The sequence below is a fragment of the Phyllobacterium sp. RCAM01083 genome (assembly GCF_055685835.1).
Window position 1 is genome coordinate 424,233 of the sequence record NZ_JBVFZN010000004.1, and the last position, 57,671, is coordinate 481,903.

Here is a 57,671-nt window from a genome sequence, read left to right on the forward strand (position 1 = left end):
AATGACGACGTGGCGTCCTCGGTCGTCGGGGAAGAACACAAGCGCCGCGGCGTTGCCGGTATCTTCTTTGTCTACAAGGCAGCCGGCGCAGCTGCTGCCAATGGTCTGTCGCTTGACGAAGTGACGCGCCTCGCCGACAAGGCACGTCTGCGCACACGCACCATGGGTGTTGCCCTTTCGAGCTGCGTCGTACCGGAAATCGGTCATGCAACCTTCTCGATCGGCGAAGACGAAATGGAAATCGGCATGGGCATCCATGGCGAACCGGGTATCAGCCGCAAAAAACTGGCAAGCGCTGATGCAATTGTCGACGAGCTGATGGAGCGCATTTTCGCCGAACAGGCATATGCAAACGGCGATGAAGTCGCTGTTCTGGTCAACGGTCTAGGCGGCACGCCGCTCGAAGAACTCTACATCATGTTCCGTCGTGTTTCGCAGCTCTTTGACGCGCGTGGCGTCAAGGTCAAACATGTCTGGATCGGCGAGTTCGCCACCTCGATGGAAATGGCTGGTGCCTCGGTTTCTATTCTGCATCTTGACGAAGAGCTGGAACCTTTGATTGCCGCCTCGGCAAATACGCCATTCTTCAAACATCTTGCGGGTTGAGGTCAGGTTATGAACGTCATTACAGCATCAGACCTGATCAATCTGTTCGATAACTGGAAGCAGCTCTTTGCCGAGCAGCGCGAGTTCCTTATTGCACTTGACGGCAAGGTCGGCGACAGCGATCTCGGCATCACCATGAGCAAGGCCTTTGCCGCCGCTGCCGAAGCGGCCCGCGCTGAAGGCGAAGCTGCCGGTATCGCAAAATTGCTTCGCACCGCCGGTGCCACCATGGCCCGCGTGGCACCATCGACGATGGGCACGCTGACCGCAACCGGCTTTCTGCGTGCGAGTAAAGCCTGCGAAGACGTGAACGAGCTGGGCGCCGGGGAAATAGCTGTTTTCTGGCGGGCATATCGCGATGGCATTGCCGAACGCGGCAAGGCGAAAGTCGGAGACAAGACCCTTCTCGACGTGCTTGACCCGATTGCAGTCACGCTCGAAAGTCGGGCTGCCGCTGGCGCCTCACTGGCTGAGGCGCTTTCAGCAGCATCCAAAGCCGCCGAAGATGCTCTCGAAGCAACCAAATCGATGGTCGCCCAGCACGGTAAGGCTGCAGCCTTTCAGGAAAGGACAATCGGCCTTCAGGATGCAGGCGCAACAGTGGGCGTTTTGCTAATCAAGAGCATGTCGGCTTTCGTATCGTCCAACGCTTAATCGCATATATAATTGTTAAATTGGGCCCGAACCTCATCAAGGTTCGGGCTTTCGATTCTGTCGCACATTGGAACGGCCCGCACTATAATTATAGCTCGCTCGCCTCGGCATTTTCAGCCTCGGCGGCGCCATGCCTGGGTCCTGACCAGCACAGCACGAGACAATCCCGCATGAACAAGACGTGCCAGCACATTTGTGTAAAAGATCATCATGCCCATGGCTGCCGCTGGTGCGATATCGCCGGCGTCATCCATATTGAGCACCGCAACGGAGGCCAGTGCCGTATCGGCAGAATAGATGAAGACCACGGCTGAAACAGTGGTCATCGCATTCACGAAGAGATAGATCGAGATGTCGAGAATAGCCGGCAGACAAACTGGAACGGTCACCCGGGCGAACAGCTTGTAGAAAGGCTGTTTCAACGAAGCGGCAACGGATTCAAACTCCTGATCGATCTGCTTGAGGGCCGTGAGAGCCGTCAGATGCCCCACCGTGTAGAAATGGGTAATGGTGCAGACAACCAGAATGGTCATTGTGCCATAGATCGAATGCAGTGGGTTGGCAGGATTGTTGAAGAAGAAAATATAGGCAAGTCCCAGCACCAGACCCGGCACAGCCATGGGCAGCATTGCCAGGAAATGGAAAATGGCGCGGCCTTTCCAGAACCCTTCCGTCTTTTCCACCATATAGGCGCCGGTGAAAACGATAATGGTTCCGAATATCGCTGTCAGCCCGGCGAGCTGGATGGAATTCTTATAGGAGCCCCAGCCGCCGCCATCCATATGGTTAAAGGCAAAATTCTTCAGGCTGAGACTGAGATCGTAAGGCCAGAACTTGACCAGTGCCGCCAGTTGGCAAACCAGCAATATTCCGACGATGAACGCAGCCACCAATGCACACCAGACGAGGCAAAGGCGGTCGAACCGCCGGTTCGGCTTCGGCTCATAGGGAACGGATCGTGCCGAAAGCAGTGCAACCTGCTTTTTCTGCACCAGACGATCGACAACAAACGCGGCAAGTGCAGGCACAAGCAGGATCACCGAGACAACAGCGCCCATTTCAAAATTCTGCTGGCCGATGACCTGCTTGTAAATATCGACCGCCAGGACATTGTACTGGCCACCGATCACCTTCGGCAGGCCAAAATCCGTGATTGCCAGCGTGAACACAACGAAAGCCGCCGAGATGAGCCCATAACGTGCTCCCGGTATGGTAACGGTCCAGAAGGTACGCCAGCGGCTAGCACGCAATGACGCCGCAGCCTCGTAATGGCGCTGGTCGGAAATGGCGAGCGCCGTTGAAATAATGATCAGCGCGTGCGGAAACGTGAAAAAAACGGAACCGACAACGATGCCCAGCGGTCCGTAGATGGATGCACCAAACAGCACATCCCGGATCATACCCTGATTGCCGAAGAGATAGATCAAGGCAATGCCGGGCAAAAGCGAAGGCACAAGAATTGGCGCCATTGCGATCATACGGAACACACCCTTGTATCGCATGCAGCTGCGGTTCATCGCATAGGCAAAGCCAAAGGCGATACCAACTGTCAAAACAGTGCTGATAACCGCTATGAACAATGAATTCTGGATGGACCGGAACAGCGTCGGTGTAGAAAAATAGCTGACATAATTATCGAAACCGGTGGATCGTGACGATCTCAGCGCAACACGGCGAAAAGTGTTGGAATCCACCTCCTGCCATTGAGTGCCCCGATGCAGGTCCGAGCCGATCAGATAGGTCGCATCATCCGTGGTGCCGCGTATTCGGTATTTTACCGGGCTGCGGAAGCTGAAGTCTGGAAAGAAGCTGGTCGCGGCGAGCCTGCCATCGGCGTTCGTTGCAAGCTTATCTGGCGGGAGCACCAAAAGCCTGTCATTCAGCACAGCTGCGGTGGTGGCTTGAGTGAAATTACCGGCCGCATCGCTCACCTGAAACTCGTACCGGGTCAGGTCAAAACTATAGGTGGAGAACGATTTCGATAGCATTACATAAAGCGGCGCAGCCAGTGCAACGATCAGATAGAGCGAAATGACGATCATCAAGCCGCGTTTGACCAGATCATCTGTGTCCAACTGAAGTCTTGGTGTCTTGTGTGGAAGCGGTATGAGCAAATCAGTGACTGCTGCCATGGTGACCTCCGTTCGGAAACACCAGAAGGCGGTCGGCGGGCAGCTCCACCGTCAAAGCCCCACCTTCAGCAAGGCCAAGACGCCGGGCAGCATTGATCGAGAAGTCCGCGATGAGAACCTCGTCTCCAAGCCTTTCACCGCGCAAACGGGTCCGCCAGAAGGAACCGAGAAACTCCATCTTGCCAATGATGACGTCGATGAGATTCGCCGTGTCGCCCGATTTGGATCCTGTCTCGTATGGAATGACATCCTCCGGGCGTATCGCCACAATGACGGGTTCATTCACACCGAAAGCATGCTGACGACAATTCAGGTGACCGTTGCCGAAAGCCACATCATGGCTGTCTGTTGCGCGTGCCTGCAACTTGTTGGTCTCACCAATGAAATCGGCAACGAACAAAGTGCGAGGATGCCGATAAACTTCGGTTGGCGTGCCAACCTGTTCGATGATGCCATGGTTCATGACAACGATGCGATCCGCCATCGACAGCGCTTCTTCCTGGTCGTGAGTGACCATGATGGTCGTGACGCCAAGCTTGCGCTGCAATTCCTTGATCTCGTGGCGCAAATGCACGCGTACCTTCGCGTCCAGCGCCGAGAGTGGTTCGTCAAGCAGCAATAGGCCGGGGGAAATGGCTATAGCCCGGGCGAGAGCGATGCGCTGCTGCTGACCGCCAGAGAGCTGCGCCGGATATTTACCGGCTTGATCCTGAAGGCCGACCAAGAGGAGCAGTTCTTTTACCCGGTCTGCGATTTCACGCCGCGACCGCCTGGCATTCTCAAGTCCGAAGGCAATATTCTTGGCAATGGTCAGATTGGGAAACAGGGCATAGGATTGAAACACAATGCCGTAGTCCCGTTTTGACGGAGGCAGTGTGGAGATATCCTTGCCGCCCTGCTGAATAGTTCCCCGGCTTTGCAAATCAAGTCCGGCAATTGCCCGCAGAAGTGTGGTTTTCCCACAGCCGGACGGTCCAAGGAAACAAACGAACTCACCTTCCTTGATATCAAGCGAGACGTCTTTCAACGCATGAAATTCGCCAAATGCTTTCCACAAATTCGAGATTTGCAAATACGCCGGGCCACTGGATGGTGTCATTGGGCGCACCTCCGTGGGCGTTGCCGCAGAGCGAGCAAGAGTTTCATGTCTCATGGGGGCACCTCGCAAGGATTGATAAGGGGTGCCGCCTGGGCGGCACCCGGTTCAAATGCTGAATGCCCTCAGCTTTTCGGTTCCGATTTGGAATCGTAGCGTGTGTTCCACTCCTTGAGGATCGCGTTGCGGTTGGTCGCAGCCCACTCAAAGTCATTCTTGATCATCTTCGAGGCGACATCCGTCGGCAGGTTCTCGACAGGCTTGGCAACACCCGGCATTGCCAATACGGCATAGCCGACATTGTACATTTCATTGGCCTTCTTGCTGATCGACCAGTCCATCAGCACCTTGGCTGCCTCAAGCTTGGGTGTACCGGCAATAATAGCACCAGCTTCTGCTTCCCAGCCTGAGCCCTCTTCCGGGAAGATAATATCGATGGGGGCTCCGGCAGACTTTGCCTTGGCACCGGGAAATTCAAAGGAGACACCAATGACAGTCTCTCCAGCGCCAGCCATCTTGCATGGCTTCGAACCGGAATGGGTGTAGCTCGAAATATTCTTGTGCAGCCCGTCCATAAAGGACCAGGCATCCTTTTCGCCGAACATCTGCAACCAAGCCGAAACATCAAGGAAACCTGTACCGGACGAGGCCGGATTTGGCATCACGACATGATCTTTGTATTCGGGCTTGGTCAGATCTTTCCAGCTTTTTGGCGGGGTCAGGCCGAGCTTCTTACCTTCAACGGTGTTGTAGCAAATCGCCGCCACGTAGGCATCCATCCCCACCCAGCTCGGCGGTGTGGAATTATCGACGAATTTTGGATCGAGCTTTTCGACACCAGCAGGGGCATAGGGCTCCAGCATGCCTTCGCTCTTCAGCATCAACAGCGAAGATGCCGCGACACCCCAGACCACGTCAGCTTGCGGATTGTTCTTTTCGGCAAGGAGTTTGGCCGTCATGACACCCGTGGAATCGCGCACCCAGTTGATCTTGATATCCGGATGATCGGCATTGAACGTGTCTGCATAACGCTGCAGATCAACCGCCTCGAAGGCGGTGTAAACGGTCAATTGAGTCTCGGCATAGGCTGCCGATGACAGAAGCGTAAGGGCAAAGGCGGCAAGCGCCACAGATTTGTGCGTGTTCATGACTTGGTTCCCATTTTTTAAAGATCGGCTTATGCGCTTTTTTGCTTGGGAAAGGTTCGCCGCCGTCAACCGAGAAATGTCTCATCTTGCCAGAACGCGCCCAGTCCATACGTTGATAGTGCGGAACACCCTTTGATAAGTAAAATCTATTTATCTGATATTATTATTGAAAAAATCGATGATATGACTGACAATGGAAGCGGAGAAAATCCAGCATTTACAAATGAAAAGAGAGCGCATTGCGCCCTCTTTTCGCGTCAAAAACAATGGTTCATTCAGGCCCAGGGCAGTGAATAGGTCTTGATATTCGTGTAACTCTTCATGGCCTCGGAAACGCCTTCCTTATAGCCATTCCCGGAATCCTTGATGCCGCCGAAGGGAGACATTTCAATCCGATAGCCCGGGACTTCCCAGATATTGACCGTGCCGACCTGAAGACCCGTAATGTATTTCTGCATGCGGCGGAAATCATTGGTGCATACGCCCGACGATAGGCCAAAGGCGGTGGAATTGGACAGCGCTATCAAAGCGTCGTCATCATCCGGAGCACGGATAATCGGGATGATTGGACCGAAGGTTTCCTCCATGACAAGCTCGGAAGCATGAGGCACGTGATCGACAACAATCGGCGGAAGCAAGGCACCTTGCCGTCCGGGATTGTAGAGGACATCGGCACCCTGCTCTGCCGCCATATGCACGCGATCTTCGAAGAGAGCTGCGGCTCTTTCATGAACCACGGTTCCAAGATCCGTCGAACGATCCATCGGATCACCGAAGCGCAGTTTCTTCGCCCGTTCCAGCACCAGCGGCACGAACCGGTCAGCGACCTTCTCCTGACACAGGATGCGCTTGACCGCAGTGCACCGTTGGCCGGAATTCTTGGTCGCGCCGGCAACTGCAAGATCAGCGGCTTTGGCAAGATCATCGTCGCTCAGATCATTGAGGATGATGAGCGGATCGTTGCCGCCAAGTTCCAGTACGGCGCGCTTATAGCCCGCTGTACTGGCAATCATCTTGCCGACAGGAACGCCGCCGGTGAAGGTGATGAGCTCAATGTTCGGATTGGTGATCATCTCCAGGCCGATATCCGCCGGCCACCCGGTGACAACGGACAGCATTTCCGGTGGCAAACCGGCTTCGTAGAGAATATCGGCCAGCACGAGGGCCGTCATCGGCGTTAGTTCCGTTGGCTTGCAGACAACGCAATTGTTGGTGGCGATAGCCGGAGCAATCTTGTGCGACACCATGTTGAGCGGGTGATTAAAGGGCGTGATCGCGGAGATCGCCTTCAACGGCTCACGCATGGTGAAGATTTTCCGCGCCTTGCCGTGTGGGGTCAGATCACAGGAAAAAATCTGACCATCGTCCTGAATGCACATCTGCGCCGACAGAGTAAATACATCATAAGCCCGGCCCACCTCGTAGAGTGAATCGGCTTTGGAGATACCCAGCTCCAGTGTGATCAGATTGGCGATCTCTTCCCTGCGGCTGGCAAGCGCTTCGGCCGTGCGAAACAATATCTGCTGACGTTCATAGCGCGTCAGCTTCGGCTTGTAATTCGCTGCGATCTGGAAAGCTTGCCGCGCATGCTCCGTCCGGCCAGCTGGAACCGTACCCACCACTGCACCGGTATAGGGGTAGTGAACCTCGATCACACCGTCTGCATCGACCTTCCGCCCTGCTATGCGCATCGGCTCGTGCCGTACGTTAAACTCTGCTTCCACCTTGACCATGATCCTGTTTCCCCGCGACTTATGCCAAGGCCGCGGCCATGGCGGCATAATGGAAGGCGTCGAAATTGCGCAGCTCCGGCGCATTCGGCAGATCAGGCAATTTGCGGTTGACGATGAAGGGCACTACCTGCTCGGTCAGACCGCCATGCGAACGCAATGGCTCGTTCAATGCCGCAAGGTCATGACGGTGTTCGCTCGTGCCGAGCGTCTTGTTTTCCGTGGAAAGGAAGACAATGTCACCAATCCGGTCATTGGGCAGTTCGAAACGCTCGCATGCTGCAGCATTGTCGAGCACCACATCAATGCCTTCAATCTCCGCCAAACGCGCCATGATATCGGCTTGATCGGCTCCGTCCGGCAAATACGCGGTGGCGAACGAACCCAGTGCGCCGTGATGCACGACATAGGGGTCGGTGATCGGCAGAATGACGCGAGCCGCATCCTTACCCAGCCAATCGTCGAGCAGATCCTGAACATAAATAACGTCCGGCGATCCGTCCGCCTTATGCTTCGGCTTCATGCCATGGTCAGCCGTAACGACAATCGCCGCACCCAAGGCGTCAAGTTCAGCCAGGTATTTGTCGAACATCTCATAGAATGCATTGGCCTCGGGAACACCCGGTGCATATTTGTGCTGCACATAGTCCGTGGTGGTCAGATACATCACGTCAGGTTTGAAGGTCTTCAGCAGCTTCACACCGGCCGCAAACACAAACTCCGACAATTCCGCCGAATAGACCTCTGGGACAGGTCTGCCCAGCCATACCGACGCATTGTCGATACCGTGCTCTGCCTTGGTTGATTTGTCAGACTTTTCTGACGAGAAGCAGATTGCGCGATCCTCATCGAACGCCAGACCATGGCCAAGCAAGGCACGCAGCTTATCCTTCGCCGTGACGACAGCCACGCGTGCACCGGCATCGTAATAGGCTTTGAAGATGGTCGGCGCGCGCAGGAAGCGCGGATCGTTCATCATCACTTCCTTGCCCGTCTCGCGCTCATAGAGGTAATTGCCGCAAATGCCGTGCACAGATGGCGGACGTCCGGTGGCAATCGACATGTTGTTGGGGTTGGTAAAGCTCGGGATGACGCTATGGGCCATGCGAACAGTGCCCTTCTCCTTGATTTTGACCAGAGCCGGCATCAGCCCCGCTTTGATCGCCTCATCGAGATAAGCGGGCTCGCAACCGTCGAGGCAGATTGCGATGGCCGTCACGCGCGGCCAAGCATAATTGCGGCCGTTGACGCTGACATTGACGGGGGACATCTGGTTCATCGGAATAATCCTTGTTTGTGAAGCGGTTCAGGCGGCAAGTTTGGCCCGTTCAGCGATAGCAGCGGCAGGAGGCGCCGCCGTATCAACACCCATCTCGCGCAGGGATTCTCTCGCAGCCTCGACGACGCGGCGCATGACGTGTTCGTCCATGCGGCCGATGCAGCCAACACGGAAGCTGTCCACGACGGTCAATTTGCCGGGATAAATGATAAAGCCCTTGTCCTTCATCAGTTCGTAGAAGCGATCGAACGAAAAGTCCGGATGGGCGGGATTGAAGAAGGTGACGATGATCGGCGAGAGCCAGCGGTCCTTGAGCAGGGTTTCAAAGCCAAGCTCGCGCATCCCTGCGACCATCACGTCGCGGTTGTTTGCGTAACGCGCACCGCGTCCGGCAACACCGCCTTCCACTTCGTGCTGGCGCAGCGCTACCAGAAAGGCTGCAACCACGTGCGTCGGCGGCGTATAGCGCCATTGTCCGGTCTTGATCAGATGCGCCCACTGTGCATGCACATCGAGGCTCAGTGAATGGCTGCGCCCCTTGGCGGCTTCCAGTTCGCTCTTGCGGGCAATGATGAAGCCGAAGCCAGGTACACCTTCGATGCATTTGTTGGCGGAAGAGACCATGGCCTCATAGCGGATTTCGTTCACGTCGAGCGAAATCGCACCGAATGCACTCATCGAGTCGATCAGCAGCTTGCGCCCCTTGGCATAGACGGTCTCCGAAATCTCGTGCACCGGATTAAGAATGCCGGAGCTGGTCTCGCAGTGGACGATGATCACATGGGTAATGGCGGGATCGGCGTCGAGCGCAGCCGCGACCTCAATTCCGCGTGGGGGCATGTAGTCGCCCTTGTCGATCACGGTATGGGCCCGGCCAAGATAGTCCAGCGTTTGTGCAATACATTGACCATACGCTCCATTGACCAAAACAAGCGTTTTACTATCCCGTGGCAGAAAACTGCCCAGCATAGCCTCAACGGCGAATGTGCCGCTTCCCTGCATAGGAACACAGTCAAACTCATCATTTTTGTCGCCGGTCAGCGCGAGGAGACGGCGGCGCATTTCTGCAGTCATGGCGCGAAAATCGCCATCCCACGAACCCCAGTCACGCAGCATCGCCTGCTTGACAGCATAGGAGGTAGTGAGCGGGCCGGGTGTCAGAAGATATGGTTCGCCAAGCTCTGGCGTATCGAATGGGGTTACCGCTGTAGTCTGGTTTCCGGTCAACATTGTCATTCCTCCTGACTGACATGAAGTGCTCTTGTCCATCATCTCCCATGGATACGATATATATGTAAAATCGTTATTTTGTATCTATGTATAAATCTAATCGATAAATCACGCATGAATTGAGACAACCCGGTACGGCATGAAAACCGGTCAGGCGGGTTGAGCCAGCCGGCTTTCCAGCAGATGACCATTCTGGGTCAGGATCGGATACGCCGCCGAGGCAAATAGAGAGTTGATCTCTTTGAACGCCCGTACCGCTTCCAGATGAATATCGCTGGTTTCGATGCTCTCCTGCGCACCGGATTGCAAACGATGCAAATGCCGTTCGTGGCTTTGGCGTTCGAGCTTGCGCATCCGCTCTTTTTCTATGACGAGTTGCCGCGCTGAAACCACATCCCCCGAAACCAGTACATTCATCGCGAGTTGCATATTGATGAGGACGCGCTCGTGTATTGCAGTCAATTCCGACCAGCCGGCCTTTGAAAAATGCAAATCCTTCTCATTTTTTTCCAGCGCAAGAACCAGAAGATTTTTGGCAATAATATCTCCGGCCCGTTCGAGATTGATACAGAAGTCTATCAACTCGATACCCCGCTGCGCTTCTAGCGCGGTCATGATTCCACGGTTGATTTCGGCGATATAGAGCTTGATGTCGGTGTGAGCGCGATTCACCTTGATGTCCAACTTTTGTGCCTGTTCGATCTGTGCCTTTGTACCGGCGTCAAGGAGTTTCATCACCGGCTGCAGCATAATCTCGACTACCTCGCCCATATGCAAAACCTCACGCGTTGCACTTGCCAAGGCCAAACCCGCAGTCCGAATGACTGTCCTGTCAAGCGCGCTTATGCGCTGCGAGGTCAGGTCATTCACATCGCTTTTCTGGGGCGCAATATCGGGAAGCATCAGCAAAACAAGCCGTTCGACAAGCCCGGTCAATGGAAGACAGAAAACAAGCAAACCAAGATTGAATGCCAGGTGAAAATTAACGAGCTGGCGCGCCTGGTTCGCGCCGAACAGATCAAGGGGGACAGCCGTCAGATGCAGTATTATCAGCACAATCACAGCGGCGATGCCGCGAAATATGAGATTGCCAAGGGGCAATCGCCGGGCTTGCAAACCCTGACCGCGTGTCAGCCAAAACCCGATCAAACCTCCACCAAGGTTGGCGCCCAGTATAAAGACGAATCCTACCTCTGTAGGCAAAAGACCCTGCATCGCAAATGTAACAAACAAGAGGATTGCCGCAACGCTGGAATGGATCAGCCAGGTGAAAAGCGCTGCCACGAAAAATGCTGTCAGATAATCCTCCTTGAGATAGCCTATCGCTACCGGCAAAAATTCGCTGTGCCGCAAGGGCGCGGTTGCCTCGGCAATCATGTGCAGCGACAAGAGAATGAATGCTATTCCAAGCAGGATGCGCCCTATTTGAACAATCAGCAGCGACTCAAACTTGAGAAAGAGGGTTCCACCAGCCAGCAACAAGACTGGAATCATCCAGCTGAGATCAAAGGACAGTATCTGTACGACCATCGCCGAACCAAGATCGGCTCCGAGTAGTATCGCAAGCCCCGTCGAAACCACCAGAACACCGCTGGCGGCAAAGCCGGACGCAAGAACGGCGACCGCCGTTGAACTTTGCAGCACCACCGCAAGCGCTGCGCCCGCTGCGGCAGCCTTGATCTTACTGTTCCTTGTGCCACGCAGTGCTTCACGCAAACTGGATTCAAAAGCGCGCTCGACACCGGTTCGAACCATCCGGACAGCCCACAGCAACAGCATCGTTGCACCGGAAAGATGGAGAAGGACTAGTGAAAACTGCATGACAACGGCTCCCTCCGGAACCGTGCAAAGAGGCGACTGATCCCAATACAGACTCAATTGAGCATGCACATAAATCAAATCGTTAGTTTCGATATTTATATTAACAAAACTTATGATAGGTTCGCGCTGAACTGCTGGGAGATATTTATGCGCTACGTTCAGCTTCGTGCCTTTCACCATGTGGCAATCTACGGCGGGTTTTCCCGTGCGGCCGAGATGCTGTTCCTGACCCAGCCGGCGATTTCCGATCAGGTGCGCAAGCTCGAAGAAGAATATGACATCCTGCTGTTCAATCGGAACAAGAAGCAGGTGACCCTGACGGAAGCCGGACAGCGGCTTCTAGAAATAACCCACCGCATGTTCGATACGGAGCAGCAGGCACTGGAACTTCTTTCAGAATCTCGCGCCCTGCGCGCAGGGACGTTGCGTATCGTCGCCGATGCGGCGCACCATCTCCTGCATATTCTCGGCACATTTCGCGAGAGATATCCAGGCATTCAGGTTTCCGTACGTGCAGGCAATACCGAGACCGTGATCAGCAGCCTCTATAGCTATGAGGCCGATATTGGCGTCCTGGGCGAGGTCCCTACAGGGCGTGATTTTGAAATACTCAAGCTCAATTCAACCCCCATCGTCGCCTTTGTCTCCACCGAACACCCGCTCGCCGCAGCAAAATCACTGACCCTGGAAGAGCTGACGCATTTCCCGTTGGTCATGCGCGAGCGCGGCTCGAAAACCCGGCAAAAATTGCAGGAGCGCGCTGCCAGCATGGGCTTTGACCTCAAGCCAGCCATAGAGGCCGAAGGCCGCGAGGCCGTCCGTGAAATCGTGGCATCCGGCGCTGGCGTTGGCTTTGTGTCATCCGCCGAGTTTGGCAAGGATAATCGTCTTGTGCAGATCCCCATCGCCGGGCCGGACGTGCTGATGGACGAAGCACTCATCTGCCTGCGCGAGCGCAGCGCAGGCAAACTGGTGCGTGTCTTTCTCGACATCGCCAAGTCACTGGCACCGGCAGCCTAAGCAGCTGCCTGTACCGTTACGATATCGGCCTTCACCCGATCAGACTTTGGATCATAGGGACTGCGCATATGCGCAGTCGCCGGGTAAAGTTCGCCCGCCAGATCGATCGAGAAGCTGCCGCTTTCGATAAACTCCTTGCTGACACCATCCGGATGTTCGAGCAATCCAAGCGCCACTGAACAGCCAAGCGTATGGCCATAGGCGCCCGAGCGAACCTCGCCAACCGGTTTGCCATCGCACAAGATCAGTTCGCCGCCCCAAAGCATCGGGACGCTATGATCTACCGTAAACTGCACAATGCGCCGGCGTAGCACGCCACCTTCCCTTGCCTTGACCAGCGCGTCCTTCCCGATGAAACCGCCGGGTTTGTCCAAGGCGACAGCAAAGCCAAGACCGGCTTCGAAAGGATTGATGTCAGGCGTTAGTTCCCGGCTCCAGGCTCGGAAGCCCTTCTCGAGGCGCAGTGCTTCAAGGGCATAGTAACCAGCGTCGATGAGCCCCAGTTCGCGCCCCGCTTCGTGCAATGTCTCGTAAACACCAACGGCAAATTCCGTCGGCACGATGAGTTCCCAGCCGAGTTCGCCGACATAGGTCATACGGTTGGCGTAGGCTGTGGCATAGCCGATGTCGATTTCGCGGATCGTCGCGAAGGGAAAGCCCTCGTTCGACAAATCCGCTGACGTGACTTTACTGAGAACAGCGCGGGAATTTGGGCCCATCAGCGCAAGAACGGAGTAAGAGGAGGTAACATCCGTGAGACAGGCATGCGAACCTTCCGGCGTATTCCTGCGGATCCAATCAGTGTCATGCACCGCCTGAGCCGAGCCTGTCACGATGAGGAATGTATCGGCCGCAAGCCGCATCACCGTCAGATCAGTTTCATAGCCGCCGCGTTCGTTCAGCATGCCGGTATAGACCGAGCGGCCGATTTCAACATCGACGTCGGCGGCGCACATGCGGTTGAGTACAACGCAGGCGTCCCGCCCCTGTACCAACAGTTTTGCGAAAGACGTCTGGTCAAAGAGCGCCACTGTTTCGCGGGTCGCCTTCATTTCGCGCTTCACCGCCTCATGCCAGTTCTGACGACCAAAGGCATATTGTGTTTGCGGTTCTTCATCCGCCGCGGCGAACCAGTTTGCCCGTTCCCAGCCCATTTTAGAACCAAAGCACGCACCTTTGGCAGCAAGACGGTCATAAAGCGGCGAGCGGCGGAAGGGACGAGCCGTATCGAGCTCACGATTTGGCCAGGGCATGGCGTAGTGCAGGCCAAGCGTCTCCTTGACCCGGTCATGCAGCCATCGCGGATTGTTGTTGAACGAGGCAAAACGGCGAATATCGACCGGCCACAAATCCATGGTTGGGGCGCCATTGACGATCCATTCGGCCAGTGCCCTGCCCGCGCCGCCGGCACTGGCAATGCCCATCGAATTGAAACCTGCGCCAACAAAGAAATTCTTCAATTCCGGCGCTTCGCCAAGAATGAAGTTGTTATCAGGCGTAAAGCTCTCGGGGCCGTTGTAGAACTTGCGCACTTCCGCATGTTCCAGCTGCGGCACCCGGATCAGCGCATTCTGCATCAGTATTTCGAACTGATCCCAGTCGTCGGGCAGCAATGCGAATTCAAAGTTCTCCGGAATACCGCTCATTCCCCACGGCTTGGCCTCCGGCTCAAACCCGCCCATGACAAGGCCGCCGACTTCTTCCTTGAAATAGATGAAACCATCGGGATCGCGCAGCACTGGAAGATCGGGATGAACGCCCTCGATCTTTCCGGTCACGATATACATGTGCTCAGCGGAATGCAGCGGAACAGACACACCGCACATCAGACCGACCTGCCGGGCCCATTCCCTTGGAGAAACGACATCCACGTCAACACCCTGAGCACGCGCCGAGGCGGCGGTGCGCTTCAGGACAGTCATGCGGTCCTGCGTGCGGGCAACCGCAAGCGAACCGCAGTTCTTCCAGCCGGTTGCAAGACCGGTTTCAGCCTCCAGTTCGCTGTAGAGTTTGGTCGAATATTTGATCAGGCCTGTCATGTTGGCATGGCTGCGAAGCTGCCCAACAAGGCCCGCCGCGTGCCACGTGGTGCCTCCACTGAGCTGGCCCTGCTCCAGGAGAACCACATCGGTCCAGCCAAGTTTGGTCAGGTGATAGGCGACAGAACAACCGATAATGCCCCCACCGATGATGACTAGACGTGCCTGTGTTGGAAATGCTTTCGTCATGACGATCCACCCATCAAAAAGAGATGAATCATCCTACGCAGCAAAATGCAACATATCAACAATAAATATCACATAATGCAACATTCAGCGTAATGGAAACAGGAGTTCCACGCCCCTTTCAACCAGAACGTTCAATAAAACATCCTTGGGTCGCCGATCCGTAATGATCCCAGCCGCCTTCACAGTGTTTGAAATCTTCATCGGCGTCAGACGCCCAAACTTCGAGCTATCAAGAACGAAATATGCCTTGTACGCCTTAGAAATCATTTGCGAGCGCAATAAGGAGCCGGCCGTTGTAAAATCGGTAATGTCTCCATCGGGCGATACGGCCCCTCCTCCAAGAAACGCGATATCGATCCGAAAACGCTCGACAGCCTGCAATACATCCAAACCGGCTGCTGCCTCCTCCCGCGGATCGATTTCACCGCCGAGAATGTGCGCCTTGATGTTTGGCTGATGGCACAAGAACAGAGCAATCGCTAGACTGGACGTGCACACGGTCAAATTCAAACGCGAACCAGCCAGTGCATGGGCGACCGCAAGAGTCGTGGTTCCGGAGTCAAGGAAGACGACCATACCATCCTCGACCAACGCCGCCGCAATTCCTCCGATAACACGCTTGCCTTGCGCGTTTTCACGGGTCCGTTCGCCCAAACCCGGCTCAACTGCATCAAAGCGTACGGCTCCGCCGTGAATAAGTTCAAGTTGCCCCTTGTCGCCCAGGAGTTTGAGATCTCTTCTTATTGTTTCGCGTGACACCTCAAAAAATGCCGACAAATCGGCAATGCTCACAGATCCATCGGAAGCAATTCGCCTCAGGATTTCGTCGTGCCGGCGCGGAGCAAGCGCTTTGTTTGCGTGATTGTGTGATTCAGACATGATTATAAATTGCCCGCATGCTGCCCTCGTTTAAAGGTGCCACTATAAATGGTTGGACATCGGGATGAATCGCAACGGTCATACGCCGACAGTGCAATAAATATCACATTTTGCAACACAATACTTGCAGGTGCCGACGGTTCTGTTGCAACGGCTGAGCTAAGGCTTGATGCCGAACAGGATGCGACAGGCCCTTACTCAGCCAACCGCCCAGGCCGATCGTGAACTGCGCGGATCATGTCGAACTCGTCGAAATGTCGGCCGAGTTCGCGCATCGCTTCGACACGCCCCTGAACTGTCTTGCTGCGCTGCTTTGCCACAGAATCGATCAGCAGATTGAGAATCACCGTGAGACTGGCAGATGAGTCCCAGAAGGTCTCGACAAAGGTTTCTCCCTGGAGCACGAGATCGGTATAGTCGTAGGCCCAATTGGTGAACTTGTCCGTAACGATGATCAGTGGCATGCCCGTTTCCTGCGCCTTCTGCGCAAGTAGAACGCCCGTCCGCGCGTAGGCGTAGGTGTCAAGCAACAAGAGGCAATGGCTCTCGCCAACCATGTCGAATATCTCGGCGAAAACACCGGTATGATTATCGGCAAAACGCACGCTTGGCCGAACATATTGCAGCCTGCTCGCAAAATCGATGGCCATCCCCCGCGACGCCTGGAACCCCACCACGGTCACGAACTGCGCGTTGGCCAATGCCTCAACGCAATACCGCCAGCGTGGCAGCGTCGCCAGCTTGTAAGCTTCGGTGATGGCCTCCAGCTCGCGCTCAAGGCTCTTTTCCAGAGTCTGTTCGCCCAGCGAATCGAGCCTCAGGCGCTTGAAGACGTTGTCCATGCCGACTGCCTCTGTGTCAGGAGCAGGCTTCAGCGCCTCTTTGAAATCCTTGAGGTTGGCGTAGCCGAGCTGGCGAATGAAGCGGATTACCGTCATCTCGCTGAGCCCCAGTGCTGCGGCAAGAGAGGCACCAGTCTCGTAGGGCAGACTGTCCCAGTTATCGCGCAGATGCGAAGCGATCATTCGCGCCGAGCGCGACCATCCCATATCCTCACCCGCAAGTCCCCGCTCAAGGATTGTATTGAGATCCGTGTCAAGGCCGCGCTTGGTGGCGCGCTTGGAGCTGTCAGCGCCCATGCTTTCCTCCCGATCTGCATCCTACCGGCTTCATCAGGCGTCCCCGGTCTCGACATCCATACGCGGTACGGAATCGCGGAGCAACGCCGTATATTCGCTTTGAGGCTGATCGAGCACTGTCAATGTCTCGCCCGTCTCCACCAGTCGCGCAGTGCGGAAGACTGCGATGCGATCGCAGAGCTTCCGCACGACGTCAAGGTCGTGGGAGATATAAATCACCGTCAGGTTGCGCTCGCGCCGCAGCCGGGCGAGAAGACGGATGATCTGGGCTTGAATCGTAACGTCCAAGGCCGACGTGATCTCATCGGCGACCAGCACTTCCGGATCTAATATCAGCGCGCGCGCGATCCCTACACGCTGGCACTGTCCGCCAGAGAGCTGCCGTGGGCGGCGATGGGCGAACTCCTCAGGCAGTTCCACTTGCCGCATCATGCCAAGTGCCCGGCGGCGAGCTTCGGCGGCCCCTGAAATACCGTGGCGACGGAGCGGCTCAGCGATGGCTTCAACCACTGTCATCGCCGGATTGAGCGAATCGAACGGGTTCTGAAAGACCATCTGCACGCGGCGGCGATAGGCGGAAAGCCCCACACCCTTCAGTCGATTGATGTCGTCGCCGCGAAAGAGTATATGTCCGCCCGAGGGCACGACCAATCGCGTCACAGCCTTCGCTATGGTGCTCTTGCCCGAGCCGCTTTCGCCGACAATGCCGAAACATTCACCCTCTTTTACATCGAAGGATACCTCGGCAAGCGCCTGGACGGCGCTGTCTCGGCGATGAAGCAGACTGCCTGGATAGTATGTGACATCAAGGTTTTGAACTGAAATCAGAGGCACGGCAGCGGCAGCCGGCGCCCGAGCGGCAGGTAGTTCCAATCGACTCGGCTGTGACGCGATGAGCAACTTGGTATAGCTGTGCTGCGGGTCATGCAGGATTTCGCGTGCAGCGCCTTTCTCCACGACCTTGCCTTGACGCATTACCACAATCCGATTGCACATCTTGGCCACGACGGCGAGGTCGTGCGAGACAAGGATCATGCCGAGACCGAGGCGGCGGTTGAGGTCGCGCAGCACCTCAAGAATGCTGGCCTGCACGGTGACGTCGAGTGCAGTTGTCGGCTCGTCCGCAAGGAGAAGCCGTGGCGTGCAGGCAATCGCACCTCCAATCATCACACGCTGTTTCATGCCGCCGGATAATTCATGCGGATAGGCGAGCATACGCTTTTCCGGGTGATTGATCTGGACTGCGCGGAGGATTTCCAATGCCTGGGTTTCCACGCTGGCGGCCGTGCTGTGCAGGCGGATCGGCTCACCAATATGGTGGCCGACGGTCTTGAGCGGGTCGAGATGCGAAGCGGGATTCTGAAAGATCATCGACATATGACGGCCACGCAGCGCTCGCATCTCAGACGGCTTACAGGACAAAAGATCAGTCCATCAAAGAGGATGCGGCCGGAAACCTTGGCATGAGCGGGAAGCAATCCAAGCAGGGCCCGGCAGATGATGGATTTCCCGGAACCGCTTTCGCCGACGATCGCGAGCACTTCGCCGGGCCTCAGATCGAAACTCACGTTATGAACGACGGACAGGGCACCGAATGAGACGGTAAGGTCCTGGACGGAGAGGAGAGAAGTGGGCGCATCGCTCATTGCTGCATCATCCTTCCAAGCCCGTCACTGACAAGAACAAACCCGAAGCCCAAGAGGATGGCGGCGAGACCTGGGAACAGGCAGATCCACCAGGCGTCGACCACATATGGCTGGCCCTCGGCGATCATTGCGCCCCACTCGGGTGTCGGGGGCTGTACACCGAGGCCGAGGAAGCCGAGGCTCGCGCCGGCGAGCACGATCATGACAATGTCAGTGGTCGCGTAGACGAGGATCATCGGCAGTATGGAGGGCATGAGGTGGCGTACGAGAATGACCGGTGTGGAATAGCCGAGTACCTTGGCCGCCAGCACATAATCCTTGTCGCGCAGGATCGCGGTTTGTGCGCGCACCAGTCGTGCATAGGAAACCCAGCTGACCAGCGCCAGCGCGACGAAGTAGTTAGTGAGCCCAGGTCCCATGAGGCCGACGATCGCAATGACAAGCACGAAGAAGGGAAACGCGATGGTCACGTCGATGAGTCGTGAGAGAACGGCATCTGTCCAGTTGCCAAAATAGCCGGCGACAAGGCCCGCGAACGTGCCGAGCACCAGCGGCGTGACTACCCCCGCCAAGCCCATCCAGAGGTCGATGCGAATTGCATGGATGGTGCGACTTAAAACGTCACGGCCGAGATGATCGGCGCCGAAGGGATGATGGACGGACGGCGGGGCAAGCAGGGACTCGAAGTCAATCGCGTTCGGATCGAACGGCGAAACCCCGGCCGCGGCAAGCGCAAACAGGAGGAGGAACAACAGGATGGCAACGCCGAGGGAAAATTCGAGCGCGCCCTTGCGAGCGAGGAAGTCAACAATACTCATAGCTTGATCCTCGGGTCTATCAGTGAGGAGAGCACATCGACGGTCAGAGTGATCAGCACCGTCAGCAACGCGTAGACCATGGTGAGTCCTTGGATGACGTGGAAATCGCGCCCGAGCACCGAATTGACCATCAGTGTCCCGATACCGGGAACCGCATAGACGATCTCGACCACGACGGCGCCGCCAATCAGATAGGCAAGCATGACGCCGAGCAGATTGAGCGTGGGGACCAGCGAGTTGACCAGAATATGACGGGTGAAGTTCGTTCCTTCCGTCAAGCCCTTCGAACGACCGGCAACGACATAGTCCGCCTCCATTTCTTGGATCAGTGTCGCCCGCAGATTTCGCAGCAGCAGCGGCACCAGCCATAGCGCGGTGCTGACGGCGGGCAGAAACAGGTGGCGGAGATGACTAAACAGGCCCTCACCATAACCGCTTACGGGAAACCAGCCCAACTCCACCCCGAAATATCGCGACATCATCAGCGCCAACCAGAAAACCGGAAAGGTCATACCAACGATAACACCTAATCGGATTGCCTGATCGGGCCACCGATTGTGATTTCGTGCAGCAACCACAGCCAGCACGAGGGTGAGCGGAATGCTGATGACCAAAACGTAGGTGACGAGGAAAAGCGTCGGCGGGAGGAATTGCCAGATGAGCTCCAATACGGGCTTCTGAAAACGGAGCGAGTAGCCGAGGTCGCCTCGCAACAAGTTCCCGAGGTAAGTGGTATACTGCTCGACAAGGCCATTGTTGAGCCCGAGTTGATTGCGCAATTGTATCACAGCCTCTTCGCTAGCCCGGTCTCCGAGCAGGAGACGGGCCGGATCGCCCGGTGACAGATGCACAAGCAGAAAGCTGGCCAGAGTGATACCGACTATCACCGGGAAGGTCGAAAGCAGCCGTCTCGCAAGAATCGCTAGAAATGCCATACTGGATCCACTGGTCTTTGCGTTGAACACAGGTTTTGCCGGCGAGCCGGAACGGCACCCCGTTCCGGCAGGAAAAGCCAATCAACCGCGCCGCGCGGCAGTCGTCCGGGTCTATCTGGCCAGAACAGCCTCTTCGAGAGACCATTGCAATGAAGGGCTGAGGGAGAGGCCTTCAAGGGTCTTGGCATAAGCGTTGGCATATGGCGGATAGTAGAGAGGAATCTGAGCGACCTCTTCGGTCGATATCTTCTGGATCTCGCGATAGAGCACGTCACGCTTGGTCGGCTCGAGTTCGCGCACCGCCTGTTCAGTCAACTCATTAACCTTGGGATTGTCATAGTAGGTATGGAAACTGTGCGTGCCGCAAGTGCCGCAGATCGCCCAACGCACGGCAAGATCGGGATCCGGTGTTTCGTTGTACCACCAACTTGGCGCGAGATCGTAGTCACCCGCCGGAACGCGTTCCCACCACACGCCGCGATCAACCTTTTCTATCTTCGTTTTCAACCCTACCGCCGTCCATTGCGCTTGAAGCAGGGTTGCCAGCTTCTCGGCATCGCCGGCGGAAGAGATGAGGATCGTCAGTTCCTTGCCATCGTATCCGCCCTCAGTGAGCAACATCCGCGCCAGCTTAGGATCGTATGCAAGGCCGGGCAGGTCCTTGGCGTGGTAGTCGAGAGCATTAGGCAGCGTCGTGTTGGCGGGTGTGCCGTGACCTTCGGTCATGGCCTTGGTGATGGCAGAGACATTCAGAGCATGCGCGGCTGCCTGCCGAACCTTGACGTTGTCGAACGGGGGCCGTCTTTCGTTCAGGAGTGTCATATATATGATGGTCGACGGCTCCAGTGCGCCCCGCAGCGTGTCGCGCTTACCGACGTTCTCGAGTTGTGCCCACGGGACATCGCGCACCGCGTCCAACTCCCCCGACATCAGCATGGAAACGCGGGTGTTCGGGTTGGCAACCTCAATGAATTCAGCGCCGCCGTTCTTTGGGTACCCCTCGCGCCAATAATTCGTATTCGGCTCCAGGATCAGTCGGTCGTTCGGACGCCATTCCCGTACTGCATAGGGGCCAGATGCAACGGGCTTGTCAGTGAAGGCCTTGTCGCCACGCGTCTCGACATCCGCCTTTGAGACGATACCGGTGTTAAAGACTTCGAGATTATCAAGCGCCGGTGCGAAGCGATACTTCAACTTGACCTTCACGATATTCCTGCCCTCGGCGGTGACACGTTCGACGGCAGCCAGCGTGGCACTGTAGACGGATTTTTTATCGCTCATCGCGCGCGTCAGACTGAAGACGACATCGTCTCCCGTGATCGGAACCCCGTTGGAAAATTTCGCCGCACGAAGCGTAAAGGTGAGCTCCATGCCGTCTTCCGAAATCGTCCACTTTTCTGCAAGTCCCGGCTGGCGTTGACCGGACGGGTCGCGGCGCAAGAGCCGCGCATAGAGTTGGCCGAAGGCTTCGATGTTTCCGGCTGACGCCGAGCGGATCGGATCGAGCGTCGTCGTCACATACGGCGAACCGATACGGATCAATTCCTCGGCCGAGACCGCATTCGACAACAGCAGGGCAGCAAGCGCGCACGCTGGGGCGATATACTTCCGTTTCATGCAACTTTCCCTTCTCTGGTTATGGCTCTTCTGGCCAGTTTCCACTTTACAGTGATATAAATATAACCTAAATGTCAACATGTGTTATTTACATATCAAAAATTTGGGGGGAACAATGGAGAGGCAGGAGAGAAAACGGCGCGGCCGTGAGCTGGGACTGGACTTCCAGGGCCGCACGGGTGTCTGGAATGCAATTACCGATGTGCCGAACGTGACGGTCGGCTATCGGACGATCATCGAGGGCGATGGGCCGCTGCGTGTCGGCGAAGGTCCGGTGCGTACGGGCGTTACAACCATCCTGCCGCGCAGGAACACAAAAGAGATGCAACCCGTATGGGCAGGCATCCACGCGCTCAATGGCAACGGCGAGATGACGGGCAGTCACTGGATACGCCATGCCGGCCATTTTTCGGGGCCAATCTGTCTTACCAACACCCACAGCGTCGGAGCCGTACACGCTGCCGCCACGAAATGGATGATCCGTGAGTACGCTGAGGAATTCCTCACCGATCATGTCTGGGCCATGCCTGTCGTGGCTGAAACCTATGATGGTGTGCTGAACGACATCAATGGCCAGCATGTGCGGGAGGAACACGTGATGCAGGCGCTCGCGGCAGCAACATCCGGGCCACTTGCGGAGGGCAATGTCGGTGGCGGCACCGGCATGATCGCCTATGAGTTCAAAGGCGGCACCGGTACGGCCTCCCGGATCGTACGTCTTGCGGGACAAGACTACACTGTCGGTGTCTTGGTACAGGCGAATTATGGATTACGCGACTGGTTGACCGTGCTCGGGGTCCCAGTCGGCCGACATCTTCGCGAGAACCGGATGTACGATGCCGAGCAAGGTTCGATCATCGCCGTCATTGCAACCGATATCCCGCTCTTGCCAAATCAACTCGAACGTATCGCCCAGCGTGGCGGGATTGGCATTTCTCGCAGCGGTAGTCCCGGCGGCAACAGCTCGGGGGACATTTTCCTTGCCTTCACCACTGCCAATGCCTTTACCAGACGTGAACTCGCCACCGCTTCGCGCCGGATGGAATGCATTCCCGACGACTGGCTCAATCCGGTATATCTTGCGGCGGTCGATGCGATTGATGAAGCCGTCATTAATGCAATGCTGGCGGCAGAGGACATGACTTGCCTCAAACCGCGCAAAGGCAGCATCTGCAAAGCCATTGATCCCAACCGCTTGTTGCAGGTTGTGGCAGCAGCCAGAAATACAATGGCAGATAGTTGATCGATATGCATTCAACGGTGCTGCAGGCTCGATTGTTGTTGTCTGTATTGTTCGGAACGGACCTTCCCAATGATCGGCTGCGTTCTAAGGGCGAATATTAGGGCGGATGAGTATCCCACAGACCATTGCACGTATTTCAAATCTACATCTGCATCCGGGTTGGGGCTTTGTAATGAATTGCAAAAATATCTGAAACCACCGCTGATACTTGCTGTATCCATCTGGCTTGTTGCCTTACTGATCTATGCATCGGCGTCGGCGATTGTGATCTTTCAGGACAAGTCAGACGCGTTCTCTGCAAAAGCAGACGAGATGGCAACCTGCCTTGACCGTCGCATTGCCCAGAATTTTGCGTTCGTCAGATCCTTCGAAGTTTTCGCAACCCTGTCCGGCAAGGAGGCCACGGACATATTTGGCGCCTTGGTCCGCCACACGATGGAACAGAACCCAAGAATCCGCCAAGTCAAGCCTGCTGCCAAGAGGGAGCCGTTGCTCAGGAGCGCCCGGCGGCCAATGCATGGCGCAGTTTCTCTCTGGTCAGGCTCGACGAAGGATCCTGGCTCTGAACATTAAATGGGCACAGATATTGCAGCCTCTCCAAGCTTGAAAAAACGTATATAGCCCATATATTTTTAGGATGAGCTTGACGTCGAAACGGTGAAGGATTTCACGTGCTTGGATTAGTAGCAATGGAAATTCTACAATATTTAAAATCGCTTCTCTTATCCGTATATCTGTGCCCGTTTAATGTTCATTGGCCTTGTAGCGGTGCGACGTGATATCGGTGGCCGGGTTCGGGCTCATGACTGTAAATACCGCTTCAAATGGCAAGGCGACGCTAGCCGTTCAAGGAAAAATAGATTGATGCTTAAGCTCTTTCAGTCCGCGAGACGTTCAATCAGCGCACCGAGTGATGCCGCTCAATCCGGCTAGGATTGCAGTATACTTTGAAGTGCAGGCGAGGAGCTAACGATTCTTTTCCCGCGGCAACAAGGAACAAAGATGCAGGTAGCTCATTATCGTATTGATAGGAGATATCATGAAAAAACTTGTTTCGCTAATTACCGGCGGTTTCATCGTCGCACTGGTTGGTCTTACTTCGGTGGTCTCATCGTTTGCTGGTCCCGTTTTACAACAAGCGACGCCAGCGGTAAGCAACATCGAGCAGGTCCAATACCAGGAAAAGCGCCGACTACATTATAACGATCGTCGCTCGCATAATCGTCATGGATGGGATCGCAGTGATCGTCGCCGTCCACACTATGACAACCGTCGCGATCGTCACGGCAATTGGAATGGTCATCGCGGTAATCGTGATTATCGACATGGTCATCGTCATTATAACCAAGGATATTGATATCCATTGGCAATCTTCCGTCTCAAAAACGGTCCTAGCCTAATACATGCGTAAAGGCGGTTCGTCAGAGCCGCCTTTACGCATGGAGAGCGGTATGCCAAACTACTCAGGCACCAGACCATCGAACACCGCCCCATATGTCGGACCAATCCGTCACGTTCGGGCAGTGAGGCTAAGCGCGATCTCAAGAAGATCGTCTTGAGGTTCCGTCATTATGAATGGAATTTTTTATCTCCGATCAAAACCACCCCAATCTGCCGATTATCGGCATTTACAAAGGAACTGTTCTTTGTTTGCATTTCCTATTCAACTTCGTATCCCGCTAAATTCATCACCCGCATGAGTTCTTGGTGTCCTATTTGAGCCATCTTCAACGGCGGGTTTTGGATCGGGTCCTGTTCGGCTTCGACTACAAACCAACCTTCATAGCCATAGGCCGCCAACTTTTTGACAATCGCAACAAAGTCGAGTGTGCCATCTCCGGGTACTGTGAATGCACCTTTTACGACCGCGTCGAGGAAACTCTCTTTTGTGCGGTCCAGCGCGTTGATTACATCCATCCGCACATCTTTCGTATGGACATGAGAAATGCGGTTATGATGTTTGTCGATCACCCGAAGTACTTCACCACCGGCAAATGCCATATGCCCTGCATCGAACAGAAGCGGCAGGCCTTCGCCCGAGTGCTTCATGAGCAGGTCCAGTTCTTCTTCCGTTTCAATCGGCGCAGCCATATGATGATGGTATGAGATCGGCATTCCCTGATCCGCACACCATTCACCAAATTCCGTCATTTTGCGGCCGTAAACCTTGATCTGGTCTTCAGACAGTTTCCGCTTCGTCGAAAGCGGGGCATTGCGATCACCCTGAATGGTGCCCGCTGTTTCGCCATAAACGATGCAGGGTGCATTCATTGCCTTGAACAATGCCATCTGCTCGGCGATGCGTTCTTTTTCAGCTGCGATATCTCCATCAAGCAGTTGCCCGGAAAACCAACCACCGCAGACACTTATTCCATGTTGCTGGAGAATTGGTCCAAGGATCGACGCATCCATCGGGAACCGCCTGCCGGTTTCCATTCCGGTAAAGCCCGCTTGACGCGCTTCCGCCAAACAGCCCTCCAGGGAAATATCCCCGCTCAACTCGGCTAAGTCGTCGTTCCACCATGCAATGGGGGCTATCCCAAGTTTGGCCTTCATTTCTTACTCCGACACAATTTCCATACTTGATTGGTGTAAATCTTTAGAGGGTTAAGCCCTTACGAGCCAGCTATCAGATTGCCGCAATCGTGCATCGCCATTCTCCCGCATGCTGGATTGTTACAAAATAAATATTGACAAATCAAGAAACTTGCAAAAAATATTGCATTAAGGATAGGGAGTAGTGGAACTCTTTCGGGTCGAGGTCCAATCAGTCGTTACAACGACAACGTAGCTACGGTTTTTTGCGATCCTTGAACAGGTGAATGAAGCCCATGAAAGCGACCGTGAAGGCGCTCTTGTAAGGGAACTTAAAAAGTGTGGGCTGAGGAGGAGCCGATAATGAAGACAAATCTTTCCGATTTTCGGTCAGAGGTGGAAACTGATACTTTGGCAGCCGACTATCCGCTGGCGCGTGAGATTATCTCCAAAATTCCAATTTACGAGGGGAAGGACGTGGACGATGTCCATGGCCCGGAATGGGTGCGTGCCATTGGACAAGGTCCCGGGGTGATCGTCATTCGGGGAGCCTTTGCTGATACTAAGGTTCTCGATATGGCGACGAGTGTTTTCCAGATGATCATTGCCGAGGAACGTGCGCAGGGTGCAGCGATAGGCGATCATTTTGCGGCAACTGGCGCGAACGATCGCATCTGGAACAGTCTGCAAAAGCTGTGCCTGCGTGCACCCGAAGTATATGCGCATTACATGGCAAATCCGATCATCCATTTGGCGTGCCGGTCCTGGTTGGGACCAGGCTACCAGATAGCAACACAGGTCAATCAGGTTCGCCCCGGCGGCAAAGCGCAGGCGGTTCACCGAGACTTCCATCTTGGCTTCATGACCACGCAGCAGATGAGCCAGTTTCCAGCCCACGTCCATGCTTTCGGTCAAGGCCTCGTTCTTCAGGGCGGGGTTGCGCACTGCGATATGCCAGTGGAAAGCGGGACGACGAAACTGCTGCCGCATTCCCAGCGCTATTTGTCCGGCTATCTCGCTACGTCGCAACAAGAGTTTCGAGATTATTTTGAGGCTAACTGCGTTCAACTTCCGCTTGAAAAAGGCGATGTCATCTTTTTCAGTCCTGCATTGTTTCACGCAGCGGGTGCAAACCAGACATCGAATGTGATCAGGCTTGTGAACCTTCTGCAGGTGGTTTCACCCTTCGCAAAACACATGGAAACACTGGATAGGGCTGCAATGTGCCTGGCCGTATTTCCTTATCTCGCCAGCTTGGGAACTCGCGCGCGCGAGGCCGTCATTGCCGCAACAGCGGACGGTTATCCATTTCCAACAAACCTGGACAGCGATCCCCCTCTAGGTGGACTTGCTCCTCCAGCCCAACAGGACCTGCTTACCCAAGCCGTTCAGGAAGGGTGGACCAAACAGAAACTGACAGAGGCGTTGCTCAGTCAGGCCGGAAAACGAGCTGCGTAAAGCAACTCCACTGAACATGGTTTGGAGCCGCCAGTTGCTTCTCACTTTGGCGATATCGGCGATAGGCCACCGCGTGGCACGGTGACCTGGCCGGGCATCGTTACAATCATCTCAAGGAAAAAAAGCATGAAGAATAAACTTCGGCTGGGTCTCATTGGATCAGGCTTCATGGGCAAGACCCATGTCTTCGGTTTTGCAGCGGCGCAGCGCGTGTTCGATCTGCCATATGAAATCGAACTGGCATGTATCGCCGATATCACAATGGCTCAGGCTGAGGCAGCACGTGACTCACTTGGATTTGCGGAAGCAACCGACGATTGGCGCAGAATGGTGCACGATCCCTCGATCGACGTGATTGATATCACCGCGCCTAATGCCTTCCACAAAGAAATGGCTCTGGCAGCCATTGCTGCAGGAAAGCATGTCTATTGTGAAAAGCCGTTGGCACCACTCGCCGCCGACGCCCGGGAGATGGCCGAGGCGGCCGAACGCGCGTCGATAAAAACGCAGGTTGGCTTCAATTACCTTTGCAATCCGATGCTTGGTCTCGCGCGTGAGATGATTGCCAGTGGGGAACTTGGGGAAATTCGTGGCTATCGCGGTCTTCACGCGGAAGATTATATGGCTGATGCCAGCGGACCGTTTACTTTCCGGCATAACCCGGCAGGTGGTGGTGCGCTGGCGGATATTGGCAGCCACGCCTTGGCTACAGCAGAATTCCTGCTCGGCCCGATTACGCGTGTCATGGGTGATTGCGTTACGATGATCGATAGCCGCCCAGACGGAAAAGGCGAAATGCAATCAGTTGAAACGGATGATGTTGGACGCGCCTTCCTGCGGTTCGAAAACGGGGCCAGCGGTTCCGTTGAAGGAAACTGGATCGCGACAGGCCGAAAGATGCAGCATGACTTTGAAGTCTACGGCACTAAAGGGGCGCTGGCCTTTTCTCAAGAACGTTTCAATGAACTACATTACTATTCAACGGGCGATACGAAGGGCAGACAGGGCTTCCGGCGCATTGAGGCGGGGCCGGATCACGTGCCTTACGGTCGCTTTTGCGTCGCGCCCGGTCATCAGCTGGGGTTTAACGACCTCAAGGCGATTGAGGTCGCCGGCTACCTGGAAGCCATCGCCGGCATTCGCCCCGAACCTTTTAATTTCCGCGCCGGACTACGCATCCAAACGCTGGTTGAAACCATCCAGAACTCATCGCGGAATGGGACTTGGCTTGCCGTGGAGGTTGTGTGATGGAAGAAGAAAATCGCGGGAGAAAGTCGAGTACTGCGCTTCCCATAACCATCCGGCCGATCCGTCTGCCTTCGTCCACGAGATCGATATCTGTCGGTGGTTGCTATCAGCTGAGTTCATTTCGGCCACTGTCATCCCTTGTGCCGGTATTGGGAATAGCGGTATTGCCGACCCGCTTTTGTTCATATTGGAAATGAACAATGGCACAGTTGTATCCGCAGAAGTCTTCGTGAATGCCAGTTATGGCTATCACGTCCAAGCGGAGGCAGTCTGCTCCAATGGCACCGTTTCCTTGGCGCAACCGGCGTTAACGCATAGCAAACGCGGCGATGCTGAAATGGCAGGCTTTCCGCCGAACTGGATCCCTCGATTTGCGGACGCATATCGTGTTCAAGGTCAGGCCTGGGTGGATGCGCTTCGGCTAGGAAAAGTTTCAGAAGATGCATCAACGTCGTGGGATGGACTTGTAGCGACTTGTCTTGCAGAACAGATCGTCAGCGCATTGCGAACATGGCAACGAACGGAGCTTCGGCTGCCATCGCGCCCGGTATGAACGCTTTTTAATCTTGAAGTTGGCGCGGGCTTCCCGGCGAGACTGGATGAACTGAATGATTGAGCATACTCCAACAATATTGGCGATTGCGGTGGTTGCATCGTTTCTCGTCGGTTTGTCGAAAGGTGGCCTGCCATCGGTCGGGACACTGGCTGTGCCGCTTATGGCCTTGGTCATATCGCCTGTGACAGCCGCAGCTTTGTTGCTACCACTCTATGTGATCAGCGATATGGTCGGGCTATATCTCTATCGGAAAAATTATTCCGCCAGGAATCTCGTGATCCTTACGCCAGCAGCGCTCGCTGGTGTGGGGTTAGGGTGGATGTTTAGCGCAAACCTCTCAAGTCTGTTCATCGGAATGCTTGTTGGGCTTGTCGGTATTCTGTTCTGTTTCAACGCGTGGTTTGGCGCGAAATACAGGAAGACTGTAAAGCCCGCAGACATCCCCGGGGGCGTCTTCTGGGGTACACTCACGGGCTTGACCAGCTTCGTCTCTCATTCCGGCGCGCCCCCGTTTCAGATGTACGTGCTACCGCAGCACCTTGAAAAGATGAAATTCGCAGGAACTTCAACCATTCTTTTCGCGATCGTGAATGCTGCCAAGATAATACCCTATTGGGAACTCCAGCAGTTCTCGAAGTTTGATACGACGCTAGCATTATGGTTGCTGCCGGCAGCAATTACGGGAACGTTCGTTGGTGCCAAACTGACGCGTCTTTTGCCCGAGGGTATTTTCTATCTGCTGATTCAGATCACCTTGCTCTTTTTGTCGCTGAAGCTGATCGCGGATTACGTCATGTCTATTGTGCCTGCGGGTTGAAGGTTGCGGCTTGCGTCACGGTGCGGTTTGCAATTTAACTTGCGGTATATGAAATATTGCAATAATAGTTTAATAACGAATCCTGTTTGCCCATGCCTCAAGGGCAGCCATTGTGACGCCTCGGCAGAACGGCTGGGCTACCCCTGTGAAACTTTATACTTACAAGTTGTAGCAACCCAGATGCGCAAATCCCCAGCATTTGCGATTCAAATATAACTTGACTAGCAATAAAAATTGCTTAATTTGCTAATTTGAAATAATAATTGCATACGGCGCTAGGCCGAAACGGCCTTCACCGCGAGGAGGAGACATGTATACATCTTACGGGCTTTTCATCGACGGCGCGTGGTCCGGTCCGGTGAAAGGGGCAAGCACGGAAGTCACGGATCCGGGTAACGGAGAAGTGCTCGGCATTGTTCCTGCCGCAAGCGCGGAAGACACGCAATCAGCAATTGCTGCCGCCGAACAGGCTCTGGTCAAATGGCGCGAGACAGCCGCCTGGGCACGTGCCGATCTACTTCATAAAGTTGCTGACACGATGATCCGCCGCGAAGTCGAGGCGGCTCGGCGCATGACGCTTGAGACCGGTAAACCCTTTGCGCAGGCCGGCCGTGAATGGAATCTCGCTGTGGATCAATTTCGCTGGTATGCGGAAGAAGCCCGCCGCATCTACGGTCGGATCATTGAAAGCAGATTGCCCGGTGGACGGCTTGAAGTTACCCATGAACCAGTTGGCGTTGTCGCAGCCTTTACCGCGTGGAACTTTCCCGCAGCTTTGATAGCACGCAAGGTTGCGCCGGCTCTTGCGGCCGGGTGTACCGTGATTGTACGGCCCTCCGTTGAGGTGCCAGGCGTCGCGATGACTATGTTTGACTGCCTTCGGGAAGCTGGAATCCCGGCGGGTGTGGCAAACCTGTTGATCGGTCCTACTGCCAATACCTACAGACCGATAATGGCATCGGCCGTTGTCAGAAAAGTGTCTTTGACCGGATCAACGCAAGTTGGACAGCAAATGATCAGGGACAGTGCGCAAACTGTGAAGCGTGTGAGCATGGAACTTGGCGGGAATGCTCCAATGATCGTCTTCGAAGATGCTGATCTGGAGCGCGCGCTCGATCTTGCAGTGCCCACAAAATATGCCAATAGCGGTCAGGTGTGTGTCACGCCCGATCGGTTTTACGTTCACGAATCCCTGCATGACTCTTTCGCAGAAGGCTTCGCCGCCCGCGCACGTGCGCTCAAGCTTGGCCATGGCCTCAACGAGACAACGCAGATGGGGCCTTTGATCAATCAGCGGCGCATCAATGCTATTGAGGAAGTCGTTGCAGATGCGCGTGACAGGGGCGGAAAGATACTTGCTGGCGGACGCCGTCCCGCTGAACTGAATACCGGATACTTCTTCGAACCTACTGTGATCACGGGCTTGCCTGACGATGCCAAGGCACTTGCTGAGGAAAATTTCGGGCCAATTGCGGCAATCACGTCCTTCTCAAATACGGATGAAGTGATTGAGCGCGCCAACGCATCGGAGATGGGGCTTTCTGCCTATGTCTTCAGCCGGGATGCGGCGCGGGCCCGTGATGCGGTTGCCCGGCTGCAGGCGGGCATGGTCGGTGTGAATAGCTTCGCCCTGGCAGCAGCAGAAGCTCCCTTCGGCGGAATCAAGGCAAGCGGGATGGGCCGTGAGGGCGGCATCGAGGGAATTCTCGACTACTCCAACGTCAAGCTCTCACAGATGATGGTTTAAGGAATCCGCAAATGATCAAGAATGGTGTGAAAAGCCGCTGGGCCGATGGAAAGCCGGTGCTCAATGGCTGGCTGTCGATTGCGAGTTCATTCAGTGCGGAAATTATGGCCGCTCAAGGGTACGATTCAATCACTATTGACATGCAGCATGGGATCGTTGGCTATGATGGCGCCGTCCCGATGTTGCAGGCCATGCGCGCAAGCGGTGTAGCACCTCTTATTCGCGTTCCCTGGCTCGACCCAGCTGACATCATGAAGGCGCTCGACGCGGGCGCCTATGGTGTCATCTGCCCCATGATAAACACGAGGGAGGAAGCCGAGCGCCTGGTTTCTTACGTCCGCTATCCGCCACATGGTGTTCGCAGCTTCGGGCCCAGCCGGGCTCTGTTCTCTACCGGAACGGGATATGCAAACGAGGCCGACGACGAGATGATCTGCCTCGCGATGATCGAAACCGCGCAGGCATATGAAAATCTTGACGACATTTTATCTACGCCCGGACTTGACGGTGTTTACATAGGTCCAGCCGACCTCACGCTCGGACTTCAAGGCAGGAAGTATGCCCCCGGCTTCGATCGGAGTGAGCCCGAAATGATTGCGGCGATCCAGCATATTCTCCACACCGCACACAAGGCGGGTAAACGCGCAGCTCTTCACAACGGAACAGCGGAGTATGCCGCAAAAGCCGTTGGATGGGGCTTTGATCTGGTCACCGTTTCGAACGACGTTCGCCTTATGGCGGGGGCAGCCGATGCAAGTGTGAGAAAATTCAGGGAACTCGTGGTGGACGCGCTTCCTGAAAACAAGCTCGACCGGGGAGGGTATTGAGCATGCCAAGAGTTGTTGTCGCTGGAAAGATCCACGCGGACGGGCTGTCTCTCCTGCAAAATGCGCCGGGAATCGAAGTCGATTACGTTGAAGATGTCACTGCCGCCAGTTACGAGCCCTATCTACCAACCGCAGATGCATTGCTCATCCGAACGCAGCCGCTGTCGTCCGCGTTTGTCACCGCAGCACCCAACCTGAAAATTGTATCCCGGCACGGCGTTGGGTACGACTCTGTCGATGTCGCGGCCCTCAACGCGCGACAAATCCCGCTGGCAGTGGTCGGTGACGTGAATTCCCGTGCGGTTGCAGAACACGCGGCTATGCTCATGCTCTCGGCGGCACGTCGGACCGTTCTGTTTGATCAGAAAATGCGGCAAGGCGATTGGAACTATCGCAATTCGCTCGATGCAGTCGAATTGGATGGCGGAACATTGCTGATTGTTGGTTTTGGACGTATCGGTCGCCGTCTCGCCCAAATTGCCGCTGCATTGGGGATGAATGTCCTGGCACATGATCGTTTTCAGGATCCTTCGAGCATTCTTGCACGTGGTGTTCATCCCGTTGATACATTGGAAGATGGTCTTCGCGTCGCGGATGTGGTTTCCCTCCATGTACCAAAGGTTGGCTCTCTGGCACTTATCGGAGAGCGCGAACTGGCTTTGATGAAATCGTCTGCGATCCTCATCAATACGGCACGGGGTGGCCTGGTCGATGAAAAGGCATTGCTCGCTGCTTTGAATGAAAATCGGATAGGTGCTGCCGGGCTGGATGTTTTCACCGAGGAACCGCCAGTTTCCGGAAATCCTCTCTTTGCTTGCGAGCGGGTAGTCCTGTCACCCCACAACGCTGGGCTAACGGAAGCGTGCGGGCGGAGGATGGCCGTTTCTGCCGCTGCCAATATTATCGATTATTTCAATGGTAATTTGAGCGCGGCTCTGGTCGTCAACCACGCTGAGATCGGCCATCAGACGCTAGTAGCGGCGCGCGTTTGACGATGCCGATGCTTGCGCTCACCCAGCTCTTCAAATCGTACGGCGATGTTCCCGTCCTGAAGGGGATAGACCTGTCTGTCGAGCAGGGCGAGGTTCTTGCTCTGGTCGGCGAGAACGGTGCTGGCAAGTCAACCCTGATGCGTATCATTGCCGGGCTTGCACCCCAATCGAGCGGCACGATGGATTTTGAAGGAAAACGTGCCCCGCAGACTCTCCGGGAAGCCGAGCGGGCTGGTGTGGTTATGGTGCATCAGGAATTCTGTTTGGCTCCGCATCTGACCGTTTCCGAGAACGTCTTTCTCGGACGCGAACTGACCAAAGGGATTTTTACAGATCGCCAAGCCATGGAGAAGGCTTCCGCTGATATTTTGGCAAAACTCGGATCATACGTTTCACCGCGTGCTCGGTTGCAAGATCTGCCTGTGTCTGATTGGCAGATGGTCGAGCTTGCCAAAGCCTTTGCGCGAGAACCTAAGCTAATCCTTATGGACGAACCAACGGCGGTTTTGTCGGGGACAGAAGCAAACCAGCTTTTCGATCGCATCCGACTGTTCCGCGACGAGGGGGGCTCGGTCGTTTTCACCTCGCACCGTCTCGATGAGGTGAAGGCTATCGCCAATAGGATCGCCGTGCTGCGGGATGGCCAGATTGTGCGGGTGGCAAGGGCAAGCGAAATATCTGAAAATGAAATGGCCGAAGCCATGGTCGGTCGGCCATTGTCGGAAATCTATCCGGTTCGTCAAAAGACAAAAACGAGGGGTGAAATCCTTGTCGACGTGATCGGATTGAACTCTGCGAATGCGGTTATTGATGCCAGCCTGACGATCCACAAGGGGGAAGTTCTCGGAATTTCCGGACTTGTGGGGTCAGGGCGGACAGAATTGTTCGAGGCACTTCTCGGCTTGCGTTCCGCGTCGTGTCACTCATTCGAACTCAACGGGCAACGCCGTGCGCTGCCGCATGCGCGGGAGGCCTGGCAATTGAAGCTTGCCTACCTGACCGAGGACCGGAAAGGGAAGGGCCTCCTGCTGGGCAAGTCACTATCTGAAAATATTGCGCTGACAAAGGGAGCGCTGAGTGGCCGCAATTGGATCAGTCATCGCGTGGAGAATCTGGACCTGGTCACCGTGGTGAAGGAATACGATATCCGGGCGGGGAACTATAACGCAACTGCTGGTTCGCTCAGCGGTGGCAATCAGCAAAAAATCCTGATTGCGAAGACACTCGCAACAGATCCTGATCTGGTCGTTTTCGATGAGCCGACGCGAGGCGTGGACATCGGAGCCAAACAACAAATCTACGAAATCATCGCCAGGCTCGCCGATGCAGGCAAAGCCATCGTCGTCATTTCCTCGGAAATGCAAGAGATCGTTGGACTATCGGACCGTGTTGTTGTCATGCGACGGGGGCAGATTTCCGGCGAGCTGACGGGAGAGAAAATACAGGAAAGCGAGATTATCCGCTTCGCAATGGGCTTGCAGGAGGAGCTAACCCATGTCTGACGTCACACTTAATACCACAGGTGCCCCGACAGGCTCTGGTCTGACCATAACTCGGACATTGGAGGCTATGGGCCCGCTCATCGCCTTGATCCTGCTCATGATAATCGGCGCTTTGACAAGCGGTATCTTTCTCGGTGCCGAGAACTTGTCAAATGTCTTCACGCGAAGTGCCATTATCGGCATCATAGCGATTGGTGCCACATTCGTGATTACAGCGGGCGGGCTGGATTTGTCGGTCGGCTCGCTATCCGCATTGGTCGCAGGTGTGACCATTCTTTTCCTCAATCACTCGGTAGGGGCTCTTGGATCCGGTTGGCTGCTGATTTCAGCAGGAATACTGTTCTCCATTCTTGTGGGCGCAGCTGCGGGGTTCCTGAATGGCTACATGATTGTGAAGGGCAGAGTCGAAGCATTCATTGTCACACTTGGCGCAATGGGCATCTTCCGCTCAATTATTACCTGGCTTTCCGATGGTGGTTCCATTTCGCTGGACTTCTCCCTGCGTGATGCCGCGAGACCAATCTACTATGGGCAGGTGGGAGGGATCGCAGTTCCGATCATCGTTCTCATTGTCATGGCTGTTATCGGCGAAGTGGTTTTGAGACGTGTGCGGTTTGGGCGGCACGTTGCCGCGATTGGTTCCAATCGTCATGTCGCCCTTTATTCAGCAATTCCCGTTAACCGCGTCCGAATCCTGACCTACGTCATTCAAGGTTTCTGTGTGGCAGTCGCCACGGTCATTTATGTTCCACGCCTCGGCGCGGCAACACCCTCGACGGGATTGATGTGGGAACTGGAAGCCATCGCGGCCGTCATCATTGGCGGAACTGCTCTGAGTGGCGGTTTTGGCCGCATATGGGGAACGGTTGTCGGGGTGCTTATCCTCGGGTTCATCAGCAATATCCTGAACCTCACTGGCTTTGTCAGCCCCTATCTTAACGGGGCATTCCAGGGGGCGATCATAATTATCGCAGTTCTCCTGCAGCGGGATCGCTCACAAGGCTGAACGACGAACACTGTCACTAATGAAGAGCTTGCCGGACTTTTGCATGAGTCTGGAAGGGTTGGGTTGTCTAAATAAGGGAGGAACTATCATGCTAAGAAGTTTGAAAACGGCTCTTGTCGCGGCAGCAATGATGATCGCGGGATGGGGAATAGAGGCAAATGCTGCAGATGCCGTTATTGGTGTCTCCATACCAGCTGCAACGCACGGCTGGACTGGTGGTCTGAATTACCACACGAAGCGAACGATCGACACCATGAAGAAGGCCTTCCCGAATGTCGATTTTGTTCTGACGACATCATCCAGTGCGACCCAGCAGGTCAATGATATAGAGGATATGGTCGCCCGCAACATCAATGCACTTATTGTGTTGCCATTTGAATCTGATCCCTTGACCCAACCGGTGAAGGCCGCAAAAGCCAAGGGTATCTTTATTGCAACCGTCGACCGGGGACTGGGCGAAGAGGGCATTGAAGACCTGTACGTGGGAGGCGACAATCCGCAGTACGGGCGTGCAGCTGCGGAATACTTCAAAAAGAAATTCCCGGACGGTGGCAAGATTGTCGTTATGCGGGGAATACCGACCGCGATCGATAACATTCGCATCGAAGCCTTCAATGCCGCATTGAAGGGCACGAAGATCGACGTCCTCGACATGCAATACGCCAATTGGAATCCCGACAAGGGTTTTGAAGTTATGCAGGATTATTTGCAGCGCTTCCCAAAGATCGACGGTGTGTGGGCTGGGGATGACGATGCTGCGCTTGGTGCCATCGAGGCTATCAAGCAGGCCGGCCGCAAGAATGTCACCGTTCTTGGCGGATCTGGCATGAACAAGGTCGTTAAACTCGTCAAGGATGGGCACGACATGGTTGACGCCGATATTTTTTATCCACCGACGCTTATTATTCCCGCGATTGAATTGGTGACCATGAAATTTGCCACGCAAGCCCCGATCAATGGTCGGTATGTTCTTGGCAGCCCGTTGATCACAAAGGATAATGCGGTAGAGTACTATTTTCCTGACGCTCCGTATTGATTGTCCCCGGTGCACTTTCGGGTGCACCGGTTCTTCCAACTGTTCAGAGATCGGACAACACACGGCTCGATCAACCTGCTGTGAACATGGAATGTTGCGAAATAGGAAAAATTGCAATAATCAAACTGGCACGGTGCTTCCTTGTTAAGTGACAGCGACTTAAACGGCTGGCTTGGCTCGCGTGAGCGGCTAACAATGAAGAGGTTCTGTTTCATGCCAAGGGTAAAGAATTCTGAGCAATCCGAACCGCGATTGGCGAACTACGAGAGTTTCGTCAACGCTGTCACGGAAGCATATCCTTCTTTGAGCGACAGGTTCCAGCAAGTCGCGAGGTTTCTCACGCAGAATTCAAATGTAGTCGCCATGCAGTCGATTAACACGATTGCCGAACAAGTTGGCGCACACCCCTCGATTCTTGTGCGCTTCGCGCAGCACTTCGGGTTTTCCGGTTTCAAGCAGTTGCAGGGTGTATTCCAGACAAGACTGTCGACTGCTGCGCCGGGATACCGGGAACGCATCAGCGCTCTCGATGCGGATTTGGAAAAGAACAAACGCAAAGGCAATCTAGGCTTTCTGCACGATCTGGTGGTGCGGGATATAGCAACGCTGCAGGAATTGCTGAACGCAGTTACGGAAAAGTCTCTGGCAGATGCCGCAAAATTGCTGAAAAATGCCGATACGATTTTTATTGCCGGACAACTTCGCTCTGAACCGATTGCCGGTTTTTTGCGGTATGTTCTCTCAATGCTGAGACGCAGGGTTGTCCTGCTTGATCCGGCCGGTGGTCTTGCTCCTGAAATGGCTCAGGTCATGGGCAAGAAAGACGTACTCGTAGCGATCTCTTTCCGGCACTATGCCAAGGAAGTGGTCTCGATCGCCGACGTTGCCGCGAGCAACGGTACGCCCATGGTCGCCATCACTGACAGCCAGCTGTCTCCTTTGGCGAAGAGTGCGAAGGTCTTGTTCACGGTACCGGAAGACGAGTATTCATTTTCGCGCTCTTTGGCGGCACCCATGTGCATCACCCAATGTATCGCGATAGCCCTTGCGGCGTCCCTCCAGGAAGATGGCGAAAGTACGCCGCACATTCCAACTGTCACGGAAAATCAACGCCGGAAGGTGTGATCTGACAAGCGCCGTTCCTGCGAACGGCGCTTGGCGCATTCGTCAGGAAACTTCAGACACCTTCACGAAGCGCTTTTTTTTCAAAGACAGGACTGCCGCTTCGGCGAGCGCAAGCGCCCGCTCTCCATCATCAAACGTTGCTTCCGGTTTTCCGCCGCTGACAGCCTTTTCAATGAAGCTTTCGAGCCCCGCGGAAAACGCTTCAACATAACGTTCAATGAAGAAATTAAGATAAGGCTCGCCTGCGGCTGTAGTTACTGCCCCAAAGCGCTTCAGTTCGTGGGCGCGACGATTGTCAGAAATCACCATGCCTTTGGAGCCAAACAACTCAATGCGCTGGTCATAACCGTAAGTGGCCAGGCGCGAGTTGTTGATGTGGCATAGCTTGCCGCTCCCTGTCCGCATAACCACCATTACGGAATCGACATCATTAAGTTCCGTGGCAAGTCTTGGCTCGATAAGTGCGCTTCCAGTTGCAAATACTTCATCCACCTCCTCGTCGAGCATAAAGCGCGCGAGATCGAAATCATGGATGGTCATATCTCTGAAAATTCCGCCTGATGCCTGCAAGTAACCCCATGGGGCCAGTCCAGGATCGCGCGATGTGATGATGATCTGTTGCAGGTCTCCGATATCACCATTGCGTACGGCCTCACGCGCTGCGCGATGTCCCGGATCGAAACGGCGGTTGAACCCGATTTGAACGACACTCGAATGGGCAGCAATCGCATTCCGGCATTTCACAACCCGCTCCAGGGACAGATCAATGGGCTTTTCGCAGAATACAGCTTTTCCAGCTCGTACTGATGCTTCGATAAGGTCTGCGTGCGTCGGTGTGGACGTGGCGATAAGCACAGCATCGGCTGAAGCGATTGCCACTTCGGCGCTCGGCGCAACAGCGCAGCCAAATTGCGTTCCAACCTGCTCTGACGCTTCAAAGACAGGATCGTAAACAGAAACAAGCTGCGCGGTAGGCGAGCGGGCAATCGTGGCTGCGTGCATTTTACCGATGCGACCGCAGCCGAGAAGGGCGATATTTAACACGGATTTCCTCCCGGGGTTTTGATCAAGCGGTTCTGCAGTAACTCAATGCAAAAAATATTGCAATAAATCAAATATGACAATATTGGTTCTCTGTGTGGTTCAGCCCGTGCTGTTTGTACCCGCGCGCATTTGGAGGCGCATGGCCGCTCGAATTGATCGAAACTATGATTGATTCACATTGTCTGAACGGTCCCAGGACGGGCCACACACAGCTGAAATGCAAAAAGACTTGCAATATTTAAATTAATGCAATAAATATTCCATGCACAAGGCTGGTCGAGGAGCGCCAGTTTGGGAGGATTAATATGTCTACTGTCCGCTTAACCATGGCACAAGCCCTGGTCCGCTATCTTTGCAATCAGTTCACGCAGATTGAGGGGCGGCGTGAACCCCTGTTTCCTGGTGTTTTTGCGATCTTCGGGCATGGGAATGTGACCTGCCTTTCAGAAGCACTCGAAGCGGTTAAAGATATATTGCCGACATGGCGCGGACAGAATGAACAGTCGATGGCACTTGCTGCAATTGGTTTTGCGAAAGCGACGCAGCGGCGTCAGATCATGGTTGCAGCGTCTTCGATCGGTCCTGGCGCATTGAACATGATTACCGCAGCCGGTGTTGCTCACAGCAACCGGCTTCCAGTCTTGCTGCTCGCCGGTGACAGCTTTGTCAATCGTCGTCCCGATCCGGTGATGCAGCAGGTCGAGCATTTTGGCAATCCGACGATCACGGTAAACGATGCATTCAAGGCGGTCACACGATATTGGGATCGGATCACCCATCCAGAACAGATCATTGCCTCCCTGCCGCAAGCGGTTGCCGTGATGCTTGACCCGGCAGATTGTGGTCCGGCATTTCTGGCCTTGCCGCAGGATGTGCAGGAAATCGCATGGGACTATCCGGAGAGCTTCTTCGAGCCAACAGTGCATAGAGCTCCGCGCCCACGCCCGGATTTGGATAGTCTGGCGCAGGCTGTCAAAGTCTTGAAGTCTGCCAAACGTCCGCTGATCATTTCAGGTGGCGGTGTGCGCTACTCCGGAGCAGAAACAGCCCTTGCTGACTTCGCAGAAAAGCACGGCATACCGATGTGCGAAACCATCGCCGGCAAGGGTACCGTAACGCATGATCATCCCGCTCATGTCGGCCCTATTGGTATCGTTGGCTCCACCTCGGCAAATACATTGGCTGCGCAAGCAGATGTAATCCTTGCCGTTGGCACGCGGCTGATGGACTTTACAACCGGATCCTGGACCGCATTCTCGCCGGACGCCACGTTCGTATCGATCAATGCGGCGCGCTGGGATGCCAACAAGCATCGCGCGGTTGCGGTCGTTGGCGATGCGCGTGAGAGTATAAACGAGCTTCAGGCAGCACTCAGCGGCTATATGGCCGCACCAGAATGGACCCAAAAGGGTCGGACCGAGTTTGCGAAATGGAATACCGCGCTCGACGGTTATCAAAAGCCTACCAATGCTGCCGTACCTACCTACGCACAAGTTGTCGCCGTCGTGAACGCCCATGCCGGCGAGCGCGATCTCCTGATTACGGCCGCCGGCGGTTTGCCTGGTGAAGTCATGAAGAACTGGCGGGTCAAAGCTCCCAATACCTTCGACTGCGAGTTTGGCTTTTCGTGCATGGGATATGAAATTGCAGCCGGGTGGGGCGCAGCGATGGCTGATCCCACCCGTACCCCGATCGTCATGATCGGTGACGGCACCTACATGATGATGAACTCGGACATCTATTCCACAGTGCTTTCGGGGCACAAGATGATTCTGATTGTTTGTGACAATGGCGGCTATGCTGTCATCAATCGCCTTCAGAACGCCAAGGGCGGAGCGTCCTTCAACAATCTGTTGAAGGATTGCCGGGTCAAAGAGGCGTTTCCAGTGGACTTCGGCAAGCATGCTGAATCCATGGGAGCACTGACGCGCCATGTTGAAAGCCTGGCAGATCTTGGAGCCGCCATGGAGTGGGCTCAGTCAACAGACCGGACAACTGTACTCACAATTGTGTCGGATGCTTTCACCTGGACGCCTGGAGACGCTTGGTGGGATGTAGGCGTACCCCAAGTGAGTGCCCGCCCGGAAGTGAATGTCGCGTCGGCCGACCAGCAAGCCGGTCGTAAAAAGCAGCGTGTCGGCATTTAGGGGCTCTCCAAATCTGTTATCGGCGCAATTCGGTTATGCGGAAACCAACGACATGAACGGTCAATTCAAAGGTAAAGTTGCTCTTATAACGGGAGGCACGCAGGGATTGGGTGCCGCCACCGCGAAGCTTTTCGCGGAACGGGGAGCGGAAGGTTTGGTAATTTGTGGCCGCTCGACGGAAAAGGGCGCCGCGCAGGTAGCCGCACTTGAAGAACTAGGCTGTAAGGCCGTGTTTGTGAAAGCCGATCTTGGGAACATCGATGATTGCCGCAAGGTCGTTGCGGAAGCAGACAGAGTATTCGGGCGGCTGGATTGTCTCATTAACGTTGCGGGTGCGACCAACAGAGGCACCATCCTGGAAACCTCACCTGAGCTGTTCGATATGTTGTTTGCGGTGAATACACGCGCGCCGTTTTTCCTGATCCAGGAGGCAATCAAGCTTTTCAAGCGCGAGCAGATCGAAGGAACGATTGTCAATATTTCCTCAATGTCATCGATGGGCGGCCAGCCAAATTTGACAGCCTATTGTGCCTCCAAAGGTGCGCTTGACACGCTGACACGTAATGTTGCTTACGCAGTTCTTCGCAACCGTATCCGCATCAACAGCCTGAATATCGGTTGGATGGCATCGGAAGGTGAAGACAGGACCCAGCGCGTCCTGGACGGCAGACCAGAAAACTGGCTTGAGCAGGCAGCTGCCGACCAGCCAAACGGCAGGTTAATCGACCCGGTTGAGGTTGCCCGGGCAATCGCGTTTCTGGCGTCCTCTGAATCCGGCCTGATGACAGGCGCAATCATAAATTTCGATCAAGGGATATGGGGAGCCTATGATGGCATCCCACACCCCGCATCGCCACTTTGATGCCGAACGAGGTATTATAATGAAGACAATCAAGGGACCTGCGGTATTTCTCGCACAGTTTGCTGGCGATGAAGCACCATTTAATTCGCTGAAAGGCTTGTCCGGGTGGGCCGCTGATAAGGGCTTCAAGGGCGTTCAGATCCCAACATGGGACAGGCGGATTATTGACCTCGAGAAGGCGGCCGAAAGCCAGGATTATGTCGATGAGTTCAAGGGCATTTTAAAAGAAGACGGCCTCGTGGTCACCGAGCTCGCAAGCCATCTTCAGGGACAACTTGTTGCCCTCCATCCATCCTTCAATCTTCCCGCGGACTCTTTTGCCCCCGCAAAGGTGCACAAGAACCCGAAAGCGCGGCAGGAGTGGGCTGTGAACCAACTCCTTTGTGCGGCAAAGGCCTCGCGGCGCTTTGGCGTAGATCGCCATGTAACATTCAGCGGAACATTACTTTGGCCCTATTTTTATCCATATCCGCAATGGCCGGACGGTTTGATTTCGGACGGCTTTGATGAACTGGCCACACGTTGGCGTCCGCTGCTTGATGCGTTCGACAGCGAGGGCGTGGATCTATGCTACGAAATCCACCCAACTGAGGATTTGCATGACGGGCTCACATTCGAAATGTTCCTGGAACGTGTCGAAAATCACCCAAGATGCAACATTATGTACGATCCGAGCCATCTGGTGCTGCAGTCGATCGATTATTTGACCTACATTGATCATTACCATGAACGGATCAAGACATTCCACGTCAAGGATGCCGAGTTCCGCCCGACGGGTAAGACTGGAGCATATGGCGGCTACCAGCCGTGGATCAGCCGAGCCGGCCGTTTCCGGTCTCCAGGCGATGGTCAGGTCGATTTCGGCGCGATTTTCTCCAAATTGTCCGGCTACGACTTTGATGGCTGGGCCGTCCTTGAGTGGGAATGTGCCTTGAAAAACTCTGAGGATGGTGCCGCTGAGGGCGCACGATTCATTGCAGATCATATCATTCGGGTTTCAGAGCGGGCCTTTGACGACTTTGTGAAATCCGGAGCTGACCGCTCGCTCAATCATGAGATCCTTGGAATTTCGGAGGTATTGCGATGACCGGGATACCCCTTGCAAATCGCAGACTAAGACTGGGCATGGTGGGCGGCGGTGATGGTGCCTATATCGGCGGCATCCATCGTTTCGCGGCAAGACTGGACAACAATTTCGAACTCGTCGCAGGCGCGTTCGACGTCAATGCCGAGCGCGGTCACGCATTTGCGGCGAAAAACTACATCGAACGAAATCGATCCTACGATGACTACAAGGCAATGGTGGAGGGAGAAATATCCCGGGCCGATCGTATCGATGTCGTGGCAATTTGCACACCCAATCATACACATTTCCCGATCGCCAAGGCCTTCCTCGAAGCTGGTATTCACGTGATCTGCGAAAAGCCGATGACAACAACCGCGGAAGATGCCATCGCCTTGCATGAGTTGGCACAATCGACTGGTCTTTTCCTCGGCGTAACCTACACCTATTGCGGTTATCCGATGATCCATGAGGCACGTGCAATGGTTCAGCGCGGCGATCTTGGAGGCATTCGGGTCGTTCAGGTTGAATATCCATTGGAGTGGATGGCGACTGGCATTGAACTGCAGGGAAACCAGCAGGCAGCCTGGCGGACAGACCCGAAAAAAAACGGTCGCGGCGGATCGATCGGAGATATAGGCACCCATGCATATCATCTGGCGGGATTTGTAACGGGTCTCAAAGCCGAAGCGCTGGCTTCCGATCTTGCTACCTTTGTCGAAGGACGAGCCCTTGATGACAATGCTCACGTCATGATCCGCTACGAAGGTGGTGCCCGCGGGTTATTGTGGTCGTCGCAGGTGGCAATCGGCCAATCAAACGGGCTACGCTTACGGGTGTTCGGCGAAAAAGGCAGCTTGGCCTGGCATCAGGAACACCCCAACGAGCTGCATTTCACCCCGCTGTTTGGTGCGCCCATCGTCGTCAAGCGCGGCAGGGACGATCTCTCTGCGAACACCCAGGTTCGGACGCGCACGCCGCCTGGTCATCCGGAAGGCTACATTGAAGCATTTGCCAATCTTTACTCTGCTTTCGCATCGGTTATCCGATCGAAAGCATGCGGTAAAGCTGTGGATGAGGAGGTCATTCCGACATCCTATGACGGATTGAAGGGGGTCGCCTTCGTGGACGCTGTCGTGGATAGCCACGAAATATACGATGGAGGCTGGCAAAAACCACGCTTCGTGTGATCGACACAGCTGGGAGGAGCTAGTCTGAAAACGGTATCTGTTCGCAAATCGTGCGGATGCCAAGAATACCGAAAGATCGAACGAAGCCGGAAGAAACCGGCAGAACCGGAGGCGCATCGTCTCCCGGAACGAAGATGCTTTGGCATTAATCGCGGACGCTTGAAATCGTCCGCACAACTGAGGAGGAATGGAATGAAGAAGTATTTTGCATGTGCGGCTCTCGCGGCAGCACTGTTGACGAGCACGGCGCATGCCGAAACCATTGGTGTCAGTATGTCATTGTTCGACGATAACTGGCTGACCGGTCTTCGTCACAGCATGGAGGACTACGGCAAGTCACTCGACGGCGTGACCATACTGACCGAGGATGGTCAGGGTGATATCGCAAAGCAGCAGAGCCAGGTGGACAACTTCATCGCGTCCCGCGTTGATGCGATCATTATCATGCTGGTCGACGCCGACTCTGGCGCAGCGATCTCAAAAACTGCGGCGGCAGCAGGTATTCCGCTGATCTTTGTGAACAATGCACCGTCGAACGTCGACAGCCTGCCGGACAAGCAAGCTTTTGTCGGGTCTAATGAAGAGCAGGCTGGAACGCTGGAAACCCAGACTGTCTGCAAGATGCTCGCAGGCAAAGGCAAAGCGGTTATCATGCAGGGACAGCTCGGCACCACAGGTCAACGCGGCCGCACGAAAGCCACGCACGATGTGCTGTCCACGCCGGAATGCAGCGGCATCAAAGTCGTTGAAGAACAGTCGGCCAACTGGATGCGCACACCGGCTCTCGACTTGATGACAAACTGGTTGTCTGCCGGTGTCGAATTCGATGCGGTCATTGCCAACAATGACGAAATGGCCCTGGGTGCCATACAGGCATTGAAGGCTTCGGGGCGGAAGATGGATAGCGTTGTGGTTGGCGGTGTTGATGCCACGGCAGATGCTCTGGCTGCTGTGGCGGCAGGGGATCTACATGTCACGGTGTTCCAGAATGCAGCCGGCCAGGGACGCGGTGCGGTCGACACGGCACGCAAGATCATCAAAGGCGAGGCTGTCGAAAAAAAGACATACATCCCCTTCGAGCTCGTGACCAAAGAAAACCTCTCACAGTATCAGACCAAGAAGTGATTGGGCCGTTGGGAGCGGGGTCAATCCCGCTCCCAATACGCATTGCAACAGGGTCGTGATTGGGAGGACAGAAATGACCATAAGCCCGACAGCAATGGCCGCCGTGCGCGCCAGCAGGACAATTCCAAATGCCGAATACCTTCTCTCTGCAGAGGGTGTACACAAGGAATTTCCGGGTGTCGTTGCGTTGGACGACGTTTCTTTCAAATTAAGGCGAGGGTCGGTTCACGCCTTGATGGGCGAGAACGGTGCCGGCAAATCCACCCTGATGAAGGTGCTCGCAGGTATCTACCATCCGGACAAAGGCACAATCAAACTCAAAGGCGTTGAAATCCGGTTGTTGTCACCACTCGACGCGCTGGAGAACGGCATCGCCATGATCCATCAGGAACTCAACCTGATGCCCTATATGACCGTTGCGGAAAACATCTGGATCCGCAGAGAACCAAAGAACCGGTTTGGATTCGTCGATCATAGAGAAATGCACCGGATGACGATCGAACTCTTCGAACGCTTGAAGATCAACATCGATCCGGAAATGGAAGTCCGACTCCTGTCCGTCGCCAATCGGCAGATGGTCGAGATTGCAAAAGCTGTTTCGTACGAGTCCGATGTTCTCATTATGGACGAACCGACGTCGACTTTGACCGAGCGTGAAGTCGGTCATCTGTTCGAGATCATCCGCGATCTGCGCGCGCAAGGCATCGGGATCGTCTACATTACCCACAAAATGAATGAGCTGTTCGAGATCGCCGATGAATTCTCGGTCTTTCGCGACGGCAAGTACATCGGCACGCATAGGTCCACGGATGTAACACGGGATGACATTATCCGGATGATGGTTGGCCGTGAGATCACACAGATGTTCCCTAAGGAAAAGGTGCCGATCGGGGATACGGTCCTTTCTGTCAAGAACCTGACACTCAATGGCGTGTTTCACGACGTCTCGTTTGATGTTCGCGCAGGCGAGATACTCGGTATAGCCGGACTTGTAGGATCTGGCAGATCGAATGTGGCAGAAGCAGTGTTCGGAGTGACGCCCGCGTCGTCCGGTTCGATTGAAATCAATGGCAATCCTGTCAACATCGATAGTCCCAAAACCGCCATCCGCAATCGCATGGCGTTTCTTACCGAAGACCGGAAAGACACAGGATGTCTGCTGGTTCTTAATATTCTTGAAAACATGCAAATAGCCGTTTTGCAGGATCGCTTTGCAAGTGGCGGGTTCGTCCGGGAAAAGCAGGCTTATGCTGCCTGTGAGGAAATGAGCCGAAAGCTTCGTGTAAAGACCCCGAATTTGCATGAGAAAATCGAAAACCTCTCGGGCGGTAACCAGCAAAAGGTTCTCATCGGTCGATGGCTTCTCACCAATCCGCGCATCCTTATTCTTGATGAGCCTACGCGCGGTATCGACGTTGGTGCAAAGGCGGAGATCCATCGCTTCGTGACGGAACTGGCGAGGGATGGCGTGGCTGTCATCATGATTTCGTCGGAGTTGCCGGAAGTGCTTGGCATGAGCGATCGCGTGATGGTGATGCATGAGGGGAGGGTCACCGGATTCCTCGATAGATCAGAAGCCACCCAAATAACAATAATGGAACTGGCTGCGCGCTAAGCGTCTGCGGACGGCTGGAAGGAACAACTATGACCACCAATCAACTTGTCACTGAAAAGACCGAAAGAACCACATCCGCTCGACGTTTGCCTCCGGAATTGAACATCTTTATGGTTTTGATCGCTATCGCGCTCGTACTTGAAGTGTTGGGTTGGCTCTTCGTTGGACAGAGCTTTTTGCTTAATCCTCAACGTTTGACGATCATGATCTTGCAGGTTTCCGTCATCGGGATCATTGCAATTGGTGTGACGCAGGTGATCATTACCGGTGGCATCGATCTCTCGTCGGGATCGGTTGTTGGCATGACTGCCATGATCGCCGCTGGCTTTGCACAATCCTCGACCTGGGCCCGTGCCATTTATCCCAGTATGACCGACTTGCCTGCATTTATCCCGATCGGTATCGGGCTGATCATCGGCGTATTGGCCGGACTGCTGAATGGTTGGTTGATTGCCTTCACCCGCATCCCGCCCTTTATTGCAACACTCGGCATGATGGTGTCGGCGCGTGGTGTTGCCAAATGGTACACGAAGGGCCAGCCAATATCCGGGCTCACGGATCAGTTCAATTTTATCGGCAGTGGCGTAGTACCGGTCATCGTCTTCCTAGTTATGGCAGTGGTCTTCCACATTGCGCTTCGTTACACGCGTTACGGCAAATTCACCTATGCGATTGGCGCGAATGCTCAGGCGGCAAGGGTTTCCGGGATCAATGTCGAAGCCCATCTCGTAAAAGTCTACGCAATTGCAGGGCTTCTTGCAGGCTTGGCTGGAATTGTGACCGCAGCGCGAGCACAGACGGCCCAATCCGGCATGGGTGTAATGTATGAACTTGATGCCATTGCAGCCGCTGTTATCGGAGGAACGTCGCTCTCAGGCGGCGTGGGCCGCATTACTGGCACTGTGATTGGCACAATCATTCTCGGTGTGATGACTTCCGGTTTCACATTTCTGCGTGTCGACGCGTATTATCAGGAGATCATCAAGGGCGGTATTATCGTTGCTGCTGTTGTGGCTGATGTCTATCGGCGCAAGAAGAGAGCTTAAGGCAATGGCGAGGTGCCATTGATGACGGCTGCAGAATGGCACCCAATCTACCACGTCAAAACAAGCGGTAGACAACCATCTCGCGCCAAACTATTTGGGTTTGGCGTCGCTTGCTTGACATTCTCGTTATCCCTTATTGGCTCAAAAACCATACTTCATAAAGAGCCTCTCTTAGGGGTGGACCAATTGAATTGACACCGATTTTGGGACCGCAGGGCAAAGCTTTCCCGCTATCATCCATTGCAACTTTTATTGCATTTTTTCATTGACGCATAATTAATTGCATAATACGATTATTGAAGGTCCTTGCGATGTTTTCAGTTCGGATCCACGGCATTGAGGAGTGGCCGCAAGCAATTAAAAATAAAGGGTAATCGAGAGCGTCCTTATTAAAGGCAGTTCTGTCGGCCCCGAGATTTTTGTTCAAAACGACGTTCGCCTGAGAATTCGAAAGATGACTTCGAAAGTGGGGACGGCAGGACCGCTGGCGTCTTCGCTGTCTCACTTGACCGCATCGTCTAGAGATTGGTCTGCATCGTTATGGTGTGAAGAGCAGGCGTTCGGTTTGCACTGAGGTATCAAGGGAGGAATAAATGGCTAATGTTCCCGCAAATGGGTCGCAGCTTCTCGAGGCAAGGGGCATATCAAAATATTTTGGAGCTATAACAGCGCTTCACAATGTTAATTTTCACATAGGGGAAGGAGAGGTGCTCGGTGTCGTCGGCGACAATGGAGCTGGCAAGTCAACTTTGATGAAAATACTCTCGGGGCTTTATGTGCCGAGCGAAGGCGAACTCATTTACCAAGGTTATCCGGTTAAATTCACGAGTCCACGTGACGCTCGGAACCTGGGCATAGAGATGGTGTATCAAGATTTCGCTCTCGCCGGGAACCTTCCCATCTACGAAAACATTTATCTTGGCCGCGAGCCCGGCCACAAGTTTGGGTCGCTCACCATCGTGGACCACGCCAAAGCGCGGGAGATGGCAGCCGCGCATCTCGATAAGCTGAAAATCCATGTAAAATCGATTGACCAGAACACCGAAAACTTAAGCGGCGGCCAGCGACAGGCGGTCGCCATAGCTCGCGCAACGGCATTCGATGCGAAACTTGTGATCATGGACGAGCCCACTGCGGCGTTGGCGATAAAAGAGGTCGGAAAGGTACTTGATCTCATACGGTCGCTCAAAGAGCACGGCGTAGCGGTCATCATCATTTCCCATCGCATGGACGACATTTTCTACTGCTGCGATCGCGTCATTGCACTCTTTCAAGGCACGAATTTTGCCGAAGCCCCCCTCGGTGAAACCACCCGCAACGAAGTAATCGGTTGGATCATGGGCACCAAAGGTCACCATGATCAGCTAGCCCACGACAGAGTGCAGTGAAATGATCTACAGCCCGAAACTCGCTTCTTTCATGGAAACCTACGGGATCGTGTTCGTCGTCATCGCCATGATGATCGGACTTGCGACGATAAAACCGGACGTGTTTCTTACTTCCCAGAACTTAACGAATATCCTTAAGCAGAACGCATCGCTGGCGCTGCTCGCTCTCGGGATGCTCGTCGTCATCGTCACGGCCGGCATTGACCTTTCCGTGGGCTCCACGATGGGCCTGTCAATGGTGTGCATTGCTATCGCCAGTAAGGCAGGAATCGCTTGGCCGCTATGCCTTCTTATCGGACCGGCAATAGGCTTGACGGTCGGATGGATAAACGGGGTAGGATTGACCTGGCTCAAACTGCCGCATCCGTTTATCATGACCCTCGGCACGCTCAACATTGCGCGGGGGCTAACCTATCTCGTCACCGCTGGGGCACCGGTTTCCGGACTTCAACCCGAAGTGCGCTATCTCGGCGTCAAGTATTTCGATTTTGGCATTTTCGCGCCGCCTGCTGGCTTGCCAGCCAGCCTTATTATTGTCGCTGTATGCGCTATTGGCCTCTGGTATTTTCTGGCACGTACAAATATCGGGAGGCACATCTACGCTATCGGAGGAAATCAACATGCTGCCCGTGTGTCCGGCATCAATGTCGATCGAATTCTGGTGCTTGTCTACATGATCTGCGGCTTTTTTGCCGGCCTTGCGGGCCTCTTGCTTGCCGGCCGAACCGACAGCGGGTTCCCCAATGCGGGCATTGGTATTGAGCTGGATGCGATAGCGGCCGTCATTATCGGAGGCGCATCATTTTTTGGCGGACGAGGGACAGTCCTCGGCGTATTGGCCGGCGTCCTGATCATGGGCCTTCTGCGCAATGGACTTAACATCAACAATGTCAGCGCGTTTTGGCAGATGATCCTAATCGGGTTCGTCATCATTTTTGCCGTTTACATCGATGTCCTAAGACGTCGTGCCGGAGTCCGCAGCTGATCAGGACGTTTTTGAACACGAAACAGCCCGTTCCGTCTCCTGACGGGCGCTTGGATTCAGGGGACGCTATGGTCGGGAGGACCTATCAATGAAGAAAATGTTGCTCGCGGGAATTTGTGTATTCGCGTTGGCCGGAACCGCACATGCAGACAAGTTCGTCCTCAGCATGAAAGGCCCCGGTGCGGGAAACCCCTATTGGGCTGCGGTTGAGGAGGGTGCCAAGGCCAAGGGCAAGGAGTTGGGCGTCGATGTTATTGTCGTTGCGCCGCCTGCTGAAACCGACGTGCAGTCGCAAATCAACCAGCTGGAAGACTTGATCGCTCAAAAAGTCGACGGTATCGCCCTTGCGCCGACCGATCCGAATTCCCTCGCGGAAGTCATAGAGTCGGCAAAGACTGCCGGCATCAAGACGGTGTTTGTCGACGGTGCCGGTACCAACGAAGGGGTCCCGTTCATCGGGACCAATAACTTGGAAGGCGGCAAACTTGCAGGCGAATATATGTGCAAGAACCTTCCAAAGGGTTCGGAGGTAGCGATTCTTCAAGGAATTATGAGCACGACCAATGGAGTGGACCGTGCGGGTGGATCCAAAGCCGCGTTCGAAGCTTGCGGGTTAAAGATTGTAGCCGAGCAGACGGCGGAATGGGATAGGGCAAAGGGTCTTTCGGTGACCGAAAGTATCTTGGCTGGTAACCCCAACATCAAAGGCATTTTTGGATCCAACGACAACATGGCGCTCGGCGCTATCGAAGCCTTGAAGGCCGCGGCAAAACTAAAGGACGTCATGGTTGTCGGCTACGACGCCAATCCTGATGCGGCAACGTCTATTCTTGCGGGCGAGATGACGGCATCCATCGCGCAAGCGCCCAAGAAAATCGGTGGTCTGGGGATTCAAACGCTTGTTGATCTCAAGGCCGGCAAGCAAGTGCCTTTGGTAATTGATACCGGCACGGTGCTCGTCACCAAGGACAATGCCGACCAATATAAATGAGGTTGATCCGGGGCACGCCGGAGGGTGTGCCCCAATCTGCTACAGCAACCTGATTGAGAGTGAGCAAAGATATGAGCGATGCGGTTCAAGGTCAGGCCTTCCCCCTACCTTCCAGACGCTTGCGTTTGGGGTTTGTCGGCGGCGGCCAAGGGGCTCTAATCGGGCAGGTTCATGCGAACGGGGCGCGGTTGTCGAACCGCTGGGAAATTGTTGCCGGAGCGCTTTCATCTGAGCCGGAGCGAGCCTTGCGGTCCGGTAGGGAGTGGATGTTATCCAAGGACCGCATCTACACCGACTACAGAGACATGGCGGTAAAGGAGGCGCGACGGGAAGACGGCATAGATGCCGTCGTCATAGCCACTCCCAACCATCTGCACCATGATGTCGCGCTTGCTTTCATGGATGGCGGAATCGACATTATTTGCGACAAGCCCCTCACCACCAATCTCGCAGAAGCCCTCAATCTTGTTCGGCGACAACGGCAAACCGGATTGGTCTTCGGAGTGACATATGCCTATGCCTCACACGTGATGGTTCGGCAATTCCGGGAGATGGTCCGCGCAGGCGAGATTGGGGAGATCAAACAAGTCCACGTCGAGTATTTTCAGGAATGGGCTGTTTCACTGACGGACGAGGGTAGTGACGGTGTGCCATGGCGATTGAATCCAGACAAGGTCGGTCCTACCTTCACCGTGGGCGATATCGGCACGCACGCCGCGCACTTGGCCGCATTTGTGACGGACAAAGACTTGGAAAGCGTACGCGCTGACTTCCATGTGTCTGGTAAGCCGAAGAAGCTCGAGGACACCGCGTTCATGCACGTACGATTTGAAGGTGGCATCCCCGGAACGTTGATGGTTTCTCAGGCAGCTGCCGGCACGCACTGTGGACTGCGCCTGCGGGTGTTCGGTACATTGGGTGGTATGGAATGGCAGCAGGAAAACCCCGAGTATCTTAATTTCACCCGCATCGACGAGCCAACTCAAGTGATCGGCCGGGGTTATGGCGGCGGCATGAAACCTGCGGCGGTGCGGTTCGTGCGCATGCCGAGAGGACACCCTGAGGCGCTCACCGATGCCTGGGCCAATCTTTATACCGAAATTGCCGTAGCGGTGGAGGCCCGCAGATTGGGCGTCCAGCTAAATCCGGATCTTTTGGCCTATCCCACCGCACTCGATGGCGCGAAGGGAGTGAGGTTCATTGAAGCAGCGTTCGAATCGAGCCAGTGCGATCAATGGCGCAGTTGCAAGCTCGTTGTTTGACCCGGGCCACCAATCGGAAAGCAAAGGAAAAAATGTCGGAACATCGTCCATTGATACTCATTGCCGATCCGGAGCCGCGAACCGTGGCGATGATCTTCGAACCTGCAGTAATGGAGAAGCTGCGTAGTTTGGGGCGTGTCAGGATCCATGCCGACGGCCAGCGGCTTGGCGACACTGAGCTTGCCGCTGATCTGGCGGAGGCCACAATTGTCATAGGCCAGATCGACTTGCCATCTGACCGCCTGTCAAAAATGCCTAAATTGAAGGCGGTCTTCAATGTGGAAGGCAATTTTTTTCCTAATGTAGATTACGGCTATTGTCTGGAGCGCGGCATCCACGTGTTAAACGTTAGCCCGGTGTATGCGACGGCTGTTGCAGAAACGGCCTTTGGAATGGCTATGGACTTGGCAAGGCAGATTACGTCGACGCACGAAATGTTCCGCACGGCTTCGGAATCCTGGGGCCTGGCAAGTAACAAAGACAGCTTTCTGCTCACTGGGTGCAACGTAGGCATCGTCGGACTCGGCGATCTCGGCACTGCCTTGCGGCGTATGCTTGCGCCGTTCCGATGCAAAGTACGAGCGTACGATCCTTGGCTTTCGGAGCGGGTAATTATGGAGAGGGACTGTGTGCCGTCCACGCTTGACGAGGTTCTCTCGCGGTCTCGGATTGTCTTTCTTTTTGCTGGATCGACGGTCGAAAACCAAGGCTTCATCGGGGCCAAAGAACTGGAAAGAATGCAGCGTGGGTCCATCCTCCTGTTGATGAGCAGGGCGGGGATCGTCGATTTTTCGGCATTGGAGGAGGCTATCGGCGAAGGACGCATCCGTGCAGGCATTGACGTTTTCCCCGTTGAACCGCTGCCGTCGGATGCACCGATCAGGAAAATGAACGACGTCATTCTTTCGAGCCACCGAAGCGGAGGTATGGCCGAGAGCTTCTTCGAAATTGGTCGCTTGGTCGTTGCAGACACTGAGTTGGTGCTGCGCGGTCTTCCGCCTCAGGTCTGCAGGCGTGCAGAACGGGAGACTGTATTGAAGCTTCGCAGCCGTCCTGTTTCCGAATCTTAGCCGGGTTCTGCCGCCCAAAAGCAGGCCCGAACGTTCAGTCTGGCATTTGATGGATCGGATTGAGTCTGAATCACTTCGGCTCGTTGGCCCTCTTTTCAGATCAACCTAAAGAGTATGAGACCGCGATGTTGATTTCAATAAGAAATTGACCCATTTTGCCATTCAACGTTGCCCCAACAACTCTATTGGAAACTTATTATTAATCTTTGTTTTATCTCGATCAACTCTGGTCAACCCGAGATGTAAAAATGGGTCAATTGGTGGCGCAACTCATCGGCAGAACATTGGCTGGGACAGCGCAGCTACGGACTCAATAATCGATTACCCCATCCAGGGCATAGTGCTTAACTGTCTTGCGGTTGGCGATCAGTTCTTCAACGGTGGGTTTACCAGTCATAGCACGAGATATGGCGAGCTTCGTTGCTTCATAGTTGGTCCGATACAGATCCTTACGGTCGAGATTGTCATCTTCCGCGCAACGTGGATCGAGCCAAACGGTGATTATCATACAAAGATCGTCTGCTTGATCTCTTGGAAGGACATCTTCGATAAGACAATCAACAATTGCATCGCCCATGGCTGCCTGGACAACACCACCGAGCAGTTCGGCATAGGCCATGTTTTGGATGGTGACCTTTGTGGTCATCAGCGTGGCGGGGCGCACGGCCTGATTAAGGTCGCGAACGACGAACATGCGTGTATGGCCTTTTACCTGTCCCATCATCGATGCAAACGCCTGGCCGACAGGCCCCCTTACCGACCCCAGCACAACCTCCGGCATGGCATCAGTCACTTGCCCCTCCGCAGCTAGTACAGTTGCTTCCCCAGTCCTAAACCAAATATCAGTCATGTTAACTCCTTCAAGTCGAAGTTGTGAAATTATGGGTAACGAGGCCGGTGGTCGAGTTGACGAAGAGTCGCTAGGCTCAGGATCTATTGATTTAAGCAGGGCGTTTGATTCAGTCTCTTCAAGGAGACTGAATGATAAGTGTTTATACTGGCTAACGTCGGAGCAGATGGCGCGTCTTGGGCCAAGCGCGGCGGCTGGTGCTACGAGATGAATGGTCTGTTCGCCGCGCTCGGATTCCGAGTGACCCGCCTGTGCGGCGGCGTCAATCGTGAAACACTGGGCGACAACGCCATCGGCAACCACCTGACACTGCGTGTCGATCTCGACCGCCCGTACCTTGCCGAGGTCGGCTTGGCGGACGCCATCGTCGAGCCTGTACCGCTTGCCGTCGGGCCGATCAGCCAGCGCGGCTTCGATTTTTCGATCATGCCGACGGACGACGGCTGGCTGCGTTTCAGGAACCATGCGCGCGGCATGGCGCACAGCTTCGATTTCCGGCCCGATCACAGCGACGAGGCCGCCATCACCGCCACGCTTGGCTGGCTGACGCAGGATCCCGGTTCGCCCTTCACGAACGCGCTGGCGATCCTGCGGCATACCGCGGATGGCTATCTCGCCCTGAAGAACGATTGCCTGTGCCGCGTGACGGCTGAGGGCGTCAGCGAACAGCGCATCACAAGCGCGGATCATCTTGCCGACACGTTCGAAACGATTTTCAGCGTGGACGTTCCCAAGCCTGCAAAGATCTGGGACAAGATCCAGACGATCGGCGGCGATAAGAGCGACTGACCAACCATGTCATCGTCAAGCGCATGATCGGCGTTTGGCGATGCATGGATCAAAACAAGGACCAATAGCGTCCGTTGACGATTTCAGCTGCATTCATGCACCGGCGCCCCATCAAAGCGCAGGGTCAAACACCTGTGGTAGGCGACGATTGGTGTGCGTCTGCGTTCTTATGCGCATTTCCGTATAATAGGGTTTTAAACGCTTCCGCGTATATTTCTATTATAATCGCATTCGCGTATATTGACAGATTATACGTTGCCGCGTATATTGGCGATTGGAGGCCACCATGAACGAACAGATCGCCCGCACAGAAAAACAACTTGGCGCCATCCTGCGCCGTGCCCGCAAGCAGGCGCACTTGAGTCAGGGTGCGCTCGGCGAACAAATCCATATGCGGCAGGGCACGGTTTCGCGCCTAGAAGCCGGGGAGCCGGCCGTCCAGTTGCGCACCCTGATGGAAGCCCTTTCAGCCCTCAATCTGGAACTGGTCGTTCGACCACGCAGTCAGGGCAGCGCCGCCGACATCGAGGACTTGTTCTGATGGCGAGAAGGCGGGCGCACGTACCCCTCAACGTTTTTCTGAACAGCCGTCATGTCGGCGTGCTGCGGCGTGAGGCCACAGGCGCCATCGACTTCCAGTACGGACACAGCTGGCTGGATTGGCGCAGCACATTCCCGGTGTCACTATCACTGCCCCTGCGCGAGGACCGTTATATCGGCACCCCGGTCATCAATGTGTTCGACAACCTGCTGCCTGACAACGACGCAATCCGCAACCGGGTCGCCGAGCGCGTCGGCGCGGAAGGAACTGACGCCTTCAGCCTGCTAACCGCTCTGGGCCAGGACTGCGTGGGCGCCCTGCAGTTTCTGCCCGACGGCACTGATCCCGGCACTGTCGGCGATACCGACGGCAAGCCGGTCAGCGACGACGAGGTCGCAGACATCATCAAGAATCTCGCCGCCGCGCCGCTCGGTATGGGCGAAGACGAAGATTTTCGAATCTCGATTGCCGGGGCACAGGAAAAAACCGCCCTGCTGCGCAAGGACGGCCAGTGGTTTAAACCCACAGGCACCACCGCCACCACCCATATTCTCAAACCGCAGATCGGCCAGCTTCCCAATGGCATCGACCTCTCCAACAGTGTCGAGAATGAGTATCTCTGCCTGAAGCTGCTGGAAGCAATGGGCGTCCCCACCGCCAACGTCGAGATCGCGAAATTCGGGGAACGCCGTACACTAATCGTGGAACGTTTCGACCGCCTTTGGGCGAAGGACGGAAGATTGCTCCGTCTGCCGCAAGAGGACACTTGCCAGGCGCTGTCGATCCCGCCCACCAGAAAATATCAGTCCGACGGCGGCCCTGGAATGCGGGAAATCATCAACCTTTTGAAAGGCAGTGACACACCCGACGCCGATATCGCCATATTCATGCGCGCCAGTATCCTGTTCTGGCTGCTCGGCGCGACCGACGGTCACGCTAAAAACTTCAGTATTTTTCTTGGCCCCGGCGGACGCTTCCGAATGACACCTCTCTACGACGTGCTGACCGCACAGCCGAGCCTCGACGAAGGCCAGATCTCCCGCAAGAAATTCAAACTTGCGATGTCGGTTGGCAGAAACCGCCACTATGCAATCCATGACATCGTACCCCGCCATTTCATGCAGTCGGCGGACCTTTCCGGTGTCGGCACCGCGGCGATGAAAGCGATCTTTGAAGACATCACCGCGAACGCCGAACAGCAGGCAAAGGCCGCTATAGCAAAGCTGCCCAACGGTTTTCCCGACCAGCTCGTGACGTCCACCATGGCGGCCATCAACCGCCGCGTCCAGCTCGTCGCCGCTTCACTTTCGCGAGCGTCCCATGTCTGAAGCAGGAAATTACCCGCATTGCCATTCTTGGCCAGGTCTCACTGCCAGGATCCTCGACCTAATCTGCGCTATCGGAACAATTATCATCATCGATCCCGTCACGTTCGGCAGTTCAGGACGCCGCCGCTTCGGGGCCGGAAGCGGACGGTCCACTATGCGTTTCGATTTCACGGAGAGCGGCCACTCCGCGGCCTGTCCCACTTGGCAATGCCAATTTCCAACAGCAATTTCCCCAGCCCATTTTTGGCGTTTGGCACGCGACGTCAGCCGCGCGATATGAACCGCCCGGCGAGGAGCGGAGCGTA

General features: G+C 55.0%; 51 protein-coding genes (2 of these 51 cut by a window edge). 32 read left to right on the top strand and 19 right to left on the bottom strand.

All coding sequences use genetic code 11. From position 1 onward, the window contains the following. Together ACZ25R_RS06125 and ACZ25R_RS06130 are read left to right on the top strand one after the other, a co-directional pair. Positions 1-606, top strand: partial view of a dihydroxyacetone kinase subunit DhaK gene (locus tag ACZ25R_RS06125; RefSeq protein WP_472460425.1) — the 3' portion only. It extends 396 nt beyond the left edge of the window; only the last 606 of its 1,002 coding nucleotides appear in the window; the start codon falls outside the window, past its left edge; the stop codon is at positions 604-606. Between the two features lie 9 nt (positions 607-615). Continuing rightward, a complete protein-coding gene (locus ACZ25R_RS06130) occupies positions 616-1,260 on the top strand; it encodes a dihydroxyacetone kinase family protein (protein WP_472460426.1) in 645 nt (214 codons plus the stop codon). A gap of 113 nt (positions 1,261-1,373) precedes the next feature. On the opposite strand, the gene ACZ25R_RS06135 is transcribed toward ACZ25R_RS06130, so the two are convergent. The 7 genes from ACZ25R_RS06135 to ACZ25R_RS06165 form a co-directional block, all read right to left on the bottom strand. Then, positions 1,374-3,392 carry a putative 2-aminoethylphosphonate ABC transporter permease subunit gene (locus ACZ25R_RS06135; protein ID WP_472460427.1) on the bottom strand — a complete coding sequence of 673 codons (2,019 nt, stop codon included), beginning with the start codon at positions 3,390-3,392 and terminating at the stop codon, positions 1,374-1,376. Beyond that, a complete protein-coding gene (locus ACZ25R_RS06140; protein WP_472460532.1) occupies positions 3,376-4,545 on the bottom strand; it encodes a putative 2-aminoethylphosphonate ABC transporter ATP-binding protein in 1,170 nt (389 codons plus the stop codon). Before ACZ25R_RS06140 ends, ACZ25R_RS06135 begins: the two co-directional genes overlap by 17 nt. A gap of 68 nt (positions 4,546-4,613) precedes the next feature. Then, on the bottom strand, positions 4,614-5,636 hold the full coding sequence (locus tag ACZ25R_RS06145) for a putative 2-aminoethylphosphonate ABC transporter substrate-binding protein (protein WP_472460428.1): 1,023 nt from the start codon (positions 5,634-5,636) through the stop codon (positions 4,614-4,616). A 275-nt stretch (positions 5,637-5,911) separates the two neighbouring features. After that, a complete protein-coding gene (gene phnY, locus ACZ25R_RS06150) occupies positions 5,912-7,369 on the bottom strand; it encodes a phosphonoacetaldehyde dehydrogenase (RefSeq protein WP_472460429.1) in 1,458 nt (485 codons plus the stop codon). 19 nt (positions 7,370-7,388) lie between these two features. Further along, the gene (phnA, locus tag ACZ25R_RS06155; RefSeq protein ID WP_472460430.1) at positions 7,389-8,645 is read right to left on the bottom strand and encodes a phosphonoacetate hydrolase; all 1,257 of its coding nucleotides are present in this window, start codon (positions 8,643-8,645) and stop codon (positions 7,389-7,391) included. Positions 8,646-8,672: 27 nt separating this feature from the next. Beyond that, a complete protein-coding gene (locus tag ACZ25R_RS06160) occupies positions 8,673-9,875 on the bottom strand; it encodes a 2-aminoethylphosphonate--pyruvate transaminase (protein WP_472460431.1) in 1,203 nt (400 codons plus the stop codon). Positions 9,876-10,025: 150 nt separating this feature from the next. Further along, entirely contained in the window at positions 10,026-11,696 is a 1,671-nt protein-coding gene (locus tag ACZ25R_RS06165) for a Na/Pi cotransporter family protein (RefSeq protein ID WP_472460533.1), read from the bottom strand. 147 nt (positions 11,697-11,843) lie between these two features. Here ACZ25R_RS06165 and ACZ25R_RS06170 point away from each other — a divergent pair, with 147 nt between their 5' ends. Beyond that, entirely contained in the window at positions 11,844-12,716 is an 873-nt protein-coding gene (locus tag ACZ25R_RS06170; RefSeq protein ID WP_472460432.1) for a LysR substrate-binding domain-containing protein, read from the top strand. Here ACZ25R_RS06170 and ACZ25R_RS06175 read toward each other — a convergent pair. The 8 genes from ACZ25R_RS06175 to ACZ25R_RS06210 all read right to left on the bottom strand — a co-directional run bounded on the left by ACZ25R_RS06175 (position 12,713) and on the right by ACZ25R_RS06210 (position 21,978). Continuing rightward, positions 12,713-14,944: a GcvT family protein gene (locus ACZ25R_RS06175; protein ID WP_472460433.1), complete on the bottom strand. Its 2,232-nt coding sequence runs from the start codon at positions 14,942-14,944 to the stop codon at positions 12,713-12,715. The genes ACZ25R_RS06170 and ACZ25R_RS06175 overlap by 4 nt on opposite strands. Positions 14,945-15,028: 84 nt before the next feature. Further along, positions 15,029-15,823 (bottom strand): DeoR/GlpR family DNA-binding transcription regulator, encoded by a 795-nt coding sequence (locus tag ACZ25R_RS06180; RefSeq protein WP_472460434.1) that lies wholly within the window; start codon positions 15,821-15,823, stop codon positions 15,029-15,031. Between the two features lie 194 nt (positions 15,824-16,017). Beyond that, positions 16,018-16,962, bottom strand: a complete 945-nt coding sequence (locus tag ACZ25R_RS06185) for a MurR/RpiR family transcriptional regulator (protein ID WP_472460435.1) — start codon at positions 16,960-16,962, stop codon at positions 16,018-16,020. Between the two features lie 33 nt (positions 16,963-16,995). After that, positions 16,996-18,339 (bottom strand): ATP-binding cassette domain-containing protein, encoded by a 1,344-nt coding sequence (locus ACZ25R_RS06190; protein WP_472460436.1) that lies wholly within the window; start codon positions 18,337-18,339, stop codon positions 16,996-16,998. Next, a complete protein-coding gene (locus ACZ25R_RS06195) occupies positions 18,330-18,608 on the bottom strand; it encodes an ATP-binding cassette domain-containing protein (RefSeq protein ID WP_472460437.1) in 279 nt (92 codons plus the stop codon). Before ACZ25R_RS06195 ends, ACZ25R_RS06190 begins: the two co-directional genes overlap by 10 nt. Further along, positions 18,605-19,426 carry an ABC transporter permease gene (locus ACZ25R_RS06200; protein WP_472460438.1) on the bottom strand — a complete coding sequence of 274 codons (822 nt, stop codon included), beginning with the start codon at positions 19,424-19,426 and terminating at the stop codon, positions 18,605-18,607. The genes ACZ25R_RS06195 and ACZ25R_RS06200 overlap by 4 nt, the downstream gene beginning before the upstream one ends. Further along, positions 19,423-20,361 carry an ABC transporter permease gene (locus ACZ25R_RS06205; protein ID WP_472460439.1) on the bottom strand — a complete coding sequence of 313 codons (939 nt, stop codon included), beginning with the start codon at positions 20,359-20,361 and terminating at the stop codon, positions 19,423-19,425. Before ACZ25R_RS06205 ends, ACZ25R_RS06200 begins: the two co-directional genes overlap by 4 nt. Positions 20,362-20,472: 111 nt before the next feature. Continuing rightward, complete coding sequence (locus tag ACZ25R_RS06210) at positions 20,473-21,978, bottom strand: ABC transporter substrate-binding protein (RefSeq protein WP_472460440.1); 1,506 nt, start codon at positions 21,976-21,978, stop codon at positions 20,473-20,475. Between the two features lie 115 nt (positions 21,979-22,093). Here ACZ25R_RS06210 and ACZ25R_RS06215 point away from each other — a divergent pair, with 115 nt between their 5' ends. The 3 genes from ACZ25R_RS06215 (at position 22,094) to ACZ25R_RS06225 (ending at position 24,578) form a co-directional block, all read left to right on the top strand. Then, complete coding sequence (locus ACZ25R_RS06215) at positions 22,094-23,221, top strand: DmpA family aminopeptidase (protein ID WP_472460441.1); 1,128 nt, start codon at positions 22,094-22,096, stop codon at positions 23,219-23,221. Between the two features lie 177 nt (positions 23,222-23,398). Continuing rightward, complete coding sequence (locus ACZ25R_RS06220; protein WP_472460442.1) at positions 23,399-23,794, top strand: hypothetical protein; 396 nt, start codon at positions 23,399-23,401, stop codon at positions 23,792-23,794. Between the two features lie 466 nt (positions 23,795-24,260). Beyond that, the gene (locus tag ACZ25R_RS06225; RefSeq protein ID WP_464665079.1) at positions 24,261-24,578 is read left to right on the top strand and encodes a hypothetical protein; all 318 of its coding nucleotides are present in this window, start codon (positions 24,261-24,263) and stop codon (positions 24,576-24,578) included. Positions 24,579-24,880: 302 nt separating this feature from the next. On the opposite strand, the gene iolE is transcribed toward ACZ25R_RS06225, so the two are convergent. After that, a complete protein-coding gene (gene iolE / locus ACZ25R_RS06230; protein WP_464665081.1) occupies positions 24,881-25,777 on the bottom strand; it encodes a myo-inosose-2 dehydratase in 897 nt (298 codons plus the stop codon). 342 nt (positions 25,778-26,119) lie between these two features. Between iolE and ACZ25R_RS06235 the strand changes: the two genes are divergently transcribed. From ACZ25R_RS06235 to ACZ25R_RS06285, 11 genes are all read left to right on the top strand, one after another. After that, entirely contained in the window at positions 26,120-27,214 is a 1,095-nt protein-coding gene (locus tag ACZ25R_RS06235) for a phytanoyl-CoA dioxygenase family protein (RefSeq protein WP_464665082.1), read from the top strand. Between the two features lie 126 nt (positions 27,215-27,340). After that, positions 27,341-28,462, top strand: a complete 1,122-nt coding sequence (locus ACZ25R_RS06240; protein ID WP_464665084.1) for a Gfo/Idh/MocA family protein — start codon at positions 27,341-27,343, stop codon at positions 28,460-28,462. Next, complete coding sequence (locus tag ACZ25R_RS06245) at positions 28,431-29,015, top strand: Gfo/Idh/MocA family protein (RefSeq protein WP_464665086.1); 585 nt, start codon at positions 28,431-28,433, stop codon at positions 29,013-29,015. The genes ACZ25R_RS06240 and ACZ25R_RS06245 overlap by 32 nt, the downstream gene beginning before the upstream one ends. A 55-nt stretch (positions 29,016-29,070) precedes the next feature. Beyond that, positions 29,071-29,835 (top strand): sulfite exporter TauE/SafE family protein, encoded by a 765-nt coding sequence (locus ACZ25R_RS06250; protein ID WP_464665087.1) that lies wholly within the window; start codon positions 29,071-29,073, stop codon positions 29,833-29,835. A gap of 310 nt (positions 29,836-30,145) precedes the next feature. Beyond that, the gene (locus ACZ25R_RS06255; protein ID WP_472460443.1) at positions 30,146-31,582 is read left to right on the top strand and encodes an NAD-dependent succinate-semialdehyde dehydrogenase; all 1,437 of its coding nucleotides are present in this window, start codon (positions 30,146-30,148) and stop codon (positions 31,580-31,582) included. An 11-nt stretch (positions 31,583-31,593) separates the two neighbouring features. Continuing rightward, positions 31,594-32,409 (top strand): HpcH/HpaI aldolase family protein, encoded by an 816-nt coding sequence (locus ACZ25R_RS06260; RefSeq protein WP_472460444.1) that lies wholly within the window; start codon positions 31,594-31,596, stop codon positions 32,407-32,409. 2 nt (positions 32,410-32,411) lie between these two features. Next, entirely contained in the window at positions 32,412-33,401 is a 990-nt protein-coding gene (locus ACZ25R_RS06265; RefSeq protein WP_472460445.1) for a hydroxyacid dehydrogenase, read from the top strand. Positions 33,402-33,409: 8 nt separating this feature from the next. Next, complete coding sequence (locus ACZ25R_RS06270; protein WP_472460446.1) at positions 33,410-34,903, top strand: sugar ABC transporter ATP-binding protein; 1,494 nt, start codon at positions 33,410-33,412, stop codon at positions 34,901-34,903. After that, entirely contained in the window at positions 34,896-35,909 is a 1,014-nt protein-coding gene (locus ACZ25R_RS06275; protein WP_472460447.1) for an ABC transporter permease, read from the top strand. The genes ACZ25R_RS06270 and ACZ25R_RS06275 overlap by 8 nt, the downstream gene beginning before the upstream one ends. An 88-nt stretch (positions 35,910-35,997) precedes the next feature. Next, positions 35,998-36,945, top strand: coding sequence for a substrate-binding domain-containing protein (locus ACZ25R_RS06280; protein ID WP_472460448.1), 948 nt, complete (start codon positions 35,998-36,000; stop codon positions 36,943-36,945). A gap of 213 nt (positions 36,946-37,158) precedes the next feature. Next, positions 37,159-38,070, top strand: coding sequence for a MurR/RpiR family transcriptional regulator (locus tag ACZ25R_RS06285; protein ID WP_464665099.1), 912 nt, complete (start codon positions 37,159-37,161; stop codon positions 38,068-38,070). A 42-nt stretch (positions 38,071-38,112) separates the two neighbouring features. Here the strand turns inward: ACZ25R_RS06285 and iolG are convergent, their stop codons facing one another. Beyond that, a complete protein-coding gene (gene iolG / locus ACZ25R_RS06290) occupies positions 38,113-39,114 on the bottom strand; it encodes an inositol 2-dehydrogenase (RefSeq protein ID WP_472460449.1) in 1,002 nt (333 codons plus the stop codon). A gap of 305 nt (positions 39,115-39,419) precedes the next feature. Here iolG and iolD point away from each other — a divergent pair, with 305 nt between their 5' ends. The 12 genes from iolD to ACZ25R_RS06350 all read left to right on the top strand — a co-directional run bounded on the left by iolD (position 39,420) and on the right by ACZ25R_RS06350 (position 53,858). Further along, positions 39,420-41,261: a 3D-(3,5/4)-trihydroxycyclohexane-1,2-dione acylhydrolase (decyclizing) gene (gene iolD, locus ACZ25R_RS06295; RefSeq protein ID WP_464665101.1), complete on the top strand. Its 1,842-nt coding sequence runs from the start codon at positions 39,420-39,422 to the stop codon at positions 41,259-41,261. A 52-nt stretch (positions 41,262-41,313) separates the two neighbouring features. Further along, positions 41,314-42,123, top strand: coding sequence for an SDR family oxidoreductase (locus ACZ25R_RS06300; RefSeq protein ID WP_464665102.1), 810 nt, complete (start codon positions 41,314-41,316; stop codon positions 42,121-42,123). A gap of 19 nt (positions 42,124-42,142) precedes the next feature. Further along, entirely contained in the window at positions 42,143-43,210 is a 1,068-nt protein-coding gene (locus ACZ25R_RS06305; RefSeq protein WP_464665103.1) for a sugar phosphate isomerase/epimerase family protein, read from the top strand. Further along, positions 43,207-44,376 (top strand): Gfo/Idh/MocA family protein, encoded by a 1,170-nt coding sequence (locus tag ACZ25R_RS06310; protein ID WP_472460450.1) that lies wholly within the window; start codon positions 43,207-43,209, stop codon positions 44,374-44,376. Before ACZ25R_RS06305 ends, ACZ25R_RS06310 begins: the two co-directional genes overlap by 4 nt. Before the next feature lie 192 nt (positions 44,377-44,568). After that, positions 44,569-45,501, top strand: a complete 933-nt coding sequence (locus tag ACZ25R_RS06315) for a substrate-binding domain-containing protein (RefSeq protein ID WP_464665105.1) — start codon at positions 44,569-44,571, stop codon at positions 45,499-45,501. Positions 45,502-45,574: 73 nt separating this feature from the next. Continuing rightward, positions 45,575-47,116 carry a sugar ABC transporter ATP-binding protein gene (locus ACZ25R_RS06320; protein WP_472460451.1) on the top strand — a complete coding sequence of 514 codons (1,542 nt, stop codon included), beginning with the start codon at positions 45,575-45,577 and terminating at the stop codon, positions 47,114-47,116. A 29-nt stretch (positions 47,117-47,145) separates the two neighbouring features. Further along, a complete protein-coding gene (locus ACZ25R_RS06325) occupies positions 47,146-48,162 on the top strand; it encodes an ABC transporter permease (protein WP_472460452.1) in 1,017 nt (338 codons plus the stop codon). Positions 48,163-48,755: 593 nt separating this feature from the next. Next, complete coding sequence (locus ACZ25R_RS06330) at positions 48,756-49,550, top strand: ATP-binding cassette domain-containing protein (RefSeq protein ID WP_472460453.1); 795 nt, start codon at positions 48,756-48,758, stop codon at positions 49,548-49,550. Position 49,551: 1 nt separating this feature from the next. Further along, positions 49,552-50,535: an ABC transporter permease gene (locus ACZ25R_RS06335; RefSeq protein ID WP_472460454.1), complete on the top strand. Its 984-nt coding sequence runs from the start codon at positions 49,552-49,554 to the stop codon at positions 50,533-50,535. Positions 50,536-50,623: 88 nt separating this feature from the next. Beyond that, positions 50,624-51,526 (top strand): sugar ABC transporter substrate-binding protein, encoded by a 903-nt coding sequence (locus ACZ25R_RS06340; protein WP_472460455.1) that lies wholly within the window; start codon positions 50,624-50,626, stop codon positions 51,524-51,526. A 71-nt stretch (positions 51,527-51,597) separates the two neighbouring features. After that, positions 51,598-52,788: a Gfo/Idh/MocA family protein gene (locus tag ACZ25R_RS06345; RefSeq protein ID WP_472460456.1), complete on the top strand. Its 1,191-nt coding sequence runs from the start codon at positions 51,598-51,600 to the stop codon at positions 52,786-52,788. Positions 52,789-52,820: 32 nt separating this feature from the next. Beyond that, entirely contained in the window at positions 52,821-53,858 is a 1,038-nt protein-coding gene (locus ACZ25R_RS06350) for a hydroxyacid dehydrogenase (protein ID WP_472460457.1), read from the top strand. Between the two features lie 310 nt (positions 53,859-54,168). Here ACZ25R_RS06350 and fae read toward each other — a convergent pair whose 3' ends face one another. Further along, positions 54,169-54,708 (bottom strand): formaldehyde-activating enzyme, encoded by a 540-nt coding sequence (gene fae, locus ACZ25R_RS06355; RefSeq protein WP_472460458.1) that lies wholly within the window; start codon positions 54,706-54,708, stop codon positions 54,169-54,171. 138 nt (positions 54,709-54,846) lie between these two features. On the opposite strand from fae, the gene ACZ25R_RS06360 reads away from it, so the two are divergent. The 3 genes from ACZ25R_RS06360 to ACZ25R_RS06370 all read left to right on the top strand — a co-directional run bounded on the left by ACZ25R_RS06360 (position 54,847) and on the right by ACZ25R_RS06370 (position 57,366). Continuing rightward, on the top strand, positions 54,847-55,497 hold the full coding sequence (locus tag ACZ25R_RS06360) for an arylamine N-acetyltransferase family protein (protein WP_472460459.1): 651 nt from the start codon (positions 54,847-54,849) through the stop codon (positions 55,495-55,497). Positions 55,498-55,783: 286 nt separating this feature from the next. Continuing rightward, entirely contained in the window at positions 55,784-56,038 is a 255-nt protein-coding gene (locus ACZ25R_RS06365) for a helix-turn-helix domain-containing protein (RefSeq protein ID WP_464663456.1), read from the top strand. Beyond that, positions 56,038-57,366 carry a type II toxin-antitoxin system HipA family toxin gene (locus tag ACZ25R_RS06370; RefSeq protein WP_472460460.1) on the top strand — a complete coding sequence of 443 codons (1,329 nt, stop codon included), beginning with the start codon at positions 56,038-56,040 and terminating at the stop codon, positions 57,364-57,366. The genes ACZ25R_RS06365 and ACZ25R_RS06370 overlap by 1 nt, the downstream gene beginning before the upstream one ends. A 263-nt stretch (positions 57,367-57,629) precedes the next feature. Here the strand turns inward: ACZ25R_RS06370 and ACZ25R_RS06375 are convergent, their stop codons facing one another. Continuing rightward, positions 57,630-57,671, bottom strand: partial view of a LysR family transcriptional regulator gene (locus tag ACZ25R_RS06375; RefSeq protein WP_472460461.1) — the 3' portion only. 855 nt of this gene lie beyond the right edge of the window; the window shows 42 of its 897 coding nt (coding positions 856-897); its start codon lies beyond the right edge, outside the window — the gene reads right to left on this strand; its stop codon occupies positions 57,630-57,632.

Coding starts and splice junctions, on each gene's coding strand:
- ACZ25R_RS06270 (WP_472460446.1), top strand. CDS start 33,410: ATGCTTGCGCTCACCCAGCTCTTCAAATCGTACGGCGATGTTCCCGTC.
- phnY (WP_472460429.1), bottom strand. CDS start 7,369: ATGGTCAAGGTGGAAGCAGAGTTTAACGTACGGCACGAGCCGATGCGC.
- ACZ25R_RS06250 (WP_464665087.1), top strand. CDS start 29,071: ATGATTGAGCATACTCCAACAATATTGGCGATTGCGGTGGTTGCATCG.
- ACZ25R_RS06240 (WP_464665084.1), top strand. CDS start 27,341: ATGAAGAATAAACTTCGGCTGGGTCTCATTGGATCAGGCTTCATGGGC.
- ACZ25R_RS06195 (WP_472460437.1), bottom strand. CDS start 18,608: ATGAGCGATGCGCCCACTTCTCTCCTCTCCGTCCAGGACCTTACCGTC.
- iolE (WP_464665081.1), bottom strand. CDS start 25,777: ATGAAGGCCAAACTTGGGATAGCCCCCATTGCATGGTGGAACGACGAC.
- ACZ25R_RS06145 (WP_472460428.1), bottom strand. CDS start 5,636: ATGAACACGCACAAATCTGTGGCGCTTGCCGCCTTTGCCCTTACGCTT.
- ACZ25R_RS06245 (WP_464665086.1), top strand. CDS start 28,431: ATGGGACTTGGCTTGCCGTGGAGGTTGTGTGATGGAAGAAGAAAATCG.
- ACZ25R_RS06280 (WP_472460448.1), top strand. CDS start 35,998: ATGCTAAGAAGTTTGAAAACGGCTCTTGTCGCGGCAGCAATGATGATC.
- ACZ25R_RS06305 (WP_464665103.1), top strand. CDS start 42,143: ATGAAGACAATCAAGGGACCTGCGGTATTTCTCGCACAGTTTGCTGGC.
- ACZ25R_RS06265 (WP_472460445.1), top strand. CDS start 32,412: ATGCCAAGAGTTGTTGTCGCTGGAAAGATCCACGCGGACGGGCTGTCT.
- ACZ25R_RS06350 (WP_472460457.1), top strand. CDS start 52,821: ATGTCGGAACATCGTCCATTGATACTCATTGCCGATCCGGAGCCGCGA.
- ACZ25R_RS06310 (WP_472460450.1), top strand. CDS start 43,207: ATGACCGGGATACCCCTTGCAAATCGCAGACTAAGACTGGGCATGGTG.
- ACZ25R_RS06175 (WP_472460433.1), bottom strand. CDS start 14,944: ATGACGAAAGCATTTCCAACACAGGCACGTCTAGTCATCATCGGTGGG.
- ACZ25R_RS06190 (WP_472460436.1), bottom strand. CDS start 18,339: ATGTCGATGATCTTTCAGAATCCCGCTTCGCATCTCGACCCGCTCAAG.
- ACZ25R_RS06300 (WP_464665102.1), top strand. CDS start 41,314: ATGAACGGTCAATTCAAAGGTAAAGTTGCTCTTATAACGGGAGGCACG.
- ACZ25R_RS06235 (WP_464665082.1), top strand. CDS start 26,120: ATGAAGACAAATCTTTCCGATTTTCGGTCAGAGGTGGAAACTGATACT.
- ACZ25R_RS06275 (WP_472460447.1), top strand. CDS start 34,896: ATGTCTGACGTCACACTTAATACCACAGGTGCCCCGACAGGCTCTGGT.
- ACZ25R_RS06315 (WP_464665105.1), top strand. CDS start 44,569: ATGAAGAAGTATTTTGCATGTGCGGCTCTCGCGGCAGCACTGTTGACG.
- fae (WP_472460458.1), bottom strand. CDS start 54,708: ATGACTGATATTTGGTTTAGGACTGGGGAAGCAACTGTACTAGCTGCG.
- iolD (WP_464665101.1), top strand. CDS start 39,420: ATGTCTACTGTCCGCTTAACCATGGCACAAGCCCTGGTCCGCTATCTT.
- ACZ25R_RS06130 (WP_472460426.1), top strand. CDS start 616: ATGAACGTCATTACAGCATCAGACCTGATCAATCTGTTCGATAACTGG.
- ACZ25R_RS06335 (WP_472460454.1), top strand. CDS start 49,552: ATGATCTACAGCCCGAAACTCGCTTCTTTCATGGAAACCTACGGGATC.
- ACZ25R_RS06215 (WP_472460441.1), top strand. CDS start 22,094: ATGGAGAGGCAGGAGAGAAAACGGCGCGGCCGTGAGCTGGGACTGGAC.
- phnA (WP_472460430.1), bottom strand. CDS start 8,645: ATGAACCAGATGTCCCCCGTCAATGTCAGCGTCAACGGCCGCAATTAT.
- ACZ25R_RS06210 (WP_472460440.1), bottom strand. CDS start 21,978: ATGAAACGGAAGTATATCGCCCCAGCGTGCGCGCTTGCTGCCCTGCTG.
- ACZ25R_RS06345 (WP_472460456.1), top strand. CDS start 51,598: ATGAGCGATGCGGTTCAAGGTCAGGCCTTCCCCCTACCTTCCAGACGC.
- ACZ25R_RS06330 (WP_472460453.1), top strand. CDS start 48,756: ATGGCTAATGTTCCCGCAAATGGGTCGCAGCTTCTCGAGGCAAGGGGC.
- ACZ25R_RS06255 (WP_472460443.1), top strand. CDS start 30,146: ATGTATACATCTTACGGGCTTTTCATCGACGGCGCGTGGTCCGGTCCG.
- ACZ25R_RS06200 (WP_472460438.1), bottom strand. CDS start 19,426: ATGAGTATTGTTGACTTCCTCGCTCGCAAGGGCGCGCTCGAATTTTCC.
- ACZ25R_RS06340 (WP_472460455.1), top strand. CDS start 50,624: ATGAAGAAAATGTTGCTCGCGGGAATTTGTGTATTCGCGTTGGCCGGA.
- ACZ25R_RS06185 (WP_472460435.1), bottom strand. CDS start 16,962: ATGGGCGCTGACAGCTCCAAGCGCGCCACCAAGCGCGGCCTTGACACG.
- ACZ25R_RS06325 (WP_472460452.1), top strand. CDS start 47,146: ATGACCACCAATCAACTTGTCACTGAAAAGACCGAAAGAACCACATCC.
- ACZ25R_RS06260 (WP_472460444.1), top strand. CDS start 31,594: ATGATCAAGAATGGTGTGAAAAGCCGCTGGGCCGATGGAAAGCCGGTG.
- ACZ25R_RS06140 (WP_472460532.1), bottom strand. CDS start 4,545: ATGAGACATGAAACTCTTGCTCGCTCTGCGGCAACGCCCACGGAGGTG.
- ACZ25R_RS06165 (WP_472460533.1), bottom strand. CDS start 11,696: ATGCAGTTTTCACTAGTCCTTCTCCATCTTTCCGGTGCAACGATGCTG.
- ACZ25R_RS06320 (WP_472460451.1), top strand. CDS start 45,575: ATGACCATAAGCCCGACAGCAATGGCCGCCGTGCGCGCCAGCAGGACA.
- ACZ25R_RS06170 (WP_472460432.1), top strand. CDS start 11,844: ATGCGCTACGTTCAGCTTCGTGCCTTTCACCATGTGGCAATCTACGGC.
- ACZ25R_RS06135 (WP_472460427.1), bottom strand. CDS start 3,392: ATGGCAGCAGTCACTGATTTGCTCATACCGCTTCCACACAAGACACCA.
- ACZ25R_RS06365 (WP_464663456.1), top strand. CDS start 55,784: ATGAACGAACAGATCGCCCGCACAGAAAAACAACTTGGCGCCATCCTG.
- ACZ25R_RS06205 (WP_472460439.1), bottom strand. CDS start 20,361: ATGGCATTTCTAGCGATTCTTGCGAGACGGCTGCTTTCGACCTTCCCG.
- ACZ25R_RS06285 (WP_464665099.1), top strand. CDS start 37,159: ATGCCAAGGGTAAAGAATTCTGAGCAATCCGAACCGCGATTGGCGAAC.
- ACZ25R_RS06180 (WP_472460434.1), bottom strand. CDS start 15,823: ATGTCTGAATCACACAATCACGCAAACAAAGCGCTTGCTCCGCGCCGG.
- ACZ25R_RS06225 (WP_464665079.1), top strand. CDS start 24,261: ATGAAAAAACTTGTTTCGCTAATTACCGGCGGTTTCATCGTCGCACTG.
- ACZ25R_RS06370 (WP_472460460.1), top strand. CDS start 56,038: ATGGCGAGAAGGCGGGCGCACGTACCCCTCAACGTTTTTCTGAACAGC.
- ACZ25R_RS06160 (WP_472460431.1), bottom strand. CDS start 9,875: ATGTTGACCGGAAACCAGACTACAGCGGTAACCCCATTCGATACGCCA.